This is a genomic window from Virgibacillus kimchii (assembly GCF_055379185.1).
The window spans coordinates 3,683,369-3,737,500 of sequence record NZ_AP043951.1 but is presented as its reverse complement, the minus strand read 5'-3'; the positions used below and the strand labels follow the sequence as shown (position 1 = coordinate 3,737,500).

Annotated in this window: 55 protein-coding genes, 12 tRNA genes and 1 rRNA gene (2 of these 68 only partly in view); 13 read left to right on the top strand and 55 right to left on the bottom strand. The window is 41.3% G+C overall.

Features of this window, described 5'->3' with window-relative positions:
• The 14 genes from ACZ42C_RS18240 to ACZ42C_RS18175 form a co-directional block, all read right to left on the bottom strand.
• Nucleotides 1-72, bottom strand: a 16S ribosomal RNA gene (locus ACZ42C_RS18240) (it extends 1,494 nt beyond the left edge of the window).
• Nucleotides 73-409: 337 nt separating this feature from the next.
• Nucleotides 410-483, bottom strand: a tRNA-Ile gene (locus ACZ42C_RS18235).
• 10 nt (nucleotides 484-493) lie between these two features.
• A tRNA-Gly gene (locus ACZ42C_RS18230) sits at nucleotides 494-567 on the bottom strand.
• A gap of 49 nt (nucleotides 568-616) precedes the next feature.
• Nucleotides 617-693: transfer RNA gene (locus ACZ42C_RS18225), tRNA-Pro, on the bottom strand.
• Nucleotides 694-695: 2 nt separating this feature from the next.
• Nucleotides 696-772: transfer RNA gene (locus tag ACZ42C_RS18220), tRNA-Arg, on the bottom strand.
• Between the two features lie 18 nt (nucleotides 773-790).
• Nucleotides 791-874 (bottom strand) — tRNA-Leu (locus tag ACZ42C_RS18215).
• A gap of 19 nt (nucleotides 875-893) precedes the next feature.
• Nucleotides 894-981 (bottom strand) — tRNA-Leu (locus ACZ42C_RS18210).
• 14 nt (nucleotides 982-995) lie between these two features.
• Nucleotides 996-1,071, bottom strand: a tRNA-Lys gene (locus ACZ42C_RS18205).
• A gap of 187 nt (nucleotides 1,072-1,258) precedes the next feature.
• Nucleotides 1,259-1,333 (bottom strand) — tRNA-Gln (locus ACZ42C_RS18200).
• Between the two features lie 5 nt (nucleotides 1,334-1,338).
• Nucleotides 1,339-1,415, bottom strand: a tRNA-Asp gene (locus tag ACZ42C_RS18195).
• A 107-nt stretch (nucleotides 1,416-1,522) separates the two neighbouring features.
• Nucleotides 1,523-1,594, bottom strand: a tRNA-Glu gene (locus ACZ42C_RS18190).
• Nucleotides 1,595-1,603: 9 nt separating this feature from the next.
• A tRNA-Ser gene (locus ACZ42C_RS18185) sits at nucleotides 1,604-1,695 on the bottom strand.
• Between the two features lie 3 nt (nucleotides 1,696-1,698).
• A tRNA-Asn gene (locus ACZ42C_RS18180) sits at nucleotides 1,699-1,773 on the bottom strand.
• A gap of 408 nt (nucleotides 1,774-2,181) precedes the next feature.
• Nucleotides 2,182-2,658, bottom strand: a complete 477-nt coding sequence (locus tag ACZ42C_RS18175; RefSeq protein ID WP_461180540.1) for a SprT family protein — start codon at nucleotides 2,656-2,658, stop codon at nucleotides 2,182-2,184.
• Between the two features lie 439 nt (nucleotides 2,659-3,097).
• On the opposite strand from ACZ42C_RS18175, the gene ACZ42C_RS18170 reads away from it, so the two are divergent.
• Nucleotides 3,098-4,600 (top strand): catalase, encoded by a 1,503-nt coding sequence (locus ACZ42C_RS18170; protein WP_461180539.1) that lies wholly within the window; start codon nucleotides 3,098-3,100, stop codon nucleotides 4,598-4,600.
• 142 nt (nucleotides 4,601-4,742) lie between these two features.
• On the opposite strand, the gene ACZ42C_RS18165 is transcribed toward ACZ42C_RS18170, so the two are convergent.
• The 14 genes from ACZ42C_RS18165 to acpS all read right to left on the bottom strand — a co-directional run bounded on the left by ACZ42C_RS18165 (nucleotide 4,743) and on the right by acpS (nucleotide 17,693).
• Nucleotides 4,743-6,908 (bottom strand): Tex family protein, encoded by a 2,166-nt coding sequence (locus tag ACZ42C_RS18165; protein ID WP_461180538.1) that lies wholly within the window; start codon nucleotides 6,906-6,908, stop codon nucleotides 4,743-4,745.
• Between the two features lie 256 nt (nucleotides 6,909-7,164).
• Complete coding sequence (locus ACZ42C_RS18160) at nucleotides 7,165-7,761, bottom strand: SpoIIE family protein phosphatase (RefSeq protein WP_461180545.1); 597 nt, start codon at nucleotides 7,759-7,761, stop codon at nucleotides 7,165-7,167.
• A 5-nt stretch (nucleotides 7,762-7,766) separates the two neighbouring features.
• Nucleotides 7,767-8,558 (bottom strand): RNA polymerase sigma factor SigB, encoded by a 792-nt coding sequence (gene sigB, locus ACZ42C_RS18155; protein ID WP_461180537.1) that lies wholly within the window; start codon nucleotides 8,556-8,558, stop codon nucleotides 7,767-7,769.
• Nucleotides 8,530-9,006: an anti-sigma B factor RsbW gene (rsbW, locus tag ACZ42C_RS18150; protein ID WP_461180536.1), complete on the bottom strand. Its 477-nt coding sequence runs from the start codon at nucleotides 9,004-9,006 to the stop codon at nucleotides 8,530-8,532. The genes sigB and rsbW overlap by 29 nt, the downstream gene beginning before the upstream one ends.
• Before the next feature lie 2 nt (nucleotides 9,007-9,008).
• Nucleotides 9,009-9,338: an STAS domain-containing protein gene (locus tag ACZ42C_RS18145; protein ID WP_461180535.1), complete on the bottom strand. Its 330-nt coding sequence runs from the start codon at nucleotides 9,336-9,338 to the stop codon at nucleotides 9,009-9,011.
• 86 nt (nucleotides 9,339-9,424) lie between these two features.
• Nucleotides 9,425-10,447 (bottom strand): PP2C family protein-serine/threonine phosphatase, encoded by a 1,023-nt coding sequence (locus ACZ42C_RS18140; RefSeq protein ID WP_461180534.1) that lies wholly within the window; start codon nucleotides 10,445-10,447, stop codon nucleotides 9,425-9,427.
• A gap of 143 nt (nucleotides 10,448-10,590) precedes the next feature.
• A complete protein-coding gene (locus tag ACZ42C_RS18135; RefSeq protein ID WP_461180533.1) occupies nucleotides 10,591-10,992 on the bottom strand; it encodes an anti-sigma regulatory factor in 402 nt (133 codons plus the stop codon).
• A 2-nt stretch (nucleotides 10,993-10,994) separates the two neighbouring features.
• The gene (locus ACZ42C_RS18130; protein WP_461180532.1) at nucleotides 10,995-11,351 is read right to left on the bottom strand and encodes an STAS domain-containing protein; all 357 of its coding nucleotides are present in this window, start codon (nucleotides 11,349-11,351) and stop codon (nucleotides 10,995-10,997) included.
• 5 nt (nucleotides 11,352-11,356) lie between these two features.
• Entirely contained in the window at nucleotides 11,357-12,256 is a 900-nt protein-coding gene (locus ACZ42C_RS18125) for an RsbT co-antagonist protein RsbRA (RefSeq protein WP_461180531.1), read from the bottom strand.
• Between the two features lie 654 nt (nucleotides 12,257-12,910).
• A complete protein-coding gene (locus tag ACZ42C_RS18120) occupies nucleotides 12,911-13,270 on the bottom strand; it encodes a type II toxin-antitoxin system PemK/MazF family toxin (RefSeq protein ID WP_461180530.1) in 360 nt (119 codons plus the stop codon).
• A 3-nt stretch (nucleotides 13,271-13,273) separates the two neighbouring features.
• Nucleotides 13,274-13,558, bottom strand: coding sequence for a CopG family ribbon-helix-helix protein (locus ACZ42C_RS18115; RefSeq protein WP_461180529.1), 285 nt, complete (start codon nucleotides 13,556-13,558; stop codon nucleotides 13,274-13,276).
• Between the two features lie 1,068 nt (nucleotides 13,559-14,626).
• Nucleotides 14,627-15,532, bottom strand: coding sequence for a nuclease-related domain-containing protein (locus tag ACZ42C_RS18110; protein WP_461180528.1), 906 nt, complete (start codon nucleotides 15,530-15,532; stop codon nucleotides 14,627-14,629).
• 245 nt (nucleotides 15,533-15,777) lie between these two features.
• The gene (locus ACZ42C_RS18105) at nucleotides 15,778-16,797 is read right to left on the bottom strand and encodes a LolA family protein (protein ID WP_461180527.1); all 1,020 of its coding nucleotides are present in this window, start codon (nucleotides 16,795-16,797) and stop codon (nucleotides 15,778-15,780) included.
• Nucleotides 16,798-17,330: 533 nt separating this feature from the next.
• Nucleotides 17,331-17,693: a holo-ACP synthase gene (gene acpS / locus ACZ42C_RS18100; RefSeq protein ID WP_461180526.1), complete on the bottom strand. Its 363-nt coding sequence runs from the start codon at nucleotides 17,691-17,693 to the stop codon at nucleotides 17,331-17,333.
• Between the two features lie 162 nt (nucleotides 17,694-17,855).
• Between acpS and ACZ42C_RS18095 the strand changes: the two genes are divergently transcribed.
• Nucleotides 17,856-18,617, top strand: a complete 762-nt coding sequence (locus tag ACZ42C_RS18095) for a rhomboid family intramembrane serine protease (RefSeq protein WP_461180525.1) — start codon at nucleotides 17,856-17,858, stop codon at nucleotides 18,615-18,617.
• Between the two features lie 27 nt (nucleotides 18,618-18,644).
• Here the strand turns inward: ACZ42C_RS18095 and ACZ42C_RS18090 are convergent, their stop codons facing one another.
• The 3 genes from ACZ42C_RS18090 to ACZ42C_RS18080 all read right to left on the bottom strand — a co-directional run bounded on the left by ACZ42C_RS18090 (nucleotide 18,645) and on the right by ACZ42C_RS18080 (nucleotide 23,140).
• Nucleotides 18,645-20,117 (bottom strand): PH domain-containing protein, encoded by a 1,473-nt coding sequence (locus tag ACZ42C_RS18090; protein WP_464891301.1) that lies wholly within the window; start codon nucleotides 20,115-20,117, stop codon nucleotides 18,645-18,647.
• Nucleotides 20,107-20,586: a PH domain-containing protein gene (locus ACZ42C_RS18085; RefSeq protein ID WP_461180523.1), complete on the bottom strand. Its 480-nt coding sequence runs from the start codon at nucleotides 20,584-20,586 to the stop codon at nucleotides 20,107-20,109. Before ACZ42C_RS18085 ends, ACZ42C_RS18090 begins: the two co-directional genes overlap by 11 nt.
• A 1,090-nt stretch (nucleotides 20,587-21,676) precedes the next feature.
• Nucleotides 21,677-23,140, bottom strand: coding sequence for a degradosome RNA helicase CshA (locus ACZ42C_RS18080; protein ID WP_461180522.1), 1,464 nt, complete (start codon nucleotides 23,138-23,140; stop codon nucleotides 21,677-21,679).
• Between the two features lie 465 nt (nucleotides 23,141-23,605).
• Here ACZ42C_RS18080 and ACZ42C_RS18075 point away from each other — a divergent pair, with 465 nt between their 5' ends.
• Nucleotides 23,606-24,511, top strand: coding sequence for a DMT family transporter (locus tag ACZ42C_RS18075; RefSeq protein ID WP_461180521.1), 906 nt, complete (start codon nucleotides 23,606-23,608; stop codon nucleotides 24,509-24,511).
• Nucleotides 24,512-24,729: 218 nt separating this feature from the next.
• A complete protein-coding gene (locus ACZ42C_RS18070) occupies nucleotides 24,730-25,584 on the top strand; it encodes a DegV family protein (protein WP_461180520.1) in 855 nt (284 codons plus the stop codon).
• 73 nt (nucleotides 25,585-25,657) lie between these two features.
• On the opposite strand, the gene ACZ42C_RS18065 is transcribed toward ACZ42C_RS18070, so the two are convergent.
• The 6 genes from ACZ42C_RS18065 to ACZ42C_RS18040 all read right to left on the bottom strand — a co-directional run bounded on the left by ACZ42C_RS18065 (nucleotide 25,658) and on the right by ACZ42C_RS18040 (nucleotide 30,102).
• Nucleotides 25,658-26,359 (bottom strand): alpha/beta hydrolase, encoded by a 702-nt coding sequence (locus ACZ42C_RS18065; RefSeq protein WP_461180519.1) that lies wholly within the window; start codon nucleotides 26,357-26,359, stop codon nucleotides 25,658-25,660.
• Between the two features lie 160 nt (nucleotides 26,360-26,519).
• Nucleotides 26,520-26,906 carry a YppG family protein gene (locus ACZ42C_RS18060; protein WP_461180518.1) on the bottom strand — a complete coding sequence of 129 codons (387 nt, stop codon included), beginning with the start codon at nucleotides 26,904-26,906 and terminating at the stop codon, nucleotides 26,520-26,522.
• Between the two features lie 70 nt (nucleotides 26,907-26,976).
• Complete coding sequence (locus ACZ42C_RS18055) at nucleotides 26,977-27,246, bottom strand: glutaredoxin family protein (protein WP_461180517.1); 270 nt, start codon at nucleotides 27,244-27,246, stop codon at nucleotides 26,977-26,979.
• A gap of 294 nt (nucleotides 27,247-27,540) precedes the next feature.
• The gene (locus ACZ42C_RS18050; protein ID WP_461180516.1) at nucleotides 27,541-28,932 is read right to left on the bottom strand and encodes a hypothetical protein; all 1,392 of its coding nucleotides are present in this window, start codon (nucleotides 28,930-28,932) and stop codon (nucleotides 27,541-27,543) included.
• Complete coding sequence (locus tag ACZ42C_RS18045) at nucleotides 28,929-29,624, bottom strand: ABC transporter ATP-binding protein (protein WP_461180515.1); 696 nt, start codon at nucleotides 29,622-29,624, stop codon at nucleotides 28,929-28,931. The genes ACZ42C_RS18050 and ACZ42C_RS18045 overlap by 4 nt, the downstream gene beginning before the upstream one ends.
• A gap of 307 nt (nucleotides 29,625-29,931) precedes the next feature.
• Entirely contained in the window at nucleotides 29,932-30,102 is a 171-nt protein-coding gene (locus ACZ42C_RS18040) for a hypothetical protein (protein WP_461180514.1), read from the bottom strand.
• A gap of 853 nt (nucleotides 30,103-30,955) precedes the next feature.
• On the opposite strand from ACZ42C_RS18040, the gene ACZ42C_RS18035 reads away from it, so the two are divergent.
• On the top strand, nucleotides 30,956-31,501 hold the full coding sequence (locus ACZ42C_RS18035) for an NADPH-dependent FMN reductase (RefSeq protein WP_461180513.1): 546 nt from the start codon (nucleotides 30,956-30,958) through the stop codon (nucleotides 31,499-31,501).
• A 65-nt stretch (nucleotides 31,502-31,566) separates the two neighbouring features.
• Here ACZ42C_RS18035 and ACZ42C_RS18030 read toward each other — a convergent pair whose 3' ends face one another.
• The 6 genes from ACZ42C_RS18030 to ACZ42C_RS18005 form a co-directional block, all read right to left on the bottom strand.
• A complete protein-coding gene (locus ACZ42C_RS18030) occupies nucleotides 31,567-31,863 on the bottom strand; it encodes a CD3324 family protein (RefSeq protein WP_461180512.1) in 297 nt (98 codons plus the stop codon).
• Nucleotides 31,864-32,293: 430 nt separating this feature from the next.
• Nucleotides 32,294-32,923: a PepSY domain-containing protein gene (locus tag ACZ42C_RS18025; RefSeq protein ID WP_461180511.1), complete on the bottom strand. Its 630-nt coding sequence runs from the start codon at nucleotides 32,921-32,923 to the stop codon at nucleotides 32,294-32,296.
• A gap of 72 nt (nucleotides 32,924-32,995) precedes the next feature.
• On the bottom strand, nucleotides 32,996-33,820 hold the full coding sequence (locus tag ACZ42C_RS18020; RefSeq protein ID WP_461180510.1) for a PepSY domain-containing protein: 825 nt from the start codon (nucleotides 33,818-33,820) through the stop codon (nucleotides 32,996-32,998).
• Nucleotides 33,821-33,913: 93 nt separating this feature from the next.
• Entirely contained in the window at nucleotides 33,914-35,260 is a 1,347-nt protein-coding gene (locus tag ACZ42C_RS18015; RefSeq protein ID WP_461180509.1) for a HAMP domain-containing sensor histidine kinase, read from the bottom strand.
• On the bottom strand, nucleotides 35,257-35,949 hold the full coding sequence (locus ACZ42C_RS18010) for a response regulator transcription factor (RefSeq protein WP_461180508.1): 693 nt from the start codon (nucleotides 35,947-35,949) through the stop codon (nucleotides 35,257-35,259). The genes ACZ42C_RS18015 and ACZ42C_RS18010 overlap by 4 nt, the downstream gene beginning before the upstream one ends.
• Nucleotides 35,950-36,089: 140 nt before the next feature.
• Nucleotides 36,090-36,662 carry a GNAT family N-acetyltransferase gene (locus ACZ42C_RS18005; protein ID WP_461180507.1) on the bottom strand — a complete coding sequence of 191 codons (573 nt, stop codon included), beginning with the start codon at nucleotides 36,660-36,662 and terminating at the stop codon, nucleotides 36,090-36,092.
• 86 nt (nucleotides 36,663-36,748) lie between these two features.
• On the opposite strand from ACZ42C_RS18005, the gene ACZ42C_RS18000 reads away from it, so the two are divergent.
• The 3 genes from ACZ42C_RS18000 (at nucleotide 36,749) to ACZ42C_RS17990 (ending at nucleotide 40,396) form a co-directional block, all read left to right on the top strand.
• Nucleotides 36,749-37,387, top strand: a complete 639-nt coding sequence (locus ACZ42C_RS18000; RefSeq protein WP_461180506.1) for a VOC family protein — start codon at nucleotides 36,749-36,751, stop codon at nucleotides 37,385-37,387.
• 497 nt (nucleotides 37,388-37,884) lie between these two features.
• A complete protein-coding gene (locus ACZ42C_RS17995; RefSeq protein ID WP_461180505.1) occupies nucleotides 37,885-38,250 on the top strand; it encodes an ArsR/SmtB family transcription factor in 366 nt (121 codons plus the stop codon).
• Nucleotides 38,243-40,396, top strand: a complete 2,154-nt coding sequence (locus tag ACZ42C_RS17990) for a heavy metal translocating P-type ATPase (protein WP_461180504.1) — start codon at nucleotides 38,243-38,245, stop codon at nucleotides 40,394-40,396. Before ACZ42C_RS17995 ends, ACZ42C_RS17990 begins: the two co-directional genes overlap by 8 nt.
• Nucleotides 40,397-40,451: 55 nt before the next feature.
• Here ACZ42C_RS17990 and ACZ42C_RS17985 read toward each other — a convergent pair whose 3' ends face one another.
• On the bottom strand, nucleotides 40,452-41,432 hold the full coding sequence (locus ACZ42C_RS17985) for a DMT family transporter (RefSeq protein WP_461180503.1): 981 nt from the start codon (nucleotides 41,430-41,432) through the stop codon (nucleotides 40,452-40,454).
• A gap of 138 nt (nucleotides 41,433-41,570) precedes the next feature.
• Here ACZ42C_RS17985 and ACZ42C_RS17980 point away from each other — a divergent pair, with 138 nt between their 5' ends.
• The gene (locus ACZ42C_RS17980) at nucleotides 41,571-42,449 is read left to right on the top strand and encodes a LysR family transcriptional regulator (protein ID WP_461180502.1); all 879 of its coding nucleotides are present in this window, start codon (nucleotides 41,571-41,573) and stop codon (nucleotides 42,447-42,449) included.
• A gap of 119 nt (nucleotides 42,450-42,568) precedes the next feature.
• Here the strand turns inward: ACZ42C_RS17980 and ACZ42C_RS17975 are convergent, their stop codons facing one another.
• The 7 genes from ACZ42C_RS17975 to ACZ42C_RS17945 form a co-directional block, all read right to left on the bottom strand.
• Nucleotides 42,569-42,838: a barstar family protein gene (locus ACZ42C_RS17975; protein WP_461180501.1), complete on the bottom strand. Its 270-nt coding sequence runs from the start codon at nucleotides 42,836-42,838 to the stop codon at nucleotides 42,569-42,571.
• Between the two features lies 1 nt (nucleotide 42,839).
• Nucleotides 42,840-43,304, bottom strand: a complete 465-nt coding sequence (locus ACZ42C_RS17970) for a ribonuclease domain-containing protein (protein WP_461180500.1) — start codon at nucleotides 43,302-43,304, stop codon at nucleotides 42,840-42,842.
• 170 nt (nucleotides 43,305-43,474) lie between these two features.
• A complete protein-coding gene (locus ACZ42C_RS17965) occupies nucleotides 43,475-43,795 on the bottom strand; it encodes a thioredoxin family protein (RefSeq protein WP_461180499.1) in 321 nt (106 codons plus the stop codon).
• A gap of 63 nt (nucleotides 43,796-43,858) precedes the next feature.
• Nucleotides 43,859-44,674, bottom strand: coding sequence for a DUF368 domain-containing protein (locus tag ACZ42C_RS17960; protein ID WP_461180498.1), 816 nt, complete (start codon nucleotides 44,672-44,674; stop codon nucleotides 43,859-43,861).
• Between the two features lie 363 nt (nucleotides 44,675-45,037).
• Entirely contained in the window at nucleotides 45,038-46,189 is a 1,152-nt protein-coding gene (locus ACZ42C_RS17955) for an acyl-CoA dehydrogenase family protein (protein ID WP_461180497.1), read from the bottom strand.
• Nucleotides 46,190-46,217: 28 nt separating this feature from the next.
• The gene (locus tag ACZ42C_RS17950; RefSeq protein ID WP_461180496.1) at nucleotides 46,218-46,988 is read right to left on the bottom strand and encodes an SDR family NAD(P)-dependent oxidoreductase; all 771 of its coding nucleotides are present in this window, start codon (nucleotides 46,986-46,988) and stop codon (nucleotides 46,218-46,220) included.
• 14 nt (nucleotides 46,989-47,002) lie between these two features.
• Nucleotides 47,003-48,151: a thiolase family protein gene (locus ACZ42C_RS17945; RefSeq protein ID WP_461180495.1), complete on the bottom strand. Its 1,149-nt coding sequence runs from the start codon at nucleotides 48,149-48,151 to the stop codon at nucleotides 47,003-47,005.
• Between the two features lie 184 nt (nucleotides 48,152-48,335).
• Here ACZ42C_RS17945 and ACZ42C_RS17940 point away from each other — a divergent pair, with 184 nt between their 5' ends.
• The 3 genes from ACZ42C_RS17940 (at nucleotide 48,336) to ACZ42C_RS17930 (ending at nucleotide 49,066) form a co-directional block, all read left to right on the top strand.
• A complete protein-coding gene (locus tag ACZ42C_RS17940; protein WP_464891300.1) occupies nucleotides 48,336-48,497 on the top strand; it encodes a YfhE family protein in 162 nt (53 codons plus the stop codon).
• 71 nt (nucleotides 48,498-48,568) lie between these two features.
• Nucleotides 48,569-48,850, top strand: coding sequence for a hypothetical protein (locus tag ACZ42C_RS17935; protein ID WP_461180493.1), 282 nt, complete (start codon nucleotides 48,569-48,571; stop codon nucleotides 48,848-48,850).
• 33 nt (nucleotides 48,851-48,883) lie between these two features.
• Nucleotides 48,884-49,066 carry a hypothetical protein gene (locus tag ACZ42C_RS17930; RefSeq protein WP_461180492.1) on the top strand — a complete coding sequence of 61 codons (183 nt, stop codon included), beginning with the start codon at nucleotides 48,884-48,886 and terminating at the stop codon, nucleotides 49,064-49,066.
• Nucleotides 49,067-49,096: 30 nt separating this feature from the next.
• On the opposite strand, the gene ACZ42C_RS17925 is transcribed toward ACZ42C_RS17930, so the two are convergent.
• Complete coding sequence (locus ACZ42C_RS17925; RefSeq protein ID WP_461180491.1) at nucleotides 49,097-49,831, bottom strand: YqcI/YcgG family protein; 735 nt, start codon at nucleotides 49,829-49,831, stop codon at nucleotides 49,097-49,099.
• Nucleotides 49,832-50,065: 234 nt separating this feature from the next.
• Here ACZ42C_RS17925 and ACZ42C_RS17920 point away from each other — a divergent pair, with 234 nt between their 5' ends.
• Nucleotides 50,066-50,869 carry a dimethylarginine dimethylaminohydrolase family protein gene (locus ACZ42C_RS17920; RefSeq protein ID WP_461180490.1) on the top strand — a complete coding sequence of 268 codons (804 nt, stop codon included), beginning with the start codon at nucleotides 50,066-50,068 and terminating at the stop codon, nucleotides 50,867-50,869.
• A 32-nt stretch (nucleotides 50,870-50,901) separates the two neighbouring features.
• Here ACZ42C_RS17920 and ACZ42C_RS17915 read toward each other — a convergent pair whose 3' ends face one another.
• From ACZ42C_RS17915 to typA, 3 genes are all read right to left on the bottom strand, one after another.
• Nucleotides 50,902-51,180, bottom strand: coding sequence for a YkvA family protein (locus ACZ42C_RS17915; protein ID WP_461180489.1), 279 nt, complete (start codon nucleotides 51,178-51,180; stop codon nucleotides 50,902-50,904).
• Nucleotides 51,181-51,207: 27 nt separating this feature from the next.
• Entirely contained in the window at nucleotides 51,208-52,386 is a 1,179-nt protein-coding gene (locus ACZ42C_RS17910) for a PQQ-dependent sugar dehydrogenase (RefSeq protein ID WP_461180488.1), read from the bottom strand.
• Nucleotides 52,387-52,491: 105 nt separating this feature from the next.
• Nucleotides 52,492-54,132, bottom strand: the 3' portion of a protein-coding gene (gene typA, locus ACZ42C_RS17905) for a translational GTPase TypA (protein ID WP_461180487.1). 189 nt of this gene lie beyond the right edge of the window; 1,641 of the gene's 1,830 nt are visible here — the last part of the coding sequence; the start codon falls outside the window, past its right edge; it ends in the stop codon at nucleotides 52,492-52,494.

Here is a 54,132-nt window from a genome sequence, read left to right as displayed (position 1 = left end):
CACGCGCTCGACTTGCATGTATTAGGCACGCCGCCAGCGTTCGTCCTGAGCCAAGATCAAACTCTCCATAAAAGTTTGAATGTAATGGACACCAATCCACTACCTTCTCTTAGCTTCAAAAATTGATACAGGGTTAACTAGTCTTCCTCAGCCGGACTTTCGTCCGACCTCCAACTGCTTTCCTGACATCTGTTTACATACTGGTTGTTTTGTTCAGTTTTCAAAGAGCAAATTTTTGGATGCCACTTATTTCGTGGCAAGATTTAATTATATCACCTTGAGCAACTCATGTCAACATGTTTTTACTGTTAACACTTGCTCGCTCAAATTGGCGACTTTATTATATTATCACATACACAATACCAAGTCAAGTTCTTCCCTTGTTTGTTTTTGTGATCAAAATAATAAATGGGCCTGAGTGGACTTGAACCACCGACCTCACGCTTATCAGGCGTGCGCTCTAACCAGCTGAGCTACAGGCCCAAAGTCAATTTGGAGCGGGTGAAGGGAATCGAACCCTCGTCATCAGCTTGGAAGGCTGAGGTTTTACCACTAAACTACACCCGCATTTTCATTGTAATAATATTAACCACTCATTGCTGCACCTGTTTTTAAGTGGTCGGGAAGACAGGATTTGAACCTGCGACCCCATGGTCCCAAACCATGTGCTCTACCAAGCTGAGCTACTTCCCGGATGGCGCGCCTGAGAGGAGTCGAACCCCTAACCTCTTGATCCGTAGTCAAACGCTCTATCCAATTGAGCTACAGGCGCTTTAAGGGGCATTTGAAATGCGGTCGAGAGGACTTGAACCTCCACGGGATTAACTCCCACTAGGCCCTCAACCTAGCGCGTCTGCCATTCCGCCACGACCGCATGAGCATAAGTGAAAATATGGTGCGGATGAAGGGAGTCGAACCCCCACGTCCTTAACGGACACTAGAGCCTGATTCTAGCGCGTCTGCCAATTCCGCCACATCCGCATTTTTCATAAGAATGGTGAGCCATGGAGGATTCGAACCTCCGACCCTCTGATTAAAAGTCAGATGCTCTACCGACTGAGCTAATGGCTCGTTGTTTAAAACTGTTTTTATTTGAATTTGCTCTCGTCACTTTACAGTTGGGCTCCTTGTGTTGCAAGCTTCCCCGGCAACAAGTTCTCCCTGTAAAGTTACACATCAATTTAAGGAATAAAAAAATACTATTGAACAAATAGTATATTTGCATTTACTTCGCTACTATTTTTGTTTAAATAGAATATGGCTGGGCCACTAGGATTCGAACCTAGGATACACGGGATCAAAACCCGATGCCTTACCGCTTGGCTATGGCCCAATAAATGGCGGTCCGGACGGGACTCGAACCCGCGACCTCCTGCGTGACAGGCAGGCATTCTAACCAACTGAACTACCGGACCAGGCATTGCACAACCGTACAATGAAATATCATATTCTAATTGAACTGTCTTATTCACTTACTTTAATCCCTGACATGCAGAAATCTCTTCCTGCATGTCATAGGAGATGACCCGTACGGGATTCGAACCCGTGTTACCGCCGTGAAAGGGCGGTGTCTTAACCACTTGACCAACGGGCCATGCAATAATGGCGGAGAAGGAGGGATTTGAACCCTCGCGCCGGCAAAACCGACCTACACCCTTAGCAGGGGCGCCTCTTCAGCCACTTGAGTACTTCTCCCTATGGCTCCACAGGTAGGATTCGAACCTACGACCGATCGGTTAACAGCCGATTGCTCTACCACTGAGCTACTGTGGAATAATAAACAATCATTTCTGCTTTTAAAAGCAATTCGCCTAATAATTAAATAAGATTGCTCGTCATGTTGCAAGCTTATTCAATGATGCAGCACTCCTCGCAGACCTGCACATAGAAGTGAATTCAATGAAGCAGACGGTCTGCTCTACCGCTGAGCCACTGTGGAATAGATTCCCAAAAAAACAATCAACACATTCAACTGATTTTTGTGCCGAAAATTATCATACAACAAGGTGAAATAATTGTCAACAACAAAGAGAAATTAAATTGTTATTCCCTTGAGACTTTATATAATTTAACACGTCCACTATCATTCGTCAACATTTTTCACAGCAATTTATTCGAGAATTTTTGCCATACTTCCTTTACTATCATTAATAAGCGATTTCAATAAAAAATATGAACCGTCTAATCAGTGATGACTTCCATCTTTTCCTGGTAGACCAATCTGCCTCGGCACTTTCCACATCCGAATTTTTTCGTGTTAATTCTTCTCGTCCTTCTATATATGAAACCGCATTGTTTACATTTATATTGATGTTTATATTTTGGTTGATTTGAGGGGAGGGGGTTACAATGTCTCGGTGATCCTGTTTTCTTTAATAAAAGTTTGAAATCTACATCCCCGTGCCTGTACCCTTTTCCTTCTATATGAAGATGATAATGGCATAATTCATGTTTAATGATACCCGTAAATTCCCCTTCATCCATTTCCAAATAATATTTGGGATTAAGTTCAATCGTTTTGCTGTGCGGCAAATATCTTCCACCGGTAGTCCTTAAACGGGAGTTGAATTTCACATAATCGATAAATGGTTTCTGAAAAAACTCCCACGACAGGTCATTTACTAATTGATAAAGCGATTCTTCACTTAGCAGTTTCATAATATGTAAACCCCAATCTGTCATCTGCTGCATTTTTTCAGTATTAACTGGTACTTAAGTCTGTAATTACTATATATATTAGCACAAAATATACTTGTATTTAAAACTTCATCAACCACCGAAAATCACTATCTTTTTAAAATGATTGTAAATAAACATTGATTTTATTTTAATTGTGATTTATACTATATACATACGTGATTAATCATCTGATTTTGGAGGGATACCTTTCACATAACAGCTCTTGTTTAAGCACTATGTACTTGTTACTACATTTGTCCAACTTTATTTGATTATCATTTATTATGTGCAGGTGAGAAAGTGGAAGTATTGATTTTCACTAACATGTAACAATTGCAGCAATCTATATTTATAGTAAACTTTAGTTTATTATGCTAGAATTACTATTGTATTTATAATCTCAGGAGGGAAATCGTTTATGAACGAGAAAGATATGCAAAACAAGAAAAAAATGACCACGGCTTTTGGCGCACCGGTACCGAACGATGATGATTCCAAAACGGCTGGTAAACGCGGGCCATTATTAATGGAAGATTACTGGTTCCTGGAAAAAATGTCCCATTTTGATAGAGAAGTTATTCCAGAACGCCGCATGCATGCAAAAGGCTCCGGTGCATACGGTACCTTCACAGTAACTCACGATATTACAAAATATACTAAAGCCTCTATTTTCTCAGAGATCGGCAAACAGACAGACATGTTCATCCGTTTCTCCACAGTTGCCGGCGAACGTGGGGCTGCTGATGCAGAGCGTGATATTCGTGGTACTGCAATGAAGTTTTATACAGAAGACGGTAACTGGGATCTGGTTGGCAACAACACACCAGTATTTTTCATGAGAGATCCTAAGAGATTCACAGATTTAAACCATGTAGTTAAACGTGATCCGAGAACAAACATGCATAATGCCAATTCAAATTGGGACTTCTGGTCCAACCTTCCGGAAGCACTCCACCAGGTTACGATCGTAATGAGTGACCGTGGAATTCCTGCGAGCTACAGAAATATGCACTTATTCGGAAGCCACGCGTACAGCATGATTAATGCGGATAATGAACGAGTATGGGTTAAGTTCCACTTCCGCACACAACAGGGAATCAAAAACCTGACAGACCAGGAAGCTGAAGCAATTATCGGTAAAGACCGAGAAAGCCACCAAAGAGATCTATTTGAGTCTATCGAAAAAGGCGATTATCCTAAGTGGACACTATATATCCAGGTAATGACTGAAGAAGAAGCAAAAAATATGCCATACAACCCATTTGACTTAACTAAAGTATGGTATAAAGAAGACTTCCCATTAATAGAAGTTGGCGAACTGGAACTAAATCGCAACCCGGATAACTATTTTGCAGAAGTGGAGCAGGCTGCATTTGCACCTACTAACATTGTACCGGGAATTGGCTTCTCACCTGACAAAATGTTGCAAGGACGTTTATTCTCCTATGGTGATACACAGCGTTATCGTTTGGGTGTCAACCATTGGCAAATTCCTGTTAACTATCCTAAAAATGCGAAAAACTTCCATCCATACCATCGTGATGGAGCAATGCGCGTATTAAACCCGGCAGAGGGCGGATCTATTTCTTATAGCCCGAACAGCTACGGAGAATGGGAAGACAGTAAAGAGCATCAGGAGCCACCACTTGAAATCAGTGGTTCTGCTGATTACCATGATTTCCGTGAAGACGATGATCTATATTATGAACAGCCAGGTAAACTCTTTAGACTGATGAGTCCGGAAGAGCAGCAGCGCTTGTTTGATAATACTGCAAGAGATATGGAAGGTGTTTCCAAACAGATCTTAATCAGACACATCAGCAACTGTTACAAAGCTGATCCTGCTTATGGCCAAGGGGTAGCAAAAGCACTTGGAGTTTCCATGAGCGATGTTGAAGCAGCAGTTGGAAAAGAAGAATAAAAGACAACGGCTTAAATGCCTCTTATAAAAAACCGATGAGGAAATATATTTCCTCATCGGTTTTTTGATAGGTGATCAACTTCTTCTCCATTCCACATCTGAGGATGGACAATCCACACTCCAACATGGATTACATGCCCTTTTATTTTTCAATCATCGACAGGGCAACTCTTCCTTTTTCTGCATCTATACTTTCCACCCAAACAGTGATCACATCTCCGACGGAAACGATGTCCATCGGGTGCTTTACAAACTTATTTGCCATTTTTGAAATATGGACAAGTCCGTCCTGTTTTACTCCGATATCTACAAATACACCAAAGTCAACAACATTACGGACCGTTCCCTGCATTTCCATTCCTTGTTCCAAATCTTCCAGTGTCAACACATTTTGTTTTAATAGCGGCTGCGGGAAATCATCACGGGGATCGCGTTCAGGCTTACTCAATGCACTGATGATATCCTCAAGTGTAGGGAGGCCGATTTCCAGTTTTTCAGCAAGTTCCTTTTTATTCTCACGTTGCAATTTCCCGGCTAGTTCGTCCGATCCTATGTCTTCCAAGTTACAATCCAGTATTTTCAGCAAGTCTTCCGTATGACTGTAGCTTTCCGGGTGTATTGGTGTTCTATCCAGTGGATGGTCGCCATCCACGATCCGCAGGAAACCAATTCCCTGTTCATATGTTTTGGCACCAAGACGTGGTACCTTTTTCAGCTGTTTTCGGTTTGTAAATTTACCCTCTTCATTGCGTTTTTTTACAATATTATTTGCTACAGTGGTATTTAAACCGGCTACATATTGCAAAAGTGAACTGGACGCGGTATTAACGTTAACGCCAACCTGGTTAACGGCTGTTTCCACGACAAACGTGAGTGATTCAGAAAGTGCTTTTTGACTTACATCATGCTGATACTGACCAACTCCTATGGATTTGGGATCAATTTTCACCAATTCCGCCAGCGGATCCTGCACCCGCCTCGCAATGGATGCAGCACTTCTTTCCTCCACCTGCAAATCAGGAAACTCTTCCCTGGCAAGTTTTGAGGCGGAATATACACTGGCACCAGCTTCATTTACGATAATATACGGAATGTCCAGATTGTTATTGGCAATCACATCGGAAATAAATTGCTCCGTCTCTCTGGATGCTGTCCCGTTTCCAATCGCAATCAGTTCAACATCATTATTTTTTATAAATTCCATTACAATTTTTTCCGAGCCTTTTACATCATTTTTCGGAGCAGTCGGGTACATGACACCTACCTGCATGACCTTGCCTGTTTCATCTACCGCTGCCAATTTACACCCTGTCCTGAATGCCGGATCAACCCCCAGTACACTTTTTCCTTTTAATGGCGGCTGCAGCAATAGGCTTTTCAGGTTCTTGGAAAAAATATCAATTGCCTGCTCTTCTGCTTTTTCGGTTAAACTTTTGCGTATTTCCCGTTCAATCGATGGCTGTATCAATCTTTTATAACTGTCCAGTATGGCTTCTTCCATATTTTTTTTTACTTGATCATTTGCGCCGGACTTTATAATATTGCGCGTTAAATATGCAATAATATTTTCAACAGGGGGCTCTATGGCAACTTTAAGAACTTCCTCTTTCTCTCCCCGGTTCAATGCAAGAATCCGGTGGGAAACGATGGAGCGGACAGATTCATGATAGTCATAATACATTTCATATACTGCCTTTTCGTCTTTGCCACTGTCTTTTGCTTCAGAGACAATGGTTCCCCGTTTGAACGTTTCATCTCTGATGTATTCCCTGTTTTTCGGTTCATCGGAAATCCATTCGGCAATGATATCATTTACACCAGCAAGGACATCTTCCACTTTATGTAGTTCATGTTCTTCAGATATATACGCTTCTGCTTCCTTCCATATATCTTCTGTTTCCTGCTGCCAGACTAATGATGCAAGTGGCTCCAGCCCTTTCTCTTTTGCAATCGTTGCTTTTGTTCTGCGCTTTTGTTTATAAGGCCGGTATAGGTCTTCCACTTGCTGTAATTGAGTGGCCTGGGTTATTTCTCCTTTTAATTCTTCCGTCAATTTACCCTGTTCGTCAATAATGCGAAGGACTTCCTGCTTTCTCTCAGATAAATTTACTGCATAATTCCACTTATCCTGAATGGCTTTAATCTGTATCTCATCCAGGCCACCGGTCATTTCCTTCCGGTAACGGGCAATAAAAGGAAGTGTATTCCCTTCATCCAATAGTTCAATTACTTTTTCCACGATGCTTTGTTTCACCTTCACCTCATTTGCAACCAATTGACTGAGGTTTTCATTTAATTCATATGCCAAGCCATTTCCTCCTTTTGTACACCAAAACTTGACTTCAGCAAATATGGATTCTGAATACGAAATCCGTACTGATACAGAAAAATTGTTTCTTTCCTGCTAAGCTATTTTACCAAAGAACGCTTCTTTTTCATAATTCCTTGCGGGAGACAGAGTCATTTAAGTAAGCTGATTTGGCCGGGAAGCTTTACGGCAATTCAACCGGTTCTCTGTCCCATTAAACAGAAAAATGCAACAGGAGAATCGTCCCCGTGTTGCATCAGTTAGTATTATTTAGGTAGCGCATGGCTATTAATGTAGTGTCATCTTCTCTATCCTGGCTGCTTTTATATTTAAAGGTTTGAATAATATTTTCCACGCTTTTTCCAAAAACATCTAATTCTGTTATATCTTTATCGGTAACACCGTCGGAAAACATGATGAAATTCATACCCTCTTCCAGCTTTTCCTGTGTTACTTTAAATTTTCGGGGATAACCTGCCAAATATCCTGAACTTGGTATATTACGCCTTTTCTTTTTATTTCTATTCCCAATTACAATGCCTATATTGCCAATAGCCGAGAAAGAATAGACCTTTGCAATAAAATCTATTTTTAAAATACCTAGTACTGCTCCTCTTTTTCCCAGCAGCTGTTCATTGCAGATTTTAACGATTTTATCAACTGGTTCATTCATGTTGCTGCTGATGATATCAATGACAATTTGGGAAGATTCCCTGGCATATTCACCACTGCCTAAACCATCTGCAATTGTACAGATAAACTCATTTTTGGTTTCCAAATAAAAGTAGCTGTCACCACAATAGTAATTTCCTTTTTTTGGCTGCTGGTACATAGCTACCTCTATTTTTTTCATGTCCGTCAATCAAATACCTCCGTGCTTTCGGCCTGAATGGCTTCTCTCAACTTTCGTAATGATCGACGTTGCAATCTGGAAACATGCATTTGCGAAATACCAAGTAATTCCCCTGTTTCTTTTTGGCTTTTATTTTCAAAATAAGTGAATTGGAGTATTTGCTGTTCTCTTTCCGATAAAATGGGCAGGATTTTCTCCAGCATCATCTGCTGATCCACATTGTTGTAGCCGGATTCGTTGTTCCCGATAAGATCCAATATTGCCACTGTACTCCCATCCGAATCTGCTTCTATTTTACGGTCTACCGAAAGTGCTTTGTAACTTTTTCCCATCTCCATCGTTTCCAGCACATCTTCTTCCGACACATCAAGATAATCGGCGATTTCTTGAATCGTCGGGGAAGTTTGATTGGCTGTGGTCAGTTCATCCACTGCTTTTCTAATTTTGGGGCCAAGTTCTTTAATTCTCCTGGGAACATGCACACTCCAAGTCTTGTCCCGGATAAACCGCTTTATCTCCCCGATAATGGTTGGAATAGCAAAAGACTCAAAGGATTTACCAAATGACTCATCATATCTGCGTACTGCTGCCAGCAGCCCAATCATACCTACCTGAACCAAATCTTCGTGGATAGAACTATTTTTAGAATATTTCCGTGCTATCGACTCCACAAGATCCTGATAGGCAAGAACAACCTTTTCCTGCAAGGCCTCATCTGTAGGATCTTTCTGCAAATATTGTATCCACTGGTAAACCTCATCTCGCCCGTTATTGTCTGGTTGAGACTTGGTCGTCATCAAACCCCACCTCTGTTTCTGCAAGGTACTTTGTCATCAATACAATGACGCCGTATTCGTTGTTGATCTGAACTTTATCCATTAATGCGTTAATGAGGAAAAGTCCAAATCCACCCTCGCGCAGATCTTCCACATTTGCCGATTCATCATATGGGCCAATATCACTTTTAATCTCTTTTATGTTAAAACTTCCTCCACGATCTGCTACCATAATCTCCAAACGGTCTTGATATACACCAAAACCGATGGTTATCTCTCCATCATCGTTTTCATGATAGGCATGTGTAACAGCGTTCGTGATTGCTTCAGAAATAGCTACTTTTAAATCTTCAATGTCTTCATAGGAATACCCCATTCTATTTGCAATCCCGGCAACACTTAGTCTCACAACACCAACATACTCGGCTTTTGCCGGGATTTTCATTTCAATAAAATCCAATGTTTCCATAGTTAACTTCCACCCCGAATCGCTGAGTTTATATCCAACACTTCATCCAAGCCGGTTATTTTAAACAGACGTGTTACTTTCTCCTGTGGATGTACGAGCTTTAAGTAACTTCCATTTTCTTTCGTTGCCTTTAACGCGCTGATAAAGACACCAAGCCCTGTACTATCCATGTAATTCACATCTTCCAAATTGACTTCCACCACATGATCAGGATGCTCGGTCAACGGAAGAAGTTTTTCCTTCAGATCGGGTGCAGTATATGCATCAATTTCACCGGAAAGATTTACGACAAACTTTTTATTCTCTGTTACTGTTTCTATATCTAAATTCATCATTCTCCTCCTAATTTCTATGTGAAGTTATGTAACTGTCCTGATAAACATTACTTTTTCATAGATATAGCATACTGTACCCAAACTTATTGATAGCTAAACTTCTTTTTTAAAACAGCAAGTGTAAAGTCATCTCTCAGTTCAAATTCCTGAAGACGTTCAATATGCTTGTATACTTCAGCCACCATTTCCTGAGCAGGAAGATGAATATATTTTCTTATCATATCCAGCATTTCTTCTGTCTCGATAAACCTGTCCCCATCTTTTGCTTCAGTAACCCCATCCGTGAAAAATATAACCATATCGCCATCATTCATTTGCAGCTCATATTCTTTATATTCCGTTTCGGGCATAACACCTAAGATGAGCCCTTTCGCTTCCATTTCAACAAACTGTTTCTTTTCCGCATTGTAATAAAAGCCGGGTTCATGTCCAGCTGAGGCATATCTTATTTTCCCTTCATTCGGGCAATACTGTGCATACAACATGGTAATAAACATGCCGGCTTCCACATTCCGTTCTACTACCCGATTTAAATTATATAAAACATTTCCGGGTGACTTTTGCTCTTCCGGATAGCTTTCCATGGAATATTTTATCATTGACATACAAAGTGCTGCTGGCACACCTTTTCCCATTACATCAGCGATGGCTAGTTCCAGACGGCCATCTGTCCCTTTGGTGAAATAATGGTAATCTCCGTTCAGTTCATTGGCCGGAACACTTTTAACACCGATATCCATCCCTTTAATTTCCGGGATGGGACTACGTAAAAGCGTATTTTGCATATTGGCCGCAACAGAAATTTCCGATTTAAATTCAACCTGTTTTTCTCTCAATGTCTGAAACTCCTGGTGTGCAAGACCATAGGAGATCATGGCTTCAAGCAAAAAATTCAGTGAATGGCTGTATGCTTCCGACAATCGAGGATAAATATCTTCCATGGCCTTCATATGCAGGTTTATGATTTCCTCTGGTAAAATATTCTTCTGAATAAGTGCCTTACTTACTTGTTCCACTCCGTATAAAGATGTTTCATCCTGTGTTTCAATATAACGTTTCAACAAGTCTTTATAGTTTTCCACATCTATATTAATAACCTCGTCCATCATCCTATCCCCCACATATACGGATGTCACTGTTCCTCAACATCCAATATTGTATATATATAAATGAGAAGGGAAAGTGCTATACTTTCCCTCCTTTTTTGTATACACACTTCAACAAATTGTATACATAAATTATACTATTTTTATCTTAAATATTTAACTGTTTTAACTTCTGTTCCTTTACCATTGTCCGATTTCATATCGAATTCATCCATCAGCCGCTTCACTCCTGGCAGCCCTGCCCCCAGCCCGCCCGAGGTAGAATATCCATCTTCCATTACCCTACTGACATCATCTATCCCTGGGCCTGTGTCAATAGCTATAATACTAATACCTTTACGATCTATTGTATTTATTTTCTCGAAACAGATTTTTCCTTCTTCTGCATATAAATAGATATTGCGTGCTAATTCAGATATTGCGGTTGCTATGCGCGCCTGGTCCACTGTCCCAAATCCGATCTCTTTGGCAATGTCCCTGCCTAATTGCCTCGCACCTACAATATCCCATTCTTTTCTGATTGTAACACAGGTTTCAGGTTTCATCTCTATTCACCTAATTCCTGGTGCAATTTATTTAAGCCCTGTTCCAGGTCTAAAGCAGTCGGCACATTTTTTAAGTGAATTCCAAGATCAATTAATGTCATTGCCACTGCCGGCTGAATACCTGTCAGAACAACCTTCGCCCCCATTAAATCCGCCATAGTTACCACATCACCAAGCACTTTTGCAATAAATGAATCAATGATTTCTACGGATGTCAGATCTATTACAACGCCGGAAGAACCGCTTTTATGAATTTTATTAAGTAAATCTTCCTGGAATTGTATGGCTGTATTGTCATCCAGTTCAGTCTGGATTGATATAAGTAAATAGTTGTGCAGTTTTAATATTGGTATTCGCATTCTGGTCACTCCCCTTGTTTCATCGCATTAATCAGTTTTTCGACACCATTTCGATCCCAGCTGCCGTCATTTGTTCTGCTTTCCACATTGACATCAATCACTTTTCGATTGGTTATTTCCAGTGCCGCTGTAAACCCTTTTTTCAAAGAACTCTTTGTTGGAAATTTACTGAGGTCAATGCCTAAATTTACGATCGTCTGGGCAATTTCAGGTCTGATTCCTACCAAAATACAATGAGCGCCGATCAAACGGACTGCTTCTGCAGCCTGTATAATATGATGTGCAACCATGGTGTCCACCACAGGTACACCGGTAATATCGATAAGGACTACTTCCGCATTATGTGTAATGACACCATCAAGCAGATTTTCCATAATTAATTTTGCCCGTTCTGTATCAATTGTACCAATTAATGGCATGATCGTAATCTTGTCCATGACCGGAATCAGCGGTGCGGATAATTCCTGGAGTGCTACACGCTGAAGGGATAAGATGTGCTCCCAGCTACCGGAGTATTCATTGACCAACTGCCGTATGAGCGGTCCTACCCATTGATCCACACTTTGTATTACTTCCGAAAAATAATTGGAATTAACCTGATCCGAATTTTCAAGCAAATAATCGATGGTAACTTTACGAAAAGCCTGCAGCCCGTCTGTTATATAACTCAACGGCCAGCCAAGATTAATGATTTTCTCGGAAAAGTCCTCCACTCCTTTGGTGGCTCCATGATCTTTCACACTCGTAAAGATAACATTTACAAATTCTCTGTTTGTACTTTCAAATAACTCGTCCGAAATGCTTGATGTATAATTTTCACTCTTTAATTGTTCAATTTCCTTCAGCCACTTTTCAACAATCTGATCACTATTATCCAAAACCAATTGCTTAAACTGTCGATCCATTTAGTTACCTCCATTATTCGACTAACATTTTATAATATTGTCACATGCTTTAAAGAATTCTGCAATCAATTCGGGGCAGATAAGCTATCATTTCTGTCTTCCCTGAGAATTATATTCTGCACTTATGAACAGTGTAGCATATATTTTATCGTTATTTATTTTTTTACGCTTGGCAAGTAATCAATATGCAGACTTTGGAAATTACTTACCGGCAACGAACTATTGTAATAATACCAGACTTATATATACAAAGATCTTTTCTATGATTTAAAAGTTATTTTGTCAAAATAGCAAGTTGAATTGTACACCCAATGGCAACTTGAGCTTACAGCTGATTGTTTGGAATATGTAATGTGTCGTTCCTCCGAGAACTGTTTTGGCAGGTGTCTTCACGCATTTCACAGAATGATGTACCTATCTATACACACCGCTTTGTTACGTCATTCTATTCATTTTACGGACTGACCTGCCTGGTAGAACCACCTTTGGCAAACCGACAGATTAAATGCCACAATTTAACGCGTCTGAATAATAATGGGTTTATAAATAAAGGTCAAGGGTAATACATATAAAAAGACATTTTGCAGCACAACACAGCGCTTCCGCCCTTTCAAAACAAAATACCCCTGTCTCAACAAGGGTATTCACTATTCACTATTCACTATACATGTCCTTCAAACCGAGGCTTATTTCCAGTGCCTGGTTAATTTTGGTCATCATTTCACTATCAAGTTTTGTAATTTTGTCCGTTAAACGTTGCTTATCCAATGTGCGGATTTGTTCCAGCAAAATGACAGAATCACGGTCAAACCCATAGCGTTTTGCGTCAATTTCCACATGGGTAGGTAATTTTGCCTTCTGGATTTGGGCAGTAATCGCAGCAACAATAACGGTCGGGCTAAATCGGTTTCCAATATCGTTTTGCAGTATTAACACCGGACGTACGCCTCCCTGTTCTGACCCAACAACAGGGGATAAGTCGGCGAAATACACTTCACCTCGCTGAACGATCAACTTTTACACCCCGATCACAGTGCGCTCTAGGGTGTTTTCAGCCTCCTCTTCAGCCTGAAAAGCTTCTGAAGCAATTGTCAGATTAATGCGGCCCATTTCTTCGTAGCCTTTTTGCATTGTTTCACGAAATTGTTGAATGTGTTCATTTCTTTTTTGCTGCAAGTAGTTTTGTGTAGCCTGACATATGAAATCACTTAAATCACTATTTTCATATTTCATTAACCCATCCACCTCGTTTATAAGGTTTTTTGGCATTTTCACCAAAATTTCCTGTACACTCTCTGACAAAACCCATACACCTCCGCCAACTGTTGCACGAACTATTTAAAATTCATTTTAATGATACCATTGAATAAGCCCATTTGCAAAGGGGTATTGGCACTTTTTTATAAAAATCGTTTCTTTTTGTCGATAATCCATAAAAGGGTATTACGGATCATTCTCTATATTTTTGCTGAAACAGCCCGACCGTGAAACAGATTTTCATTCCGCCAAACCGCAGTTGGGCTTATCCCATAAATAAAATTCTAATATTGATGATAGCATATATATCCTCCATAAGCCACAGCAAATTAAAATTCACTCCAGTTAAATATATGCTTGGTTTTGTATTTCATGCCTATAAAATCATATCAACCTGATGCTTGTTACAATTTATGGGTATCTGGTATAACCTTTCAACCAATATATTCACTTTCATAAGCCTTCTGGAGGTTGCGACGTGTAAATACTTATTTGCATGCTTATCACTCGGGTTGAATGGTGTAAATCCATTCTTCGTTCATTCGTCAGGTGTATCTGGCAATGGACGGGACGGAACCCCTTTCATTTATTCACTCATCGGGCTTATCAGTCAACGAATTTTACGGAATTCCTTTCATTCGTTCACTCATCGGGCTTAGCTCTCAACGAATTTCACGGAATTCCTTTCATTCGTTTACTCATCGGGCTTAGCTCTCAACGAATTTCACGGAATTCCTTTCATTCGTTTACTCATCGGGCTTAGCTCTCAACGAATTACACAAAATCTCTTTCATTCGTTCACTCATCGGGCTCATCAGACAACGAATTTCACGGAATTCCTTTCATTCGTTCACTCATCGGGCTTAGCTCTCAACGAATTTCACGGAATCTCTTTCATTCGTTCACTCATCGGGCTCATCAGACAACGAATTTCACGGAATTCCTTTCATTCGTTCACTCATCGGGCTTAGCTCTCAACGAATTTCACGGAATTCCTTTCATTCATTTACTCATCGGGCTTAGCTCTCAACGAATCTTGCCCGGTAAGCCTGCATTGAAGCATTCAATAAATCGGTCTGGCTAGAATAACCGTCAAGATACTCTTCATATAAATTATTTATAGTACGTCCATTGGTTTTTTCCTACCGCATTAAAGTTATCTGCCAAAATCCTTCTTATTGGATGTTTCGTCTCTACCACCTTGCACCAATGATGAATGATTTTTGTAGTAATTTTTTTGTCCGGAAATAAAAACTGAAACTCCTTCACTGTTCTTAAAACAGCATCCGAAATGGACTCTTTTTGTCCACAAGCATGGCACATGCATTTTCTTTTAACAATAGTAACAGAAAACGAGTGACATTGTGAGCAGGTAATTCCTGTCTGTAACATATCATAATCGTAGTGTGGCAGCTTGCTGTATGGTGATTCAGTTTGGTGCAAAGCAACTAGTTGATCAGCAAGTTTTTTATGTGTTGCAGTTAATGTTGAAGAATTGCTGTCTAAATCTCTCATATATCTATGAATTTGGGTTGAAAAAATAAATGGCTTGTCCATCGGAGCCTGATATAAGGTAAACTCGGGATTGATAAAAATAACGGAAGCATCGATCTGAGGATTGTAGCCGAGACTGAGAAGTAACTGACGGAGCAAGGTCTCACTTCTGCTCAATTGATGCAGCGGATTAATAACTTCCCGCTTTGGCTTTTTAAATAGCTTGTCAGATTGGTAATAATAATCTCCTTCAAAATTTTTCACTTCATACAAATAAATCATTTCCTGCATCATAACTAGCGTATCAATTTGAATGGTGGTATTGCTGATGTCAAATAAAAGATCATTAAAAATTAAACAATGGCATTTCATCTTTTCTGTATATACATCAAACATTTTCTCTCCTTCATACCCTTTTTTCAAGCTGTAATAATATTGCTTTACCTTGCTGCTCAGTTCCATTCTCTTGCTCAATAATTCGAGGATTATTAACTCTTTGGGTTTGGTACGAGGTTTATAAAGCATGGTCCACATCCCTTTAAATAGTATTACTCCCCATTATATTTAAAAATTTTTATAAATCAAACAAATGAACCGGAAACGAACAGAGTCGTGGCAGAATAGTTTTATTCGAAATAATGTGGATTTCATTTCATGTATTTATTTTACTAAGACAATTTCCCATTGAAGCTGAACAATACAATATCCAAAAACAGAAAATAAAAAGCAGACCCCCTCTCCATTTATGAGTCTGCTTACATGTATTCATACTACTTCACTTCTTGATCTTGAACGGATTGAGCGACTTGAACCATTTCCTCCTGGGTTAATTGGTCACTTGCCAGACGGAAATCCATACCGCCGGAGCTCCATTCAATCATATTTTCAGAAATCGCACCAATGGAATGGCCCAGGTTCACTATATCCCCACTTACTTGCTGCGGAGAGGATAACGTTTCTTGAACATCCACCTGTTCCTGTATCAGCGTGAAGTTCTTTTCCCCGGTGTAAGATAATATAACCCGTTGCCCATTTTCCAGCTCTACTTCCTTTTGTTCTGTAAGTTCTGCGCCTGCCATATAGGACGGAAACACCACCGTGAATGGACTTTCTTCTGCAGCCTCCCCGGAAGCCGGTTCTTCATCGGAAGTGCTTGCCATATTTTTCTCCATCGTAAAATCATCTTCTTCAAAGGATGCACCTTTATCAAAGCTGGTGAAATTCACTTCCACTAAAGCGTTCCTGTCACTATCAAGTACCCTTACTGCAACGGGGGTGTATGATTTTTTGTCAAAGTGTATTTCCTGAAATGGCAGATTGTTATTGCTTTGATAATTGGTTTTTGTCCGGAAAATATAATGGGAATCAGTGGATTCAAACTCAGCCTCCGGATCCATCATGACATCATTTACAAGTGATTGGTATAAATACGGCTGGCTGCTGTTTTCCGGCCAGTCCGACTGAAACTTAAAATTCTTCTCCAAAGCTGGTGTTAAAACAAACACGCCATCTTCATTCTTCAAAATGATCTGGCTTTCCTCATCATCCTGCTCACTCGACAACCTAACCCGGTAAAATTCCGGCTGTTGATGCCATACATCAATGGAAAATGCCTGGTCTTCCTGACCGGTTTTCATGATCATTTCTGCTTCGGCTTTATACCCGTCCATTTTCTCCACAGACTCCTGAAGATTTTCCACTACATCTTCTTGAGACTGCTCGCCACAAGCAGACAAAAACAGTACGGTGCCTAAAACGAATACGCTCCAAAAAACAAAAATTCTTTTCATGGACATGTCTCCCTTGTCTTTAGAAAACTTGGCTTATCGCTCAAGGAGTTCTTGAAAGCGTATTTTGCTTTCTTAGAAGCCCTTATGCAGTGAAATGCAAGCTTGAACAACAAAAGCTTCAGTCCAACGAAAAATGAGTTTTTCGTCGGCATTGTGTCACTCCTGCAGCATTTCTTATGCACTTATGCAGGTAAGCAAGTTTTACGCTTTCTTGCCTGCCCGATAAAACAACAGGGAACGGCGTCAAACAGAAAAGAATGAATACGATACTGGTCTTGCTTTGTTCATGCATGAACAGCTTACTTGCCCGCATGAATGATCATTTTCCCCCTTTTTATAGCAGGCAGCTCTATATAATTTCACTGAAAGTCGACTTTACTGTTCTTTCTATACTCCGGCTTGTCCGGTACTGCTTCAGACCCCTCCAGGCACTGCAAAGCTGACCAATATCGTATATTCTTTCATGCTGACAATCCAACCTGTTCCCTTCTGCCTGCACTAAAATATATGAGACAACCATGGCAAATATGCATTTATATTGGATATTCGATCACGACTTGAGCCGCCGCATATTCTCTGCTGTGCGTAATGGAAATAAAAATGCGATCATCCTCATAACCTCGGGCTTGTACAGTGGGTGCGCCTTTTTCATCTGTTAACACTTCGATATGCTGGAAGCTCAATTTTCCTATACCGACACCCAGTGCTTTCGCAAAAGCTTCTTTGGCAGCAAATCTGCCGGCAGCGTATTCCACTTTTCTATGTTCATTTTGCAGGGAATCAAAAACTTCCCTTTCTTTTTCCGTTAAGATTCTTCTGACAAACCGATTACTTTGACGTATATTTCTCCTGACCCGGTCCAACTCAATGATATCCAAGCCGATGCCTCGTATCATGTTCCTTCGTCCTTTCCTGATCTATAATACAAATCGATATATTTTTGGAATTATATTTAGTAAGATGGTATTGGTCATACTCTACTACTATTATTACTAAACTATAATATATAAACGTTTTCGATTGAAATGTATGAAAATAAATTAATTTAGGGTGATACAATGTTTATCCGAACCGAAAGAAGTATAAAAGAGTTCCTGCAATTTTACCCTGTGGTCGGTACTATTATAATTATTAATCTGGCACTGTGGGGCATTACCCATCTCCTGCAATTCCCTTTTCTGTATCAGCTTGGAGCCGGGAGCAATTATTTGATCGCTCAGGGGGAATACTGGCGGTTAGTGACACCAATATTTCTCCATGCAGGATTCATGCATGTAGCGTTTAATTCCTTTGCCCTTGTTCTTTTTGGCCCTGCTTTGGAGCAGATGCTCGGCAGATTTAAATTCATTATGGCTTATCTGGCCACCGGTATTGCCGGAAATGTGGCAACCTTTGTATTAGGGCCTTCTGAAATATGGTATGTACATGTTGGTGCTTCCGGCAGTGTTTATGGGCTGATGGGGATATATATCTTCATGGTGGCTTTCCGCAAGCATCTTATTGATCAGGGCAGTTCACAAATAATAACAATTATTTTTATCATTGGTATCATTATGACATTCCTTCGTCCCGGCATAAACATTCATGCCCATCTCTTTGGTGCTTTAGCCGGTTTTGCAATAGCTCCAGTTATCTTGACAGGCGTACAGGCGTTTTCCCCATGGCGGTACCGCCGCCGTCACAAAGAGGATGACGGTTCAATCCAATTTGACCCGGACCGTTGGCGAAAAAAACGGTTTCCTGAAAAATTAAAGAAAAATATTATATGGATCATCCTCGGAATCCTTGTATTGCTCGGGTTAATGAACAGGATGTTTTAATGGTAAAAATTCAAGCAGCGGGGCCGTTTAACCCCGCTGCTTTTCATGTTCATGCCCATTTTGTTTGTCCCTGTAGGAATACCAATCGGACAGCTGATCCGTATCCGATACCTTCATTTCCTTTAACCTGTAATGTTTACCGGCCCCAAACCTTCCGATAATGGATAGCTCCATGGAAGCCAGGTCTTCCCGCCGGTGCAGCAAATGCTGCTTTTTCTCAAATGCCTGGATTCTCCGGTGATAAATCATCATCGTTATTTTGCTGAATACACGATATTTTACCATTAGCATGCCGCCGTTCCGGACAAAGCCGGCATCCCTATGCCTGAGCCAGCCTATGATAAAACTAAGGACAACCAGGATGATCGCTACCCAGCTGAATGAAGGAAAAAACCAAACAATGGCCACTCCCAGCAGTACAAACGGCAGCATCGATCGAAACAGGTAATACTTCAGTGATTTTTTTGGCAAGGATTCCCACTCACCGGGCTGCATCGCATAATCCGGAAGAATCTCCTGCAAAAAAGGGGCAATTTCCGTTTTCTTGATCAGGGGATACAGGACCGTGGAGAATTCCTCCCCTTTTTCCTGTGTACCGCCGGCTACCTCCGCAAAAATGGTGGCATAGCCGAGCGGCTGCCTGATCATGCTTTCCTGAATGCCGATTGCCTGAATACGATTCAATGGTATCGTAATCTGCTTTTTCTCCAATAACCCACGTGTAATGAACAACTCACTGCTTCTATTTGTAATGGTAAAATGTCCATACTTAATCATCGTTCCGGCAATTCCGATCAGCCAGAGTGCAATCAATAGGAAAATAATAAATACAGCGATCAGTACCAGGCTTAAACCGATAAGCCAATGGATGGCATTGGAATACACTTCTTCCGGAATAAATTGTTCTAATTCGGAAAACACCACAACAAAAAATGCGAGTATAATACCTATACTGCTTGATGTGGAACCAGCTAAAAATAACCGCCTGAAAGAGATGGTAAAACTCGGATCAACTTTCTCTTCCGAATCATCCTCCACTTCGTCCCCGGCAGGCACTTGCGTTTGCTTTTGCTTCAATTCATCCCGCAGCCGCTCCCCTTCCTCCAGGGGCACTGCACTGAGGGACCCTTCTGCATCAATATTGCTTCCGGCTGTTTCGATCTGCACTTTTACGAGCTTGAATATACGGTGAACGACCCCTGCTGTCAAATCGATCGACTGAATACGGTTTTTGGAAATATATCTTTTTCTGCGGATAAGTATGCCATATTCAATACGAAGCTCATTTTCTTCCACCCTGTATGTAAATCGGTACCACGCCAGTGTCTTAAATATTATCATTAACAGCACGATTAACAGCACGACCATGAAAAAATACAGAATGCCCTGCTCTCTAAGCGTAATAAAACCAAGGATAAAAAGAAAGACCATTTCCCTGAGTGATTTGGTCAGGCTAAAGAAAATTGCTGCAGGGTGCAATCGGCGGGCATCAGACATCATCTTCATCCACCCTTGCCAATGCTGAGATTCTGTCCCTTAAGTCCGAAGCATCCTCCTCCAGCAATGCCGGTATTTCATGGGTAGTTGCCGCGGTAGATACTGTAACTGTTGCCAGGGAATATTGTTTTAATATAGGCCCCTGCTTTGTATCCACATGCTGCACACGAATCATCGGCACCAACGTCCGGGAAACAATCAAAATTCCGTACTGTATATATATTTCCTGTTCAAATACTTCATAGCGCCATCTTCTCCACCGAAGTTTCGGCAGGATGAAAACAAATAATAATGCACTCAGCAAAGTTATAATTAAACCTGCCACCATAAACCAATATGTAAAATCATTAAAATAGGAAACTGTTGCAATAATGGCTGTAACAAGGAAAAGAAATCCGGTAAACAGGGCTCCCGTTATTTGCCAGACTTTAATGGCATCTTTGGCGATAGCATTTTTTGGGGGCTGTCTCATAATACTTCCCTCCTGTATATTTATTATATGGGATGGATGACGGATAAGTAAAATCAACCCTTTGCGTGCCACCCTTTTTTATCTTCTTAGTTAAAAAAAGCTCTTTGTAAAAAGAGCTTTTCCAATTACTTTATTTCAGTATATTGATTAAGACTATGAGCTTTTTCGAATAAGGTGAGAGCTTTATACTGCGTCCTCCACTGTTTTCATTTTTCTAAGCTCCGATCTCCGGTCATTGAATAGATTATTTCCCTTTTTTAGAAGGATACGTAACCATTTGGGCGCCGTGGCTCATTCTATTGGACTTCTTACTTGGACAATTCGTCCTTTAGGTCTCAGAGGAGCCGGCTATCTGACCTTTTAATGCGAATTTCCACCCTTCAGGGCACTGAGAAACACTCTATCGGACTTACCAACGCGAATTCCCATACTTCGGGGCACTGAGGAGCCGGCTATCTGACTTACCAACGCGAATTTCCACCCTTCAGGGCACTGAGAACTACTCTATCTGACCTTCCAACGCGAATTCCCATACTTCGGGGCACTGAGAAACACTCTATCTGACTTACCAACGCGAATTCCCATACTTCAGGGCACTGAGAAACACTCTATCGGACTTACCAACGCGAATTCCCATACTTCAGGGCACTGAGAAACACTCTATCTGACCTTCCAATGCGAATTTCCACCCTTCAGGGCACTGAGGAGCCGGCTATCTGACCTTCCAATGCGAATTTCCACCCTTCAGGGCACTGAGAAACACTCTATCTGACTTACCAATGCGAATTTCCATACTTCAGGGCACTGAGAACTACTCTATCTGACCTTCCAATGCGAATTTCCACCCTTCAGGGCACTGAGGAGCCGGCTATCTGACTTACCAAAGCGAATTTCCACCCTTCAGGGCACTGAGAACCACTCTATCTGACCTTCCAACGCGAATTTCCATACTTCGGGGCACTGAGAAACACTCTATCTGACTTACCAATGCGAATTTCCACCCTTCAGGGCACTGAGAAACACTCTATCTGACCTTCCAATGCGAATTCCCATTCTTCACTGCGCAGACGCGCAGAAAAAACCAAGCGTTCTAGCGTTTGTGGTAATTCCCTTTACGGTTTCTTCCGCCCTGATTTCTGCCGCCCTGACCACGGTTTCCCTGTCCCCGTTTTCCATAAAATCTCTTGTTATTGGAACGGCGATTATTGTCTTTGGAACGCTGTGCTTTTTTCACGCTGATCGGTGCAACGGAAGAAATTCTTACCGGTGTATCTCTTCTTTCTTTCGTCATCAATTTTAAGGCAGCTGCAATGACAGAAATGGAATCATGATCTTCAAGCAGATCATTCGCCGTTTGCTTGTATGATTCTAAATCTGATTCTTCAATGGTCTTCAGTATTTTATCGACCGTCACCTGCTGTTGTCCCTTGCGTGCATCATGAATGGTAGGCGGTACCAGCCGTTTCATTTTGCTCTTTGTTGTTTTTTCAATTAACTGCAGATGTGCTATTTCCCTGGGCGTAATAAAAGAGATTGCTTCTCCCGCACGTCCTGCTCTTCCGGTCCTGCCGATGCGGTGCACATAACTTTCCGGGTCCTGTGGTATATCAAAGTTATATACATGGGTCACACCGGAAATATCCAGGCCTCTTGCCGCCACATCGGTTGCCACCAGGACATCCACGCGGCCATTTTTAAATTTATTCAATACAGACATGCGTTTTCCCTGAGTCAGATCACCATGGATTCCTTCTGCCCGGTATCCCCTTGCCTGCAGGCCTTCCGTTATTTCATCCACCCGCTTCTTGGTTCTGCTGAAGACGATAGCCAGTTCCGGTGAATGGATATCCAAATGATTGTTTAATGTATCAAATTTAAATTTCTCCGGAATCTCTATGAAAAACTGATCAATATTCTCTACCGTCATTTCTTTCGCTTTTACTTTAATTTCCTTTGGGCTCTTCATCATATTAGTGGCAATATCACGAATTTCCTTAGGCATAGTTGCAGAGAATAACAATGTTTGTCTTTCCTCGGGAATTGCTTTCAAAATGTCGCGGATGTCATCGATGAAGCCCATGTTTAACATTTCATCCGCTTCATCCAATACAGTCGTTTCCACCATGTCTACCTTAATGGTTTTCCTGCGCATATGATCAAGCAATCTTCCCGGTGTAGCCACAACGATATGCGGTCCTTCTTTCAACGCCCGGATTTGCCGGTCCATATGCTGACCGCCGAATATGGCCAACGCCCGGACCCTTTTAAATTTACTTAGCCTGTTCAGTTCCTCCGCCACCTGAATAGCAAGCTCACGGGTCGGTGCCACTACCAGCCCTTGAATTTTTCTTTTTTTGGCATCGATTTTCTCGATCATCGGTATACCAAAAGCAGCTGTCTTTCCGGTACCCGTCTGGGCTTGTCCAATCACATCATGTCCCTGCATTCCATATGGGATTGTTTCTGATTGAATTGGTGTTGCTTCTTCAAACCCCATATTTTCCAATGCTTTCATAATCGGATTTGAAATATTTAGTTCGTTAAATGTTGTCACCTGATACTCTACTCCTTTTTGTTGCGAATTCATTTAATTATGGCGTTTTTATACACGGATAAAAACCATGGCGGCTCGCATAAGGCTGCCTTTCCCTTACGCTATACGTGGCTGCCTCCTCGAAAAAAACTTTATTGTAACATTGATCTTTGAAAATAATACCATCCCTGTATTTTAAATTTTCCTCACATGTGTTAATTACAAACCGTTTCCCGTCCATATTTATCCGTAAACCTATGGGCTTATCCATGAAGGCTCGATAAACGTATATATTGAAATTTTATCATTTCCAAATGGAAATGTGCATGATATTTATTTCAAATAGCTATCCATTATAAAAAGAACCCGTCATCTTATCTGTATCATCATATCACATTATCAAAGGTGATACTAACATGTTAAATGATTTTTATTCCCGAGCATGATAAACTATAACACACCATGAATATACAAGGAGGTTCCTGGATGCGACTCCCTCCATTTAATCCGCATGCAGCAGTGGTTATTGGGGTAATTACTGTATCTTCTTCCGCCATACTTGTAAGACTGGCTGAGGAAGCACCTGCAGCTATTATTGCAAATTACCGGCTATTATTTGCTGCATTACTTATGTTGCCAATTATCTTAATGAAATATCGTCATGAATTTAAAAAAATATCCAATAGAGACTGGATTTTATCTATATTTGCGGGCATCTTTTTAGCTGCTCATTTTATTCTCTGGTTTGAATCTTTAAATTATACATCTGTTGCCAGTTCGGTTGTACTTGTCAGTTTACAGCCGATATTTGCTTTTTTGGGTACATACCTGTTTTTCAAGGAACGGTTTTCTCCCGGCACCATTATAAGTATGCTTATTGCTTTATTCGGCAGTATTATCATCAGCTGGGGAGATTTTCAGATCAGCGGCATGGCATTTCTCGGTGATATACTTGCCCTGCTTGGGGCCGTAGCAATTACGGTATATTTTCTTATGGGGCAATCCGCCAGAAGAAACCTGTCTTTAATGACCTATACCTTTCTCGTCTACGGGGTCGCTTCCATCTCATTAATTTTATATAATATTGTACTGCAAAATGATTTTACCGGTTATCCCGCCGATCATTGGTGGTTATTTCTAGCATTGGCCATTTTTCCGACTTTTTTGGGTCACTCACTATTCAACTGGGCACTGAAATGGCTAAGTACTTCAACTATATCCATGGGAACCGTATTTGAACCCGTAGGAGCAACCATACTCGCATACATCATACTCGGGGAAATCGTCACATGGTCCCAACTGCTCGGCGGATCCATCATCTTATTCGGCTTGTTCCTTTTCATTATGAGCACCACAAGAAAGCCATCCGTCACCATTTCGAAAAAAAGCTGAATCAACAGTCCTGTTGATCCGCCTCTTCGGCAAAAGTAATACAGGTTCAATTCACGATACATTTTAGTATTTCCATGATAGCTGTCATCCACCGGAAATGAGAATGTATCCCCGGTTGCTTCATAACGATTACCATCCAGGAAAACGGGGAAATAGTATATAATAACTTTGATGTTACTGGTATACTAAACATAACAAACAGAAATAAGGTGATATTTTTGAACATACAATTAATGACGGACAGTGGAGCAGATATACCCGAGCAATGGAGTCAGGAAATGAATGTGCAGGTTGTTCCTCTATATTTGCATTTTAAAGATGGGGAATATAAAAGTGGAGTCGATCTGGATTTGCCTGCTTTTCACCGGAAAATAAAAGAAACAAATGAACTGCCCCAGTCTGCTGCACCGAGTCCGCATGACTTTTATGAAGCATACAAGAAAATTGATGCCCAAAAACCCATTATTATGCTCAGTATTTCAAAAGGGCTCAGCAGTACATTTGATAACGCCGTTGCCGGGAAAAATATGCTGTTGGAGGAAGAGCCTGATCGTGTCATCGAAGTGCTCAATACGAAAACCGCTTCCTGTGGTGTCGCACTACTGCTTCACGAGGCCAACAAAAAGATTGCTGCGAAAGAAACATTTGAAAATATTGTTTCCCATCTTTCCCGCAAAATAGAAAAGACAACGACGTTATTCGTATTAAAGACATTGGAGAAGTTAATCATGGGCGGACGCTTGGATAAAGTGAAAGGCACCATTGCCAAAACCTTGAACATCAAGTTATTAATGAGGAGGAGTGAAGAAGGCACCATTGAAGTAACTGAAAAAGTGCGCGGCGAAAAAAGATCTATCCGCCGTTTTGTTGAGCAAATCGGGGAGTACACGAAGAATGTGGAAGATAAAATGATTGTCATGACACATTGCAATGATGAAGAAAGAGCTGAATCAGTACTTGCTCAAATAAAGAAAAGGTATTCATTTAAGGGTTCCGCCATCACCGAAACCGGCCCATTAATTTCCACTTATGGCGGCAAAGGGGCATTGGTCATTGCTTTTTTTAAAGATTGAAATGCATAGGGCGGGACTGGGACAAAAGTCTGTTTACTAACTCAAAGAAGATGACTTAGCCCCATCCCCGTCCTTAAATGGCATTCACCGGTTTCTGCAGGAATTCAAGTACCATTGTGTTTAAGGTGTCTTTATCGTTGCCCAAACAAATAAGATGTTTGGACCTTTCAAAGAAAACCACTTCTTTTTCCTCGGATTTAATTTCCTTATCCAAATAATATGCAGTTTTATACGGTACCATTCCGTCCTGCTGTCCTTGTGCAATTAACACAGGTGTCTTTACTTTATTTAAGTACTTTCTCGTGAACCTTACCAATTTCATAAATTCTATATTGGCTTTAAAGGGGACATGCCCGGTTTTATTTTTATAATGCAGATACATTTTATTACTGTCAAGCTCTCCTTTAATGCCATCAGCTAATATCTCTCCCATATCCATGCCTATCTGCTTAAAAGATAAATATTTTCCTGCAGTTGCAAGCAATACCAGCTTCTCCACCTCATATTTCGCGGCTAAATAGGAAGCGATCATCCCTCCCATGGAAAAGCCGACCAAGTATATTTCATCACATTTTTGTGCCAATTTTTGGAGTTCTTCTTCAGCAGTATCAATCCAGTTTTCATGGGAAACATCCCTTAAATCCAGATGCTTTCCATGCCCAGGCAGTGTGGGCACTTCTATTTCCCAATTTGTATTTTGTTCCAAATGGTCTGCCAGCGGCGAAATTTCATAAGGGCTTCCGGTAAACCCGTGTATCATTAAACAACCTATCATTTTTACTCACCTCTATGCTCTCATCATACATTTACCCTTTCTGCAGAAAAATATGATTGATAATCTCTTATTCATCCTTCTTCTTTTGCCAAACATGGACTATTTTACCAAACACCGCAAAAAGCCGATGCGAATCAACGAGCATCAGCTTAATTAACACCTATCTGAACCCTTTCAAAAAAGTACCAAACTGTTTAAATATAGGAGAAACCTGGTGATACGTATTTGCCATTTGTCCTACCGTACCTAACATTTTGTCGATATCAACTTTCCCATCCTCTTTTTGGAAGTTACTCATAATACCACCGGCTGGTTTTATTGGTGGACGGGGAGGATGATTTCCCTGTATTTGTGTTTGCTGTTGGGAAAAGTTCTGCCAATTGGGCTGCTGCGGTTTGGCAAAGTATTCGTATGGCGTTTGCTGGACAGGCGGCCTATTAATTGGAGGATGGTCGTGCAATGGTTGTTGTGGAACCTGGTTCATTTCCTGATTAAAGTGATAATAAGGCTGCTCCGGGTGCGGAGGGTAATAAGAACGATGGATCATGCATACACACCTCTTTTGCACAGAATTATCTGTAATAATCTATGCACTTATTCATAAGATTGTGCTCCATCTAAAAGTACTGATTCCAATCCTGTTCCCCATCCTTCAACGCTTTTATAATTGTACTTTTCTGAAAACCGAGTATTGGATTCTTTTCATTACCAATAAATGTGGCAGGTGTTCCATAAACACCTTCATTTTGCAGATCTCTCATATAGCTTTTATTTTTAGTAACATTTTTTGTTTTATAATTAACATCCAGCTGATCCAACTCAGCGAGCAGCTGGTCACACTTTTTGCTGTCATCGCTGATATATACGACAACCTCTTTGTCAATCATGCTGTCTTCCTCCCTGCTGACAAAATGTGTTACGCTTATACATACCCTTTTTTGTATTGGCTAAACCACATTTTCATTAAAATTATTACAAAAAGTTTTCTTTTTTTACATTTTATTTACAGAAATAAATAAAGCAACTAAAAAAAGGAGAAACAAACTCTGTAACAGAGCTTGCTTCCCTAAGCAGTGCAGACATACCGACTTGCCTGCACATCAAGATAGACCAGAGACATCCCGTATCCCCATGATGATCATACCGCAGATTAAAACGATCTGCTATGATATTCGTCACACTTAGATAAATTTTTCATCCATCTGCATTTGTTTCCTGGCAAGCAGCAAGATCAGCGGGAATGTCAAAGTTAACATTGGATATACTCCACTAAAACCGACCAAAATAATACTAAGAATATGTATAGCTTCTTCCACCTGAAAAACTTTTGATTTTTTCGCCAGGATAACCATGGATTTATTTACTTTTAGAAAAAAACTATATAAAAACACACTGACCACAAGTAGTATATAAAGAAAAACCCAGTAATCTGCAACTACATACATTCCAATAACCGCAGGAATGAACAGGATAATACCCCCCGCAGCTGTCCATGTAAAGAAACTTCTTCGGAAGCCGATTAAATCCCATGGCATCGCCTGCAAAATATCAGCCTGAAAACGATCCATGAAAAAAATAGACATGACAGAACTATAAGCATATACCGCAATTGCTATACCAATCGGCAGCGCGATAGCATGAATAAATGGCAATACCACCAACATGATAAACAGTACTCCGATCAGTCGAAACAATAGCTCATAATTATTAAACAGATACACTTTCCACATTCGATGGTAGATTGCCTGATTCGTGCGGAAAGGAACTTTTCTTCCTGGGCTGTTTTGGAAAACACCAAATTTTTTCGGTCGTTTCATTTTAGTTTGGGAGGCATACCTGAGCACTTGCATGTTCCATAAATGGTAATCACTTACTTCTGTTACTCGAGACCAGTTAATTCGCTGGAATACCCTCGGCATGAGAAAAATATGGGAAAGGACAATGATTCCAGCCAACATCAGCCCGGTTACAGGGGATCCTATGGCCAGTCCAAGCATGTTTATGCCGATGACAATAAGCAGCAGTATGACTTTCACCCATAATTTTTGCTGAAACAGCTTCCATTGTGGTACAGACATGATTACTTCATATGCGATAAATATTGCCATCAATGAAAATACAATTTTAGCGGATATCGGTGTTACAACTGCCACAACTCCAAAAACTATACTATGGATTACTGTATATTTTACCAGCTTTTCCATGAGAGCGATCAGCCAGACTTTATTCCTGTTATACGGCAGGAGGCTTAATTGATATTCCGAACTGGAAAATCGGATACCCGGTTCACTGAAAGCTTTAAAAACATATAATGCAGGCAATGCCGTTAGTAAAATTCCAAATGCGGCCTCGGCCTGTGCTTCCAGCAAATTGAAATACGGCGTAAGCTCTTCTATAATATCCCCAAATATAAACAAGGCGGCAAATATGTAACCAAAAAATAGCATGAGATAAACAGCTGTCGTCTTATCAATAACCAGTTCCAATGCTGTTTTAATGAGCTTGCTTTTTTTACGGAAACGATTTTTACTTATAAACAGATACGCTTTCCAGACAGAAGTTTTTCGAATCATATTTCTGTTCTCCGCTGAATCGTATCAAACTCGCTGATGAATCCCTGACGCTGTATTTTACCATGTTGCAGCATAACAAACGTATCTGCAAGATCCCGAATTCTTTCCAGTTGATGTGTCGTTATCAATATACTTGTCCCTTTTTTGGCTTTCCCTCTAATAATTTCCTGCAGATAATCCATGGCATAAATATCCAGACCGATAAACGGCTCATCGATTAGTATAATCGGAGTGTCCGGAAGTAAGGCGCATATCGTTTGTACTTTTTGCCGCATTCCTTTCGATAATGCTTCCGGGTACTCATGTAATTTGTCTTTCAGTTCGAATCCGGAAATATATTGGTCAATACGTTCTGTTAAATCGTCTTTGGAGATTTCATAGCTCATGCCGTACAGCTGGAAGTGCTGCATTGCCGTCAGTTCTGTTAATAATAGCGGTTCTTCCGGCAGATAAGATATCATTCGTTTAAAAGTTAAAAAGGAACCATCCTGATCATAGGTTTCATTTACTGTAATTTTTCCCGAAACTTTTTCCAGCATACCGAGAATGGTTTTAAACAATGTCGATTTTCCTGCGCCATTATGTCCCACTAAAGCCATAATAGATCCAGCTTTTAAGTCAAAGCTGATATCCTCCAAAAGAGTAGTGTTTGAAATTGTTGTTGTAACGTTTTTTACTTCCAATGCTTTCATGCAGATCCCCCTTACCTGTTCACTAATTCAGATACGTTGATGACTGAGGAAAGGTTTCACCGGGTAAGAGAAATCCAACATCAAATCAGCACCACCGCATATGACGTGAACCTCTCAGGTATTCCATCGTGTATATTTTATGCAATGAAATACCTAAGCAGCTTTCTCGAATGCCTCTTTCATTTGTTTTCATGCAATGCCATACCTGAGTGGTTCTCTCAAAGACATAATCAGGTTCTGTTTTCATTTATTTTCGTATTCACTTCGCGCACTATACTGAAAATATAAACATCCAACTTCCTATACTTTATCTTGCCTTCCAACGCTGTAATACCCGAATGGGATATAATTCCTTTTTCATATTCCATTTTGTTGAGTCTGTATCTTTATAAATACGATGGTTTTCATAGGTTTCTTTCTTAAGTCGTGCCAACCGATCTTTGGTTATACTTTTGTAAATGTCTGTATGAAAATTCACGTTAACCTTCTCCTTTCATAATGCGGGAAGGCTTCTGGTTCACATATTTAAAAATAATTCTATTTATATTACACAAGTCAACTTAGTGATAAGAAAATACGGATGCTTTTCATTAACTTCTACCCGAACTTTTATGTCCATCTTATTGTCCTCACTTTGATTATTAGCTGCATTTTCATCCGCCCCTTTCTCACCATAATTATTTGCGACATATCTATTAATGCACGACGGAAGCTAGTCCAACAAGGGAAAGAATAAGTATAATTATTTTTTACTACAGAAATAAGTTGCCTTAAGTGAACAAATTAATCCCTGGATCTTCAACAAAAAGGGAAAAATATTGCCGCGTTTATGCGGCATTATTGTTTCTTAGTCCATAGAAGTTTATCATTATAGGAGAAATTTATTGTTCAGAGTCTTTAGGAGCTGTAAAGTTTTATCTGTAGGGGGGGTTATGTTTATATGCTTTGGGTACTTTTATCAAATGAAAAAATTGATGAATGTAAAAGAATGGGAAGTACATAGAAGGGGTGATCGGCAGGAGCTTTTTCAGCGAGTGGAGCAATATTCTGGGAAAATACGAATCAAGTGAAAGGGCAAATAAAGTCCTTAAGAAATATATATAAAGATGGAAGCAGAGAAAGGTCATTCTGTCACTTTCACTATACCGAGAAATAACTATGTATTTAACGGAAAAGCGTTTGAAGAAGCAAATGTATAAAAAGTTTTTCCTTAATCCGAAAACAAGTAAAATATAGTACAAACCACCATATTTTTTTGTTGTTGACATATAATTCATATAAAATGGCATACAAGCGTGCATCGTATTATGAAAAAAGGAGTTTTTATAATAATGAAACTTGTTGGCGTATCCGGAGCACTGGCAGGTGAAAAAACCTCCCTTGCTGTTAATGATGTTTTAGTCGCTGCGCAGCTCTTCGATTCTTCCATACAGACAGAGTTGATTGATTTGAGGGATTATGACGTTGAATTTGCCATTGGTGCTCCATTGGTTGATTATAATGACGATACATGGGAGGTCGTAAGCAAAATTTCCTCGGCTGATTTGCTGGTTTTTGGCACGCCAATTTATCAGGCGTCCATTTCAGGTGCGTTAAAAAATCTGTTGGATCATCTGCCTGAAAATGTTTTTAAGTTTAAAGTGACCGGTATCGTGGCAACCGGATGGTCCGAAAAACATTTTCTTGTACCGGAATATCAGTTGAAGCCAGTCCTTTCTTACTTTAAAGGACTCATACCAACAGGGAACGTCTATATACAGAATGATGCATTTAATGAAGAAAGTGAGGAAATAATAGATCGCAATGTTTCAGATAGAATCCAAAAACTGGCCGAAGAAATGATTTATCTGCAGAAAGGAATTAATAACAGAGAATGAATGAATGTAAATTCAGGCATCCAATAGCGCAGTGAGCATGTTTGTTTTGTTCACTGCGCTTTTCACTAAGAATTTTGTTCAGCATCATTATTTACGCCACGCAATTGATAAACGATTTTTCGTATGCTGTCCACAGATAAGTTATACATCGATTCCAGGTCTTCCAGACTCTTACCTTCCTTATATAGTTCATATATCGTTTCATTGCGTTTTTTAATGACTTGGCGGGATCCGTTCACTTCTCCCCAGCCAGCCCGCTTATTTTTAGCTTTTGGAATATAAACCAGTTCGCCCTGGATATATTTCTGCATTTCTTTCAGCAAACTAGGGGGAAGCACCTCTTTTCCATTTTTGTACTGCACTGTTCTTTTCCTCCTCTTCCAAATATAGGCAGGTTAATATTGAGTAACGTTTTAACTTATTCATCACACCTCGTCTCCTTTCCTTTTCATTTTTATTTCTGATTAAATGGCTATACACCAGGAGGTTTCCCGGATATATATATAAAAGTATAATCAATATATCTGATATTTGAAATGCTAATGTTCCGAATTAAACTAATTTAAAATAGGACCGCAGTTAACGGCCCTATTTTTTTCCATTCCCGCTTAAGCGGAAATCACCTCAATTTTTGTGATCATCATAATCAGCCTCCTTTCCCAATGTCTATCGGCCCGATACCCTAATTAACTCATAGTCTACGAAGGCAAACAAGGGAAAGTTTGGTTATAATTATATTTTTCTTATATTTATTTCTGAAAAAAGTGCCACCTCAGATTTAGGTGACACCTCTTAATCATCTATATCAATGGAAATAACTAGTATTTCTCCGGTAAATGCGTCAATTTCAATTTCTGCTTCATGATCTCCTCTTTCAATTTCTATTTCATAAATCAGGCGGCCATCTTCTTCATCCAATTCCAAAGAAGTTACTATTCCATCGAATTCATTTAATGCAATATTACGGGCTTCTTCCGTATCAATGGTCGACCTTTCTCCTGATGGTGTTTCATCCTCTTTTTCCTGTTCATCTTCCTTTTCTGGTTCTTGCTGTTCTTGTGCATCTTCCTGTTCACTGTTTGAACGATTCTGGTCTGAAGAAGCATCATTTGTTCCGTCTTTTTCCCGCGGCTCCGGCAGTTCTTCCTCCTGCATGTCGAGCACTTCTCCATTATTTCCGTCGATCCTCAGGGTGTAGCCATTTCCGTCATATTCCAATTTGACTTCATATACAGCAGTCTGCGCACCTGATTCCAGGATAATTTCCGTAATTTCACCCGGGTACTGGGATTTCACAATATCCCGGACCTCTTCTTGAGACAAATCAGGTTCACCATGGACGGCATCGGACTGATAAATCCCTATACCCAGTACCGCTGCACCTATAACGATTGCCGCAATCATGCTTATTTTTTTCTTCACAGCGCTCCTCCTTGCTCACTTTTTAAGATCCGGACATATTTTTTCTAAATCACCGTATAAAAGTGATGATGCTTAGTCATCTATCTCCATTTCCAAAATTTTACCGGTGCGTGCATCCATTTCCATTTCAGCTTCTTTTCCTTTATTTTTTATTTCCAATTCATATATCAAACGCCCATCATCTTTATCCAGCTCTATTTCTTTTATCATTCCCGGGAACTCCGTTAAGGCAATTTCTTTTACCTCGGACATACTTAATATATCATTAAATTTGTGATTGGTACTGGTTGCTTTACCTCGGCCTTTCATTTCCAGTTCCATTTTCAAGATTTCTCCGGTATAAGCATCCATATCCAATTCCGCTTCTTCCCGGTTTTCATTTTTTATTTCCAGTTCATATATCAAACGGCCGTCATCTTTATCCAATTCCAACTCTTTGATTACGCCGGAGAATTCCTTTAACGCCAGTTCTTCCACTTGTTCAACCGATAAGATATCTTTACTGTCAGCGGATTGCTTATGAGTTGTATTTGCTGTTTCTGTACGATCTTCATTCCGTTCTTCGATTTCCACCGTATCGTGCTCATCATTTGTTTCTTTTGGTATAGACACCATTTCCTTTTCCCTTATTTCCAGCACTTCTCCGGTGTCTCCGTCAAGTTCCATATCATATTCCTTGCTTTCTCCGGCAACCTCCACTTCATAGATCATCCTGTCCAATCCTTTTTCCAATTCCAGCTCGGTTATTTCACCGGGATATTGGGCACTTACGAGATCAAGTATATCTTCCTCCGATAATTTCGGGTCCACCTGTGATGCGTCCGATTGATATATTCCTAAACTAAGAACGAGCGCACCTGCCAATACTGCTGCAGTCATTCCAATTTTCTTATTCATTCCAATCTCCTCCTTGTTTTTTTTCTATTTATATCATAACCTCAGAGAATGAAAGGATCCTGTGAGTAAAATTAGAATTTGATGAGAAAACCGTTAATCCTTCTTGAGCATTGGCAATGTCAGCGTAAAAGTCGATCCTTTTCCTTCTTCACTGTGGACCACCAGTTTTCCGTTATGCAAGGAGGCAATCGCCTTGGCAATGGCAAGGCCGAGCCCGGTGCCTCCGGTCTCACGGCTTCTTGCTTTGTCCAACCGATAAAAACGGTCAAAGATCCGCTGCTGATCCGCTTTCGGTATACCCGGGCCAAAATCCGTTACAATAAACTGCATTGATCCATTATGGGAAGTTAATGATACTTCCACCTGATCCTCGCTGTACTTTAATGCATTATCAATTAAAATATAGATAATCTGTTCCAATTGATCCGGATTGCCATTCACCGTAATAGCCCTTTCCGGTTTTTGAAATTGAATATCCCTATCGTAGGCACCCTGAAAAATTTTTATTGTTTCTTCGCCTAAAAAAGTCATATCCACCTGCTTTGTCACTGCTTCATTTTTATTTTTCGCCAAAGCAAGCAGTTGTTCCACCAACTTTTGCATACGGTCCGCTTCTGAATCAATCGCTTCCACGGATTCCTCAAATAATTCCGGGTTTTCCCGACCTCTGCGCTTCAATAGCTGTGCATAGCTTTTTACGATGGAGATCGGTGTTTTCAATTCATGGGATGCATCAGAAACGAAAACCTCTTGCTTTTCAAAATTCTCCCTTAAGCGATCAATCATCTCGTTAAAGGTTTTTTCCATCTCGTACAATTCATCTTTGGATCTGCTCCCCACTTCAATTTTTTTCCACTTCGCCTGCTTTGTATTTTCTTTCATTGTATTAATCAGGTCTGTTATTGGGTTTAATAAGAACCTGCTTAATACATTTCCGGCCAACACGGTCGGGATGAGTATAATAACTGAAGCGATGGCGAGGACATAAAACAGGGTAGTCATCGTATTGTCAAGCTCAAGCAGATGATTGGAAACTTCTAAAGTGACCACATCTCCATTACCCCAGATAATCGGTTTTGTTACAACAGCAACATTGGAGCCATCTTCCGGCGAAACAATACGATGGCTCTCTGCAGAATTGAATTCTCCGGCAAGGTTGGTATAGGCATTTTCCCTATAATGCCATTCCAACGGTTGCCCCTCCTGTGGAAATACCCTTGCCATGCCGTTGGTCGGCAAATATGCTACAATCAATTCCCGGGTAACTTCCGGATTATTTGCCAATTCTTCCGCCATGGTATCTGTCTGTGATTTCAGTTGCTCCAGTTCACTTTCCGCACTGATTTGGTAAAAAAGATAATAAATAGAGGCATTAACAAGTAAAATCAAAATAAGCATAAACAAGCTGGAAAACAATTGAATTTTTGTGCGCAATTTCATTTTTTCTGATCCTTTATTGTATACCCAACACCGCGAACTGTTTGAATATATGCTACACCATAGTCTTTATCAATTTTCTGCCGCAAATAACGGATGTAAACATCGACGACATTCGTGTCACCGAAATAGTCAAAGCCCCACACTGCTTCAATCAGCTGCTCTCGTGAAAGCACGATGTTTTTATTTTTCAACAGGTAGACAAGCAGATCAAATTCTCTTGGTGTCAATTCAATCTGATCACCGGCATGCGTTACTTCATGGGCATGTAAATCCACTTTCAAATCCCCGGCAGAAAGGACTTCTCCATTAGCCTGTTTCACTTTTGGCGTTCGCAAATGCACCCTGATTCTTGCAAGCAGCTCTTCAATTTGAAACGGCTTGGTGATATAATCATTTGCCCCAAGATCCAGTCCACTTACTTTGTCATGCACTTCATCCCTTGCTGTCAGAAGCAGAATAGGCGTGGTATCGTCCGTTCTTCTTATTCTGCGCAACACCTCGAGTCCACTTAACTCCGGAATCATAATATCGAGCAAAACAAGGTCCCACTCTTTTTCTTCCAAAAGCCGGAGCGCATCCTTGCCATTTTCGGCAATCTCCGTTTGATAATTTTCATATTCCAGTTCCAGCTGCAGCACCCTGCTTAATTTCTTTTCATCTTCAACGATTAAAATGGTAGGCTCCGTCAATATTACCACCTGCTTTATTATGTCACTTTACTTTATTATAGCATGGGACAAAGAGACAATCTTTTACAATGGGATGAGTATTTAGCGAAGTCCCAGATTCTTTGTTCCATGTTTTTAATATTATTTCAGCTGACAGCACCCTATACGCTTTTTTTAATTTTTGCATACACACATGTATCTCTTAATTCATTTCCGCCAATTTGGATGGAGTCATTCTGAAGTGTGCCTTCCAGCGTATATTGGAGCCGCTCTGGAATCGCCCTGGACTTTTTATTCTTGGCATCACAGCGTATTTCCAGCCGACTAGCATGCAATGTTTGAAAAGCAAAATTCGTCAGTCCTTCTACAGCTTCTGTTATATATCCTTTTCCCGTCTGCCTCGAGTCAATCCAGTACCCTATCTCAAATTTGGGAACCTCCCAATCTATCGCGTGCAGTCCGGTACAGCCGATAAATGTCTTTGTTTCCCGGTGAAAAATGTGCAAGCGCAAATCCGTTCGTTTTAAAAATGCCGCATGCGCTTCCCGCACATTTGCTTCCGTATCTTCCAGCGATTCATCGTGCTGTGCAAATGCCAGCCACTGTTTTAATTCATTTCTGCTCGCCTGTTTGGCCTCATGTACCGCTTCTCCATCACCGGGGAGCGGTAGGCGTATCCACAGCCTTTCTGTATAAAACTCATTTGGAAAATCTTTTAAGATAGCTTTTTTCATGATACAGCACCTTCTTCTTCCCCTTTAATTATGTAACCATTATACTTAGAAATATGATAAATGAGAAGATTATGGGAGGTTTTTTCATGTTGGCATTGGATCACTTGATTATTACAGCCAAAGACCCGGAAAAAGCAGCAAAGGAATTTGGTGAAAAGCATGGTGTCAAAGTCGTGGAAGGAGGAAAGCATGATAACTGGGGTACCTGCAATTATTTGGCTTATTTTGCCAATGACAGCTATATCGAATGGATCGGCATGTTTGATGAAAAACTTGCGGAAACCTCGGATAACCCATTGATTGTGCAAACGTACGACGCATTATCAAAAGGAGAGGAAGCTTTTATTCAGTTTGCAATGCGCACAAAAAGAATGGATGACTTCATTGAGCATTTTCAGCAGGATGGTGTAAACTACAAGGGGCTTTTTGCCGGCAGCAGACAACGACCGGATGGTTCCCGACTGGAATGGCGGATGCTGTTTCCGGAATCAGAAAAGACGTCACTTCCTTTTATTGTGGAATGGGGAAAAACTAAAAATGTCCCACAGGATAAAGCATTTCTTAACGATAAGAAAATTGAGGAAGTTACACTGAATATGGCAAATAAAAGTTTATTTAAAGAAATATTTAAGCTGGAAGCCAGTGATGATGTCATTCAACTGGCAAATAGCCGGTTGAAATTTATTGAAGATAATCAGCACCAGCTTGGTTTTTCCTACAAATAAGCATGGGGCACGGCGGAATATTTCCACTATATTATATGGAAATGCATTGGGTCGCTGATAAATTTTCATGACGCTAATAAATATGAATAGCAAAAAATGGCTAATTCGGGCTTTTTTCTGCCTGTTTTTCCAAAATATCGTATGATATGGAGGAGCATTGAAACGCCAACATTCAAGCGGGACAAGATACTTCTTGTCCTCTTTTATTTTTCCTATAAAAGGCTCTTCATCCAATTATCCCCCCCATTAACAGGATTGATTATCTTTATATTACTGAACAAAGTAAATGACTATATATATTATCATCAAAAGACAGTAACCTATGACAGGTAATTTTAGTATAGGTTGTACTTCCCCTTCCACTGAAAAATACCCGTATAGTTATGCTGATATTTTGTAAATATATTTCGACCACCCTAATCTGTTTTTTTGACATTCAAACAAGTATTTGAATATAATATACTCAAATACTTATTTGAATGACTGGAGTGTACACATTGGTCAATAATATATGTGAAGTAACCTGTATCCATGAAGACAAAGTAAAACGCGTTAAACAGGAGCTTTCACAGCAACCGGTTTCTGAAGTTAGCACTTTATATAAATTACTCGCCGACAAAAACCGGCTGCAGATTGCTTATGCCCTATTAATAGAAGACGAACTTTGTGTATGTGATATTTCAGCAATCATTGATGCAACGACAGCCACAACCTCACATCACCTTAGACAGCTTTACAAGGCGGGGGCAGCAACATTTCGAAAAGAAGGCAAACTGGTTTATTATTCTTTAGCCGACGATCATGTTCATCAGATAATCCAACAGGCTTTCCGGCATATGAAGGAGCATCCTGCCCATGTCTAAAGAACAACAAATATACCGTGTGCAGGGAATTTCCTGCACTAATTGCGCAAAAACATTTGAAAATAATATAAAACGTATCGAAGGCGTAAACGATGCAGAAGTAAACTTTGGTGCATCAAAAGTAGTGGTTAACGGCAATGCAACCGTGGATGATATCGAAAAAGCCGGTTCTTTTGAAGGGATCAAAGTGGTGGATGATCCGAATCAAGAACAGAAAAAGGAGCCCTTCTGGATTCGCAATCACCGGCTGATTATAGCCGCGGCCCTTATAATTACAGGATTATCGGTTTCCTTCATTTCGGAAGCGGCCGATTTAACTACAACCCTTCTTCTCGCATTAGCTATTCTCATTGGTGGATTAACGCTTTTTCGTGCGGGATTAAGAAATCTCATCCGGCTCCGGTTTGACATGAATACATTGATGACCATCGCAGTGATTGGTGCAGCCATTATCGGAGAATGGATGGAAGCAGCCATTGTCGTTATTCTGTTTGCCATCAGTGAAGCTTTGGAATCCTATTCCATGGATAAAGCCCGCTCCTCCATTAAACAATTAATGGGAATTGCACCTAAAAATGCAACCATTCTGAGGGATGGAACGGAACAGATTGTTTCCATCGATAACATTAAAATTGGGGATATCATGTTGGTAAAGCCCGGTGAAAAAATCGCCATGGACGGGATTATTCAAAAAGGTTTCTCAACTATAAACCAGGCGCCGATTACAGGGGAATCCATTCCTGTCGAAAAACAATTGCATGATGAAGTGTATGCGGGGACCATTAATCATGACGGCTTTTTGGAAATAAAAGTCACGAAAAAAGCAGCAGACACAACCATCGCAAGAATTATTCATATGGTTGAGGATGCACAGGCGGAACGCGCACCATCCCAGGCATTTATTGATCGGTTTGCCTCTTATTACACACCGCTTATTATCGCTATTGCTGCCCTTGTCGCCATTGTACCACCCCTTTTTGGGGGAGCGTGGCTGGACTGGGTTTACCAGGGGCTTGCTGTTCTCGTTGTTGGCTGTCCTTGTGCGCTGGTCGTCTCCACGCCGGTTGCCATTGTTACCGCCATCGGCAATGCAGCGAAAAATGGTGTGCTTATTAAAGGTGGGCTTTATCTGGAAAAGATCGGCTCCCTTACATCTATTGCTTTTGATAAGACCGGAACATTGACAAAAGGTACACCTGTAGTGACAGATGCTATATATTTCACAGAAGATGACGATAAAGCTTTACGTTATTTAGCTGCCATCGAAAATAAATCACAGCACCCGTTGGCGGCATCGATTCTGGATTATGCTGCAAAACAAAATGTGGATTTTTATGATGTGGAAGTGAATGATTTTACAACTGTTCCCGGAAGAGGAATTAAAGCGAATATTGACGGAATGGAATTTTTAGTCGGTTCTACGAAACTATTTTCCAAAATAGCTGATGAGGACAAAACAATTAAAACCTCGATAGATCAATATCAGGAAGACGGCAAAACCATCATGCTGCTTGGTACAAATGAAGAGATTTTGCTCGCTGTTGCTTTAAGAGACGAACCAAGGGCAGAAAGCAAATATGTAATCCGTAAATTGCATGAATTGGGCATCAAGCACTCCTTCATGCTCACCGGGGATCATCCAAAAACAGCGGCTGCATTAAGCGGTGAGCTCGGCATAACGGACACGAAGGCTGGTCTTCTTCCGGAAGATAAGTTAAATTTTGTTAAAAAATATGATAAGGAATATGGAAATGTTGCCATGGTTGGCGATGGCATCAATGATACTCCTGCTCTGGCAGCCTCCACTGTCGGCATTGCCATGGGGACCGCCGGAACGGACAGCGCACTGGAAACAGCAGATGTTGCGCTGATGGGCGATGATTTGAAAAAACTCCCCTATACGGTAAAGCTGAGCAGGAAAGCACTCGCCATTATTAAACAAAACATTGCTTTTTCCATTGGGATTAAACTGCTTGCACTGCTGCTCGTTATTCCAGGATGGCTGACACTTTGGATAGCCATCTTTGCAGATATGGGAGCAACACTGATTGTAACGTTAAATGCTTTAAGGTTGTTGAGGGTGAATGCCGATAAGGAAAATAACACGGTTTCATCGACCCCAAAACAGATGCAGCAGGCAGGTTAACTATAAACAAAGCAAAAGGAAAAACGATCACTCCCGTATAGGAATGATCGTTTTTTTAATATGATTCCGATTCCTGCAGTCTTCCTCTGAAATAAGCTTTTTCTTTTGTCCTTTTCTGCTGCACTCTCATAAAAATATTGTTTGAAAGCAGCGAAACAATGATAAATACCGTACCTATAAAGTCATACACGGTAATGCTTGCACCCTGCACAACCTGTATAGCTAATGTTGTCACCGGCACAAAGTTAAGAAATAACAAGCCATTCAACGGCGTTATGATACTCACCCCGTAATTCCATCCCACCAGGGCAATCACACCCGGAAAGATGAACATAAAGGCAATATGCGGAGCCGTGACGACCAGAGTTTCTGCAGATGGAAAAGAAATATAACCGGAAAGAGTTGTAGCGAAAACTACAACTGCTGCCACACCTGTTCCAAGCAAACAGCTTAATGTGGAATAGCGTAATGCAGACCAGCCATTATTGCTGAAACGGCTGCCGCCCATTGTATAGATCACCCAACCGACTACCGCTATGAAAATAAGCAAAGATGGAATCAGATCATCTACCCCGGTAAAGAAAGCACCGAAATCCCCTTTGGTTACTACGAGCAGGGCCCCAACGAATCCAACGAGCACACAAAATAAAGTAAATGCATGCGGTCGTTTTCTCACCAGCAGCCACACGATTACAATCGAAATCATCGGCATCAGGGATTCCATAATGGAAGCCACCATTGTTCCCGGGTCACCCAAAAGGTCCTGGCCCCAGAAAATAAGCAGGTTATATACCGTAAAGGCCATCGTTCCGAAAAACAAGAGCTCCTTTCCTTTCCCCTCAAAGCGGAAAGCTTGTTTCCCTTCCTTCCATAACAGCCATACAACCAGAATGATACATACATAGAAATAACGGAAAAATGTAAAATAGAATGCATCAATATGATGGAAAGCACTATTTGCCACCGGAAACATGGCTCCCCAGGAAACTGCTGAAATGAAACATAAAAATGCTCCAATTAATATATTATTTTTCAATGCCTACCCGTCCCCTTTAGTTTTCTTTTGCATATCTATTAAAGCATAGATTTCATATCACTTAAAATGAACATTATTGATGATTATTATCATTTCTAGTGATATCATGGGTGATAGGATGATGAAAGGGAGAGGCAGATGGAATTTAAAGACCTGGAAATTTTTCAAATGGTTGCACAAAAAGGTACAATTACAGAGGCTGCAAAAGAATTAAGTTACGTGCAATCCAATATCACTGCGAGAATCCGCAAGCTGGAAGCTGAATTGGATACACCGCTTTTCAACCGCAATAATCGGGGTATGACATTGACGCCAGAAGGAAAGAAACTGCTCGTCTACTGTGAGAAAATTCTGTCGTTGACCGGTGAAATGAAAAAAGTCGTGCAAAGTAAAACAGAACCGGCGGGAAAACTGGAAATAGGATCGGTGGAAACCGTCATTAAACTGCCGGCTATTTTGTCTTCCTACAATAAAAAATATAAAAATGTGGACTTAACACTCATAACAGGCGTTACGGAACAGCTGCAGGATGATGTATTAAATCACCGTCTGGATGGGGCGTTCGTGTCGGAGATCAGCCCGCATCCGGAACTTATCTCCCATGAAGTTTTTCAGGAACAGCTCGTGTTAATCTCGGACCATTCGAAAACATCTTTAGAACAGCTGATGGAAGAGCCATTTTTGTGCTTTAGTGAAGGATGCGGCTATCGGGCAAGACTGGAGAGCTGGTATAGAGACCAGAAGACTGCACCGCAAAAAGTGATGGAGTTTGGTACGCTGGAGACCATTCTCGGAAGTGTTACTATGGGGCTTGGCATTACGTTTGTACCGAAATCAGCTGTTTCCCATTTGGAGGAAAAGGGACTGATTCAATGTCATTACCTGCCTAAAAAATACAGTAACATTAAAACGGTATTTATTAGAAGAAAAGATGCATATTTAACATCGACACTGGAAAAATTTATCGAGACTTTTAAAGCCGGGAAAGGAGCGCCGGATTATCCACTGTCGATTTAAGAAAAGGTGTTGTGGGTCCCCCCCCGATCTGATCATTCCTTGGATTTTCCCCCTGGGGATTTTTGGGCTGCAGCAGCTTTTAAACTGCTGCAGAGCTGAGATAGTGAAATAGGGGCACGCTATTCTAATTTGAATAAAATATTTGGGTTTACCTCTGCAGCATCTTTAAATACTTGCAAAACAGCCTGTCCATAATCTCCAAGCACTTCAACCAACACTTCAGAATGCTTGCAATTTATCTCCAGTGGCTTGTCATGCGTGCTGATGGCATCCCACAGTGCATCCAGATTGTTTCCAAAGTATGTTTGTATTTGCAGCTTTTCTTGTAAATAAGCATGGACATCATTTTTGTTCTGCATTTTTTTCCCGTCAATGATTACCCGTTTCATATCATTCATCTCCATATAATAAAACAAACGTATCATAATGGTCGGGCGTATAATAAATGAACCCGTCATCCGAGTAGACGATGCGCTCCGGGCCACGGTAGCCACCTTCATAATGAATGTCTGCTGCGAAATACTTTCTGCCTTCCTCATCCGGAAGCTTTCCTTCCCGATTGCCAAAGCTGTCACCGCCAATGCTCTTTTGATCCGTTACTTCCCAAAGGTTTCCTTCACTCGGTTCCCAGCCCATATTGTGGGCCTCTTCCTTTGTTATATAGTTATCCGGGAGTCTGTTATAAGTGTGGATATAAAGTGCCACTTCTTCCTTACTCGTATAGTGGCCCTCTTCATTAATTTCCACTTCTGTTATTTCCTGTGTGTTTTCTTCAGTGATGGGGGCTTCGGGGTTGCAGCCGGCAACAAGTACGGCAGCAAACAAAACAATGAGCATGTACAAAAATCTTTTCATCGATTTCACCCTTTTGGTTTCATGAACGGATAGCATTAATTTTAAAACCCTTGGCGTCCGGTAACGGTATAGCCAAGGGCTTGGTCTAAATGAAATCTTCTTAACGGAACGATATAATGAGGGCGGGAAAAAGAAGCAATTTAGCCATTACTTCCTCCCGGCTTTAGGCTTTACCCCAACTGCTGATGAAGAAATTCTGTTACCGATTCCGGTGTTTTGGTGTAAGCACTGTGCTGGTGAGCTTTCTTCTCCCCATTTTGGAAAATAAGGATACTTGGAATGCCCATTACTTCATATTTTTCCGCAATACCTTTTACTTCATCACTGTTTAATTCATACCATTTATAGTTTTTGAATTCCTCCAGTATATCGCCAATAAACATGTCCATGCGCTTGCAGTCCGGGCACCAATCCGCAAAAAATTTAATAATAACAGGCTCCGGGCTGTCAATAATTTCATAAAATTGTTCTTCTGTTTTTATTGCTTCCATGTTCCACATGCTCCTTTCTCATTTCATTGTAGCGGGTTGAAGTAAGTTTGTCTTATCGTTTGCTCAATCTTTATACTCCACCCTGCCAAGAATATACGCAACGAAAAGACCGCCGGCGAATGTGGCAATGCTTATGAGCATGAGTGTCGTTGTTTCCGCCCAGCCGGGGAATATAACAACTGTCGATCCGATCACTAAACCGATTATTACGGCAAAAGTGCCTGTTCTGTAGTTCGTCAGGAAAAAATGAATGATTTTGCTTAATACAATGATGCCTACGACAATTCCCAAGCCGGTAACGATAATAATATCAAATTGAAGATTGCTGATTGCTTCAATGACAGTGAAATAAACACCTATTACCAGAAGGATAAATGACCCGCTGATCCCCGGAACGATCATGGCCGCACTTCCAAGAAAACCGGAGAAAAAGAGCAATACATATGTGGATAGCGTCATATCGGTAATAACTGCCGACTCTTCCGGATTCAAAAAAGCCAATGGTGCAATAAGTACCGCACCCACCAGTAATAACATGTAGTGTTTTATTTTAAAGGTCCTTTTTGCATTTGCCTGGTTAAATAAATAAGGTAATACCCCTACTATTAATCCGAGGAAAAAAAACAGGGTCGGTCCGGGATAGTAATCAAATAACCATTCAATTAATTTTGCCAGGGAAAAAATAGCAATGACTACACCTAATCCGAGCGGTATAAGAAATCCTAAGTGTTTCTTCCATTCTCTGCTGAATAGGCCGTTGATCGCAGCGATGAGCCTGTCATAAATACCCAATAACACAGCAATCGTACCACCACTCACCCCCGGGATCACATCACTCGCCCCCATGGCCAATCCCCGATAAACATTCTTCCACTCCATATTAAAAATCTCCTTATACGGGGGTCAGACCCCCACCCTATTAACGCGTTAACGCTTTAACGCTTTAGCGCACCGGGAGTCTGACCCCCGCGCACAAAATTATCATACCAAATTATACGGTTAATTAATATAAAAAATGCCCAAATTGTTTCTTCCATACAATTTGGGCATCACTTCAAATTTCGTTTAATTCCCACAAAAACCGGGGAGTGACAATTGTTTTCGGTAAGACAAGGAACTACTGTACCGTAGTCCCAGGCACCTGTTTTCGCCGAAAAAGGCCGGGGATTACCAGACGCCTCCATGAAAGCACCTCTTCCCGGGAGGTTCCTCCGCGGCAGACAGTTCCCGCACCGCCTGTCTCTACAATCCCATATTCTTCGCAATAATGGTTTTCATAATTTCGTTGGTTCCAGCGTAAATGGCTGCTACCGGTACGTCCCTGTATCTTCTTGCTATTTCATATTCTTCCATGTATCCATATCCGCCATGCAGCTGCATACATTCTGTGGCGATATTTTTTGACGCATCCGTCAGCCAGTACTTCGCCATGGACACCTTCGACACAATATCCTTTCCGGCAATATGGTCCTCAATGACCGACTCCAGAAAAGCATGCCCCACCTCAACCTGTGTAGCCAATTCGGCCAGTTTGAACTGTGTATTTTGAAAAGAGGAAATCCGCTTTCCGAATGCTTCCCGTGATTTCACATAATCCACCGTCATGTTTAGCATTTCTTCGGAAGCTACCTGTGCACCCAATGCAACTACCAGCCTTTCCTGCTGCAGCTTCTCCATTAAATATCGAAAACCTTTTCCTTCGACACCAATCAGATTTTCCTTGGGCACACGGCAATCCTCAAAATATAATTCCGCCGTATCCTGTGCATGAAGCCCGACTTTATTGAGCTTACGTCCTTTCGTAAATCCGGGTGTGCCATCTTCTATCATTAATAGACTGATACCCCGGTGCTTAGGCTCTGCTTTCGGATCAGTTTTTACCACGGTCAGCACCATGTCTGCATGAATTCCGTTCGTAATAAATGTTTTCTGCCCATTTACTATGTAGTGGTCGCCGTCCGATGTTGCAGTCGTCTTTATATTTGCCAGGTCAGATCCGGTTCCCGGCTCCGTCATGGCCACCGCAGTAATATGATCACCGTTTACACAGCCGGGGAGCCAACGCTTCTTTTGCTCCGCACTACCATAGGACTCTAAGTATGGCACAACAATATCAGAGTGCAGGCCAACGCCTATTAAACTTGTACCGATCCGCTCGAGTTCCTCCAGAATTATTACTGAATAGCTAAAATCGAGATCCAGCCCGCCGTATGCTTCTTCCACCTGAGGGCAAAGAAAACCCATTTCGCCTAGTTTTTCCCAAAATTCTCTCGGAATCATCCGTTCTTCTTCCCACTGATCATAGTATGGGGCTGCTTCTTTCTGTAAAAATTTCCGCAGTGATTCCCGGAATAATTCGTGCTCCTCTGTTTCAAAGCGATATTTTTTACTCATTTTTTCACTCCTCGCTTACACCGGCTATCTACTTCGGCTGCATACGAATGGCACCATCCAGGCGGATGACCTCTCCGTTCAGCATCGGATTTGCCACAATGCTTTCTACTAATCTCGCGTATTCGACCGGCATGCCCAATCGGTTTGGAAAAGGAACAGATTTCCCCAGCTCTTCTTTGGCTGGCTCCGGCAGCGTCGCAAACATTGGCGTTTCAAATAAACCCGGGGCAATCGCCATTACTCTGATTCCTTTACCGGCAAACTCCCTGGCAATCGGCATCGTCATACTGGCCACTCCACCCTTGGATGCACTATAAGCAGCCTGCCCGATCTGCCCTTCAAATGCTGCGACAGATGCTGTATTGATAATGACTCCCCGCTCCTTCTGGTCATTTTCTTCATTTTCAACCATATAGGAAGAAACCACACGAATCACATTAAAGGTTCCGATTAAATTTACCTGTACCACCTTTTCAAATTGACTTAATGCCATCATACCTTTCCGGGAAAGCACTTTTCCGGGAGTGGCAATACCTGCACAGTTTACAAGCAAGTTAACGGATCCAAGGAATTCCACTGCTTTTTTCACATTGTTTTCCACTTCTTCTGCATTGGTTACATCTGTTGAAAAAAACCCGACACTTTCCTCCCCAAGTTCTGTGATGATCTGTGCGGCCCTATCCTTATTAATATCAAAAATAACCGCTTTTCCTCCCGCGGAAACAACACTCCGGACTACCGCTTCTCCCAGGCCGGATGCACCCCCTGTTACAACCGCTTTTATTTCACGCAAATCCATATTACCCATCCTTTCTATAGTCGTTCAATTACAGTGGCGTTCGCCATCCCCATCCCTTCACATATCGCCAGGAGACCATATCTTCCACCGCTTCTTTCCAATTCATTGACCAAAGAAACAAGCAATTTGGTTCCTGTTGCTCCGAGCGGATGACCAAGTGCAATCGCCCCGCCATTAACATTCAGCTTATCCGGATCTGCATTCAGCTCTTTTGCCCAGGCCATCGGCACCGGAGCAAATGCTTCATTTACTTCATAGCGATCCATGTCCACCAATGTCAGATTGGCCTTCTCCAATACTTTTTGGGAAGCTGCAATTGGTCCGGTTAGCATCAGGGTCGGGTCTGATCCGACAACACTTCTTGCGACAATACGTGCTTTTGGCACCAGTCCGAGTTGATTGGCCTTTTCCCGCGACATTAATAATACTGCACTTGCCCCGTCACTCATCTGACTGGCATTTCCCGCAGTAATTTTTCCGTCTTCTTTAAATACTGTTTTCAGTTCTCCCAATGCTTTGAGTGTCGTGTCCTCGCGCGGTCCCTCATCCACTTTTACGACTCTGTCAGTGCCATCTTCATTTGGAACGGACACCGGTACAATCTCCTTTTCATAATCCCCCCGCTCCATTGCTTTTAAAGCCCTTTCATGACTTTGTAGCGCATATTCATCCAATTGCTTTCTGGAAAAATCCCATTTATCAGCTATTTTTTCTGCAGAAATTCCCTGATTTACAATTTCATATTTATCGGTCAATTTTTTACTCGGTTTTGTATCTGCCATTTGCGAAAACATCGGCACCCGTGTCATGCTTTCAACTCCGCCGGCAACGACTATATCCATATCCCCGGAAGCAATGGCCTGAGCGGCAAAGTGAACTGCCTGCTGGCTGGAACCGCATTGACGATCAATCGTTACACCGGGAACATGCTTCGGAAAATCCGCGATTAAAAGAGAAGTACGGGCAATATTCCCTCCTTGTTCACTGCTTTGTGTCACGCATCCTAAAATAACATCTTCCACCATTTCTTTATCCACTTGTGCCCGGTTCATTAAATCACTTAATACCTCAGCTGCCAATTCATCCGGCCGGTAATTGGCAAACATTCCTTTTCTGCGCCCGACAGCCGTCCTGCACCCTTCGACAATAACTACGTCCCGCATACATACACCCCTGTTATTTTGAATTTTACATTGATTTAGAACAATTATAATTATACCTGTATTAATTAGGAAATAAAAGAAATCCTTTGTTTTGAGATAATTCAGAATTGAGGGGTCTGACCCCAAGGTTTTAATGAATAATATAAGGGTAAACAAGTAGTAGATTTTGCTTAAAAGGAGGATCATGATGGCTAGACCGCAATATCAGCCAACAAAAAATAAAGAGCTGACAGACGCCCAGGAAGTGCATTATGCAAAAGAGTTTAAGCGTGCGGATATCGCTGCAGGTTATCGCAGGGAATGGGTAAAAGAAGCGAAGCAGGAAAACCCAAAACTGATAAAATAAAAGTTCATTGAACACAAGTTAATGCCATCTATTCGTTTTTTAAGACACCTTGCCATCGTAAGGTGTCTTTTATGTTGGCTGTGAAACCTTTTATGCCAAAAATTCGTATAATGTATAGTGATATTGAAAATCAACCTGTTTTCTATGTAAGTCGACTGATATTTATCAAGCATACTGCAGAGATTAATGATAAAATGGTATTAAACTACCTATTTCCGCCTATACATTTACTGGCAAGAAAAACACCAGTAATGGTTAGAAACCTGGTTGTCACCAAGCCTCCGGGCAACTGTGCTTATGCAGTAAAAGTTTTCCACACTTTCTTAATGCCAAAAAAATGGGTTAATGCATAGGCTATATAACTAATATTTATTGGGGTGTCTTACGTGAAACGTTATCTTACCGCTTTCTTCCTTAGCATGAGTGCAATCGTTCTGATTGTCGGATTGAGGATGGATTTTCAATGGAATGGCATTGTTTCCTGGGGATTGTCTTTTATTTTCCTCTTATTCGCTGCCTACTACACAAAATATATTCCAAACGATAAAGAAAGAAACAACACAAAATAAAAAGAGACTGTCATACAGCCCCTCTTTTCATTAATCATTTGGACGAAAAGGACATTTTCCCTCGATTGGTTTTGCATCATCTCCTATAAAATATTGCTTCCACTCCCGGTGCTCCACATCACCGTAATGGCTTATATTCGGGTGTTTAGGCAGTTTGTCCCATTTTTCCACCCTTTTTCTTACTTTTTCCCTCGACATGGCCCCGCCTTTTGACGTTCCTTCCAGCTTGTGAAAAATCCGGCGTGGCTGAAACCCGATTACCATGCTGTTTCCCAAATCTCTTGTTTTCCTCTGTTTATATGCCGGGGCATTGCCAAAAGCGAAATAAGGTTCACCGGCAAAAGAAAAATTCCATAAATAATGATCCGGGTCTTTCGGATACCCTTCCGGCCAGGGATATTTGTCGTGATCATGCAAATACTGCAGTACTCTCCAAAAATAATCCCTGTAATATTCAAGCGGTTTCTCCTCTTCCTCCGGTTCGACAAACAGGAAAAAACCATGCCTGATCAACTTTTCCTGCCCGTCAAATAGCGCATTGAATTCTTCCAGCGCCTGCAACAAACCGGACCAATCATCATGGGTAATATACCCGTATCTTAACTCGCCCCGCTGCTGGCCCGACATGCCAAAATAACAGGGGAACTCGGGATGGGTCACGACTGACTCAAAATTTCTATATTCTCTGTTTAACCATTCCGGCAAAGTATCGGAATGATTCTCAAATGTATCTTTTGTAAGTAAACGGCTGGCTGTCTGTTTCACATACATCCTCCTTCATGACATTTCCTAAACTATCTATACCCTGCTTTGTCTCCTGTAAAACGAAAACAGTTCAAAAGCAGAGAGTGTTTATCAGGACATGAAAGGGTATGGTAAAAAGAAGATATTCATTTCAGAAAGGAGGAGACACAGGAAATACCTGTACCAATCAAAATGAATAGCAGCATAAAAGGAATCAACCAAGGCGACTATTTTTGTAAAAATGAATTTGCACCAATGAAAAAAGTGATCACAGTACCACCTCTTTATATGCAAATCAAAGAAACGATCAATGAAACACAAAGATTTTATATAGAAGAAAACATTGACAGAAATAAAGCACTCAGACAGCACAGTCATTTTATCCAGGTTTTAAAAGATGAAGGGATAGAAGTCATCGAACTGCCCGCAAAGAAAAACCTGCCCGAGCAGATTTTCACGAGAGACATCGGATTTGTAACCGGCAGTAAATTATTTATATCTTCCATGGCAACTCCTATTCGCAGCGGTGAAACAGCCGTTCTCAAAAACTGGCTTGAAGCACTTCAGGTGCATTACCAAGAATCCCCGTTCAACATAGAAGGGGGAGATGTCATTATAGATGAAGACAGGATTTGGATCGGTCAAAGCAAAAGAACTTCTCCTGAAGCAATCGAAAATTTAACAAGTGAGCTTCCGGATTATACAATCCACACCGTTCACCTAAAAAGCAATATTCTGCATCTGGATTGTGCATTTAATATTATTGATCACGAAACAGCCATTACTTATCCTCCTGCCATTGATGAGGATGCATACAAGTATATGTGCAGGCAATTTAAAGTTATTGAAGTAACAAGTGAAGAGCAGTTTTTAATGGGACCAAATGTGCTCAGCATCGGAAATAAAACAATCATCAGTTTACCTGAAAACAAAAAGCTGAACCACAAGCTCCGTACAAATGGATTTAAAGTTAAAGAAGTGCCTTTCTCCGAGATCATTAAATCCAGCGGTTCATTTAGATGCTGCACCCTGCCTTTAGTGAGAGAAAAAAGTGCCTGACTGTAATAAGTCAGGCACTTTTACATGCAGATCTATTTAAAGGAAAAATTATATTTCTCTTTCAACGAGGGCGGCGCTATTTTAATCATCTGCTGAAGAATCAACATCGCGATGACGACATCATCCACCAAACCGATGACAACCAAAAAGTCAGGGATCAGATCAAACGGAAAAATAAAATAGCCGATAATAATCGCCAGATATAAAACCTTTGTTGCCGTTTTTACTTCAGGCGTCAAAAAGAAATCTCTTAAAAAGGGAACTGACTTATGAATTTTAAACAAAAAGCGAATTCTTCTTAAAAAGCGCATGCTTCAACCCCCGTTCCATAACTTTGATTACTCTGCTTCGCTCTCCGGAATCGGCTCAAAAATCAATCTGTCATCCTCCTCTTCCGGGTTACCACGACCATCGGTATTATTTGTAATAAAATATATTCCATTCTCAGCGGCAAGTACATCCCTGACCCTTCCCACATCCGAAACAATCACTTCCACCGTTTCTTCCACAGGATCAAATTGGCGGACACTCTCTCCCCTCAAGGCGGCAAAATAAAAATGATCATGCACATAAGCCATGCCGGAGGGCGCCCATGTATCATCACCGGAATGAATGACCGGTGTTTCCATTCCTTCCTCTTCCTCGTCACCCTCAATACGCGGCCACCCATAATTATTACCCTTATTAATCCGGTTTATTTCATCCAATGCCTCCGCGCCATGTTCTGTAGCATACAACTCACCATCAGGCGTCCAAGCCAAACCTTGTGCATTTCGGTGGCCATAAGAATATACATAGGAATCATCAAATGGATTATCATCCGGAATGGAACCATCCAATTCCATACGCAATATCTTTCCTGCCAGACTGTCAGGATCCTGCGCCAGTTCCGGTTCTGCTGCATCCCCGGTTGTTATATACAGCATTTCATCCGGTCCTATAGCGATTCTGCCTCCCTGATGTACCTCACCGCCCGGAATGTCATCAAGCAGCACTTCTCTTTCCACCCACGCTTGTTCCATCTCTTCAACTGTAACGACCCGCTGAAAATAATTGCCATCTTCTTCATAGGAGTAATAGGCTAAAGCAATACTTGTTTCACTGAAAGCATCCGGTAACACCATTCCCAGAAGGCCTGCCTCCGGATGGTTTGACAGGTTCTGATCAACAGGCTTACGGTTTTCCTCATCTTCCTGAATGGTCACAATGGAACCTGTCCGTTCACTAACATAAAAAGCATCCTCATAAAGCTGAATTTCCCAGGGTTCATCCAGATTATCCGCTATGACGGTCCGTTCTTCCATCACTTCAGTGTCACTCTCGGTTTGTTCTGTACCATTTTCCTCCTGGTCAGCAGTTTCTTCTCCGTTCATTTCTTCTTCCGTTTCCGGAGGATCCTCCGCCGACTCCTCTCCAGTACATGCAGTAATGAACAGAACCATTACACTGACTGATATAAATATAAAGTATCGAATAACGGTTACCTCCCACTGATTTGGTAATATTAATAAAATCATTCCCGGGACGGCATATGAAATAAACTGCAATGGCAGGAGACAGATGCTTTTTTCACCATAGAAACACCCGCTTTCCGATCAATTCGTCAAGCGGGCTGGCAAATATTATTCTGCTTTTGCTTTCTTCGCTGCTTTTTCTCTCTCATTTTTATTCAACAATTTCTTCCGGAGTCGTATTGCTTCCGGGGTAACTTCACAATATTCATCGTCATTCAAGTACTCCAGCGCTTCTTCCAATGACATATCACGCGATTTTCTGAGCGTGGATGTCTGGTCCTTTGTCGCTGAACGGATATTGGTTAAATGCTTTTCTTTAGTGATATTGACGGTCAGGTCGTTATCCCGGTTATGCTCGCCAACAATCATGCCGGCATAGACTTCTGTCCCCGGCTCCACAAAAATAACGCCACGGTCTTCCAATTGCATAATACCATAAGTGGAGGCTTTCCCATTTTCCAGCGCAACCAGAACACCTTGTTTTCTGCCACCTATATGGCCTTTCACTACCGGTTCGTATGCTTCAAACGTATGGTTGATAATCCCATAACCGCGGGTCTGCGACATAAATTCTGTTGCGTACCCAATTAATCCGCGTGACGGTACCTTGAACTCGAGGCGCACTTGTCCATTTCCCTGGTTGACCATGTCGAGCATTTCCCCTTTACGGGCACCAAGAGATTCCATCACAGGACCGGTATAATCTTCCGGGACATCCACCTGAACACGCTCCACCGGTTCATGTTTCACGCCGTCGATTTCTTTAATAATGACTTGCGGTTTGCCTAATTGCAGCTCATATCCTTCTCTTCGCATATTCTCAATTAAAATGGATAAGTGCAGTTCACCGCGCCCCGAAACGGTCCAGACATCCGGTGAATCGGTTGGATCCACCCGCAGGCTGACATCGGTTTCCAGCTGTTTCATGAGCCGCTCTTCAATTTTCCGGGAGGTAATGAACTTTCCTTCCCTACCCGCAAAGGGACTGTTATTCACCAGAAAAGTCATCTGCAGGGTCGGTTCATCAATACGCAGCCATGGCAATGCTTCAGGCTGGTCCGGATCACTGATCGTTTCCCCGATATTGAGATCATCAATACCGGAAATCGCAACGATATCTCCGGCTTTCGCTTCTTGAATTTCCATCCGTTTCAAACCGCTGAAACCGAATAGCTTGGTAATCCGGAAAGATTTTTGTGCCCCATCTTTTTTCATCACAACTACTTGCTGACCAACAGATATTTTCCCTCTAATAACCCGTCCAATTCCAATTCGCCCCACATAATCATTGTAATCGAGAAGAGTGACTTGAAACTGCAGCGGTTCTTCCCGAGTATCCGCAGGGGCGGGGATATGCTCCAAAATCGTCTGAAAAACCGGGTCCATTGTTTCTTCCTGCTTTTCCGCTTCAAAGCCGGATGTTCCGTTTATTGCTGAAGCATAAACGACAGGGAATTCAAGCTGGTCATCATCCGCTCCAAGCTCGATAAACAGATCAAGCACTTCATCGACTACTTCATTGGGACGGGCATTGGGACGGTCAATCTTATTCAGCACGACCATCGGTGTCAGCTTCTGCTCCAACGCTTTCTTCAACACAAAGCGGGTTTGCGGCATCGTTCCTTCAAAAGCATCAACGACCAAAGCAACACCATCCACCATTTTCATGATTCGTTCCACTTCTCCGCCAAAGTCGGCATGGCCGGGAGTGTCCAATATATTTATTGCTGTTTCATTATATTTTATCGC

Excerpts from the sequence above, each read along its gene's own strand:
- ACZ42C_RS18175 (WP_461180540.1), bottom strand. The coding sequence starts at position 2,658 with ATGAAACTGCTAAGTGAAGAATCGCTTTATCAATTAGTAAATGACCTG.
- ACZ42C_RS18170 (WP_461180539.1), top strand. The coding sequence starts at position 3,098 with ATGAACGAGAAAGATATGCAAAACAAGAAAAAAATGACCACGGCTTTT.
- ACZ42C_RS18160 (WP_461180545.1), bottom strand. The coding sequence starts at position 7,761 with ATGAAAAAAATAGAGGTAGCTATGTACCAGCAGCCAAAAAAAGGAAAT.
- sigB (WP_461180537.1), bottom strand. The coding sequence starts at position 8,558 with ATGACGACCAAGTCTCAACCAGACAATAACGGGCGAGATGAGGTTTAC.
- rsbW (WP_461180536.1), bottom strand. The coding sequence starts at position 9,006 with ATGGAAACATTGGATTTTATTGAAATGAAAATCCCGGCAAAAGCCGAG.
- ACZ42C_RS18145 (WP_461180535.1), bottom strand. The coding sequence starts at position 9,338 with ATGAATTTAGATATAGAAACAGTAACAGAGAATAAAAAGTTTGTCGTA.
- ACZ42C_RS18140 (WP_461180534.1), bottom strand. The coding sequence starts at position 10,447 with ATGGACGAGGTTATTAATATAGATGTGGAAAACTATAAAGACTTGTTG.
- ACZ42C_RS18135 (WP_461180533.1), bottom strand. The coding sequence starts at position 10,992 with ATGAAACCTGAAACCTGTGTTACAATCAGAAAAGAATGGGATATTGTA.
- ACZ42C_RS18130 (WP_461180532.1), bottom strand. The coding sequence starts at position 11,351 with ATGCGAATACCAATATTAAAACTGCACAACTATTTACTTATATCAATC.
- ACZ42C_RS18125 (WP_461180531.1), bottom strand. The coding sequence starts at position 12,256 with ATGGATCGACAGTTTAAGCAATTGGTTTTGGATAATAGTGATCAGATT.
- ACZ42C_RS18110 (WP_461180528.1), bottom strand. The coding sequence starts at position 15,532 with ATGCTTTATAAACCTCGTACCAAACCCAAAGAGTTAATAATCCTCGAA.
- ACZ42C_RS18105 (WP_461180527.1), bottom strand. The coding sequence starts at position 16,797 with ATGAAAAGAATTTTTGTTTTTTGGAGCGTATTCGTTTTAGGCACCGTA.
- acpS (WP_461180526.1), bottom strand. The coding sequence starts at position 17,693 with ATGATACGAGGCATCGGCTTGGATATCATTGAGTTGGACCGGGTCAGG.
- ACZ42C_RS18095 (WP_461180525.1), top strand. The coding sequence starts at position 17,856 with ATGTTTATCCGAACCGAAAGAAGTATAAAAGAGTTCCTGCAATTTTAC.
- ACZ42C_RS18090 (WP_464891301.1), bottom strand. The coding sequence starts at position 20,117 with ATGATGTCTGATGCCCGCCGATTGCACCCTGCAGCAATTTTCTTTAGC.
- ACZ42C_RS18085 (WP_461180523.1), bottom strand. The coding sequence starts at position 20,586 with ATGAGACAGCCCCCAAAAAATGCTATCGCCAAAGATGCCATTAAAGTC.
- ACZ42C_RS18075 (WP_461180521.1), top strand. The coding sequence starts at position 23,606 with ATGCGACTCCCTCCATTTAATCCGCATGCAGCAGTGGTTATTGGGGTA.
- ACZ42C_RS18065 (WP_461180519.1), bottom strand. The coding sequence starts at position 26,359 with ATGATAGGTTGTTTAATGATACACGGGTTTACCGGAAGCCCTTATGAA.
- ACZ42C_RS18060 (WP_461180518.1), bottom strand. The coding sequence starts at position 26,906 with ATGATCCATCGTTCTTATTACCCTCCGCACCCGGAGCAGCCTTATTAT.
- ACZ42C_RS18055 (WP_461180517.1), bottom strand. The coding sequence starts at position 27,246 with ATGATTGACAAAGAGGTTGTCGTATATATCAGCGATGACAGCAAAAAG.
- ACZ42C_RS18050 (WP_461180516.1), bottom strand. The coding sequence starts at position 28,932 with ATGATTCGAAAAACTTCTGTCTGGAAAGCGTATCTGTTTATAAGTAAA.
- ACZ42C_RS18045 (WP_461180515.1), bottom strand. The coding sequence starts at position 29,624 with ATGAAAGCATTGGAAGTAAAAAACGTTACAACAACAATTTCAAACACT.
- ACZ42C_RS18035 (WP_461180513.1), top strand. The coding sequence starts at position 30,956 with ATGAAACTTGTTGGCGTATCCGGAGCACTGGCAGGTGAAAAAACCTCC.
- ACZ42C_RS18020 (WP_461180510.1), bottom strand. The coding sequence starts at position 33,820 with ATGAATAAGAAAATTGGAATGACTGCAGCAGTATTGGCAGGTGCGCTC.
- ACZ42C_RS18015 (WP_461180509.1), bottom strand. The coding sequence starts at position 35,260 with ATGAAATTGCGCACAAAAATTCAATTGTTTTCCAGCTTGTTTATGCTT.
- ACZ42C_RS18005 (WP_461180507.1), bottom strand. The coding sequence starts at position 36,662 with ATGAAAAAAGCTATCTTAAAAGATTTTCCAAATGAGTTTTATACAGAA.
- ACZ42C_RS18000 (WP_461180506.1), top strand. The coding sequence starts at position 36,749 with ATGTTGGCATTGGATCACTTGATTATTACAGCCAAAGACCCGGAAAAA.
- ACZ42C_RS17990 (WP_461180504.1), top strand. The coding sequence starts at position 38,243 with ATGTCTAAAGAACAACAAATATACCGTGTGCAGGGAATTTCCTGCACT.
- ACZ42C_RS17980 (WP_461180502.1), top strand. The coding sequence starts at position 41,571 with ATGGAATTTAAAGACCTGGAAATTTTTCAAATGGTTGCACAAAAAGGT.
- ACZ42C_RS17975 (WP_461180501.1), bottom strand. The coding sequence starts at position 42,838 with ATGAAACGGGTAATCATTGACGGGAAAAAAATGCAGAACAAAAATGAT.
- ACZ42C_RS17970 (WP_461180500.1), bottom strand. The coding sequence starts at position 43,304 with ATGAAAAGATTTTTGTACATGCTCATTGTTTTGTTTGCTGCCGTACTT.
- ACZ42C_RS17965 (WP_461180499.1), bottom strand. The coding sequence starts at position 43,795 with ATGGAAGCAATAAAAACAGAAGAACAATTTTATGAAATTATTGACAGC.
- ACZ42C_RS17960 (WP_461180498.1), bottom strand. The coding sequence starts at position 44,674 with ATGGAGTGGAAGAATGTTTATCGGGGATTGGCCATGGGGGCGAGTGAT.
- ACZ42C_RS17955 (WP_461180497.1), bottom strand. The coding sequence starts at position 46,189 with ATGAGTAAAAAATATCGCTTTGAAACAGAGGAGCACGAATTATTCCGG.
- ACZ42C_RS17950 (WP_461180496.1), bottom strand. The coding sequence starts at position 46,988 with ATGGATTTGCGTGAAATAAAAGCGGTTGTAACAGGGGGTGCATCCGGC.
- ACZ42C_RS17945 (WP_461180495.1), bottom strand. The coding sequence starts at position 48,151 with ATGCGGGACGTAGTTATTGTCGAAGGGTGCAGGACGGCTGTCGGGCGC.
- ACZ42C_RS17940 (WP_464891300.1), top strand. The coding sequence starts at position 48,336 with ATGATGGCTAGACCGCAATATCAGCCAACAAAAAATAAAGAGCTGACA.
- ACZ42C_RS17935 (WP_461180493.1), top strand. The coding sequence starts at position 48,569 with ATGTTGGCTGTGAAACCTTTTATGCCAAAAATTCGTATAATGTATAGT.
- ACZ42C_RS17920 (WP_461180490.1), top strand. The coding sequence starts at position 50,066 with ATGAAAAAAGTGATCACAGTACCACCTCTTTATATGCAAATCAAAGAA.
- ACZ42C_RS17915 (WP_461180489.1), bottom strand. The coding sequence starts at position 51,180 with ATGCGCTTTTTAAGAAGAATTCGCTTTTTGTTTAAAATTCATAAGTCA.
- ACZ42C_RS17910 (WP_461180488.1), bottom strand. The coding sequence starts at position 52,386 with ATGATTTTATTAATATTACCAAATCAGTGGGAGGTAACCGTTATTCGA.